A 57671-nucleotide genomic window follows, 5' to 3' on the forward strand; every position below is an offset into this window, starting at 1 on the left:
AGACACATAAATTCGGGTGGCATGTACCGGCTGTGAGCAGAGAATACAGAAGATTTCTGGAAGCCTTTCTTCCGGCGCTTCAGGAGAAGCTGGAAGCGTTTGGGTTTGACAGAGAGCATGTTTATTTTCATATCTCTGACGAACCGTCAAGGGAGAATCTGGACAGTTATATACAGGCTAAGGCAGCAGTGGAGGACCTGTTGAAAGGGTGGAAGGTGATGGATGCCCTGAGTGATTACGTGTTCTATGAAAAAGGGATCGTGGAAAATCCAATTCCCTCCAATGACCATATCCAGGCTTTTATAGATCACGGGGTGGAGCATCTCTGGGTATATTACTGCTGTGCGCAGAATAATAAAGTGCCAAACCGCTTTTTTGCCATGCCAAGTGCCAGAAACCGGATTATGGGTGTGCTGATGTATCTGTATAGGATAGAGGGTTTTTTGCACTGGGGATATAACTTTTATAATTCTATGTTTTCCATAGAGCATATCGATCCCTTTTTTGACACGCATGCAGGTTTTGCGTTTCCATCCGGAGACCCATTTCTGGTGTATCCCGGTGCGGACGGGGAACCATGGTCTTCCATCCGGGCAGAGGTACAGCGGGAGGGACTTGACGATATGCGTGCTTTGGAGGAACTGGAAAAAAGTGTTGGCAGGGAGAGGGTAGTGGAAATTATATATGAGGGTGTAGAAGGAAAAATCACGTTTGAGAACTATCCGCAGGATGCAGAGTATCTTTACAGACTGAGGAATAAAGTGGCAGCAGAGATGAAAAGGGCTGTGGGAAAATAAAGAGATGGGCTTCCGGGGAAATCGACCCGGGAGCCTTTTTACACATCACAAAACAAAAAGAAGGCAGCAGGCCGACTGGCACATTCTCCTCATATGCGCTATAATATATATGCAAAGATAAAAACACAACGTGCGGCAGGGCCACACAGACCCGGTAGGTAGTCCGGGCGCAGATCGGATGTGCAGTTATCCCGGTCTGTAAGTAACCTTCCTCCTTAGGTCGTCCCTTCTTTGCAGGACATGTGCAGTGGTATTCGGATGGATAACCCTCACAGTCCATAAAAACATTTCAAGGAGGAACGATTATGGACAGGATTTCGATAACAGTGAAGGTGTTTTTTCAGGACCCCTTTTGGATTGGCCTGTGTGAGAGAATGGACAGCAGAGGATGTTCCGTGTGTAAGATCACATTCGGACCGGAGCCAAAAGAGTATGAGGTACAGGAATTTATCAGTCAGAACTGGTATCGTCTAAGTTTCAGTCCGGCTGTTGCTGAAGCTGTGAGAAGAACAGAGCATAAAAATCCTAAAAGGATGCTGCGCCAGGTAAAAAAGCAGATGAACCAGACGGGCATCGGCACGAAATCCCAGCAGGCTCTGAAGCTCCAGCATGAGGAAGATAAGGAAATGCGCAGATCCCTTTCCAAAGAGAAAAGGGAAGAGGAGGAGCAGAGAAAATTTGCCTTAAGGCAGCAGAAAAGAAAGGAAAAGCACAGAGGAAGATAGCCTCTGGGTATTACAAAAAGACTCGGAATGTTCATTTGTTCCGGGTTTTTTTGTAAGTTCTTAAGAAAATATAAAGAATGCATAAAAACAAAAATAATTTTAGAAGAATGATGTATATTGTGCTGAATGATGATATGATTAAAAAAAGATGATATGTGATATAGTCACAGAAAAATGAATTTATATATGTTATAAATATATAAATAACATGCAGTAACTGGCGGCAGAATAAGAATATTTTCATGGAGCACGAGTTACCTCATTTGTCACGGAGGTGTCTGAAAGAAAAGGAGATTAAAGCATGGAAGAAAACAAATGGAAACTTACGAATGAAGCCGGTGCACCTGTGGCAGAAAATGAACATTCCCTGACAGCAGGTCCGAGAGGCCCGGTACTCATGCAGGATGTGTGGCTGATGGAAAAACTGGCGCATTTTGACCGTGAAGTGATACCGGAGCGTAGAATGCATGCCAAAGGATGGGGAGCCTACGGAAAACTTACGGTTACCCACGATATTTCCCAATATACAAAAGCGAAGGTCCTGCAGCCCGGTGCAGAGACAGAGCTTTTTATCCGTTTCTCCACGGTTGCCGGGGAGCGGGGGGCCGCGGATGCGGAGCGTGATATCCGCGGTGTGGCTGTAAAATTTTATACGGAAGAGGGAAACTGGGACCTGGTGGGAAATAACACGCCCACATTTTTCCTTCGCGATGTACATAATTTCCCGGATTTGAACCGGGCTGTAAAACGTGACCCAAGGACAGGCATGCGTTCCGCCCAGAACAACTGGGATTTCTGGACACTGCTTCCTGAGACCTTTCATCAGACCACCATTGTAATGTCAGACCGGGGAATACCGGCATCCTTCAGGAACATGCACTTCTATGGTGAACATACCTATTCATTTTATAATGAAAAGAATGAACGGTTCTGGTGTAAATTCCATTTCCACACACAGCAGGGAATTAAAAATCTGACGGATGAGGAGGCAGAGAAAATATGCGGCATGGATCGGGAGAGCCATGGACGTGACCTTTTTGAATCCATTGAGCGGGGCGATTATCCCAAGTGGACCATGTATGTGCAGATCATGACAGAAGAACAGGCGAGAAACCATTATGAGAATCCGTTTGATATTACGAAAATTTGGAGACACAGAGAATATCCGCTGATAGAGGTGGGGGTGCTGGAACTGAACAGAAACCCCGAAAATTATTTTGCGGAGGTTGAACAGGCAGCATTTACACCTGCCCATGTAGTGCCAGGCATTGGATTTTCACCGGATAAGTTTCTGCAGGGCCGCTTGTTTGTATACGGAGATGCCCACAGATACCGTCTGGGAGTCAATTACAATGAGATACCGGTAAACAGGGCAAAATGCCAGGTCAGCGACTATCACCGGGACGGCGCTATGCGTGTGGATGGAAATTACGGGAGGGCGCCTTCCTATTCACCAAACAGCGCAGGCGTATGGTCGTCACAGCCGGAGGTCATGGAGCCGCCTCTTGATCTGTCAGGTGCTATGTATGCCTATGATCCCACGGATGATCCTACGGATGACTGCTTCCGGGCAGGCGGAGATCTGTGGCGTATCCTTGAGGAGGACAAGAAGGTCCTTCTGATAGAAAATACGGCGAGAAATATTGCGCCGGTGACTGATAATATCAAGTATCGCCATGCAGTACACTGCTTCTGGGCAGACCCGGAATACGGAGAACGCATCACAGAGGCTATGCATTTGGACTTTGACAGGGTAAAAGAACTTGCAAAAGGAGACCATAACAGCCTGATCCGAGCTACTTTAAAGTAAAAATAAAGGCTGCGGCAGCCAATCTTATACAGGAGGCACACAGAGAAATCTGTCTGTGCCTCCTGTTTTTACGTGTATAAAAAGATTATTTTTTTCTTGCTTTTTCATTTTAAATAGAGTATAGTGGAAATAAATATTTTTGTCTTTCGGAAACAGACAAATGCCTTTAATAGAAAGACAAAACCGGAAACAAATCACGTTATGGTCAAAAAACAGGAGGAAAGGTATGGAAAAAGAAAGGTGCGGCAAAAACTTTAAGAAAGTGATGGCAGCTAACAGGGGAGAGATCGCCATCCGTATTTTCAGGGCGTGCTGCGATTTGGGGCGCAGTACCGTTGCGATTTATTCTAAGGAAGATGAGTACAACGTCTTTCGGACAAAAGCAGACGAGTCTTACATGATAGGAGAGAATAAGAGTCCTTTAGGTGCATATCTGGATATCGGCATGATCATAGATATTGCCAAAAAGCATAAGGTGGATGCCATTCATCCGGGCTATGGTTTCCTCTCAGAGAATGCGGACTTTGCCAGGGCCTGTGAGGAGAGCGGCATTGCCTTTATCGGCCCGCCGTCCCATGTGCTGGAACAGATGGGGGATAAGCTGAGCGCAAAGGAAATTGCAAAGCGCTGCGGTGTTCCTACTGTTCCGGGGTCCACAGTGCCCATCCGTGATGCCCAAGAGGCGGTGGAGCTTGCAGTATCTTACGGTTTTCCGGTGATACTGAAGGCTTCTGCAGGAGGCGGCGGAAGAGGCATGCGGCGGTGCGCAGATGAACAGGAAGTGAGAGATACCTTCCCGCTGGTGCAGAGTGAAGCTTTAAAGGCTTTTGGATGCGGTGATATTTTCATAGAAAAATTTTTGGAGGAGCCAAAGCATATTGAAGTACAGATATTGGCAGACCAGTACGGCAATATTGTCCATCTTTTTGAGAGAGACTGCTCTCTGCAGCGGCGTTATCAGAAGGTGGTGGAATTTACGCCTGCATTTGCCATTTCACAGGATATACGGGAAAAAATCTGTGAAGACGCAGTGAAAATAGCAAAAGAAGTTGGGTATGTAAATGCGGGGACGGTAGAGTTTCTGGTGGACCGGAAGGGCGGATATTATTTTATCGAGATGAATCCCAGGATTCAGGTGGAACACACAGTCACAGAGATGGTCACAGATATTGATATTGTCCGTGCTCAGGTACTCATTGCTGAGGGAAAGACCTTGGCAGCTCCGGAGATCGGGATTGAAAAGCAGGAGGATGTAAAACGGCATGGATATGCCATCCAATGCCGGGTAACCACAGAGGACCCGCAGAACAATTTTGCCCCTGATACCGGAAAGGTGACCGCATATCGGACCGGAGGCGGATTCGGTGTACGTCTGGACGGCGGAAATACCTACGCAGGTGCAGAGATATCCCCCTACTATGACAGTCTTCTCGTAAAAGTTACCACACATGACAATACCTTTGAAGGTGCCTGCAACAAATCTCTCAGGGCTTTGAGCGAGACACGGGTGCGCGGTGTGAAGACCAATATCGGATTTATTGAAAATATCTTAATGCATCCCATGTTCCGCACAGGAAAATGCCATACAAAATTCATTGACGAGACACCGGAACTGTTCTCTATCAAGAGTTCCCAGGACCGGGCCACAAAAATGCTGAAATACATAGGCAACATTGTAGTCAATGACCCGACAGCCGGAAAATACCGCTATGAGCCGCCGCGTTTTCCAAAGGTAACGGGAACGAGGAAAGACGGTCTGAAACAGATCCTGGATGCTCGGGGACCCGAAGCGGTAAAGCAGTGGGTGCTGGATCAGAAAAAGCTGCTTATTACAGATACCACTATGCGGGACGCACACCAGTCCCTTCTTGCCACCAGAGTGAGAACACGCGATATGGTAAAAGGCGCGGAGGGGACTGCAGAGATACTGGCAGATGCTTTTTCATTGGAAATGTGGGGCGGTGCCACCTTTGATGTGGCCTACCGTTTTCTTAAGGAATCTCCGTGGGAACGCCTTGACCTGCTCAGGGAAAAAATACCCAATATTCCCTTCCAGATGCTGCTGCGCGGTGCAAATGCGGTGGGATATACCAACTATCCCGACAACCTGATCCGGGAATTTGTAAAAGAGGCAGCAAGAAGCGGAATAGATGTATTCCGAATTTTTGACTCCCTGAACTGGATCCCGGGAATGGAAATCGCCATGGATGAAGTGCTGAACCAGAATAAGATCGCAGAGGCAACACTGTGTTATACAGGGGATGTCTCTGACCCGAAAGAGGATAAATACACATTGGGATACTATACGGAGATGGCAAAAGAACTGGAGCGGCGGGGTGCCCATATTCTCTGTATCAAGGATATGTCAGGACTTCTGAAGCCTTATGCTGCACATAAGCTGGTGAAAGCACTGAAAGAGGAGACGGGTCTCCCCATCCATCTCCACACCCATGACACCAGCGGAAATCAGATCGCGGCGCTGCTCATGGCTGCGGGGGCCGGGGCGGACATTGTGGATACGGCTGTTTCCAGCATGTCATCCCTCACCAGCCAGCCTTCCATGAGTTCCCTGGTGGCAGCTCTTTGGGGTCAGGAAAGAGACACCGGCCTGTCTCTGGAACGTCTGCAGGAGCTGACCGATTACTGGAGTGACGTGAGGGAGAGATACCGCTCCTTTGAAGGAGGAATCAAATATCCCGCAACAGATATTTACCGCTATGAAATACCCGGCGGCCAATACACCAATCTGAAACCACAGGTGGAGAGCCTTGGCCTGGGACACAGGTTTGAGGAAGTAAAAGAGATGTACCGCACGGTCAATGAGATGCTGGGAGGTCTTGTAAAAGTAACGCCGTCCTCAAAAATGGTAGGTGATATGGCAATTTTTATGGTCCAGAATGATCTGACACCGGAAAATATTGTGGAGCGCGGAGAAAACCTGACTTTCCCGGATTCTGCAGTGAGCTATTTCAAGGGAATGATGGGGCAGCCACGCTGGGGATTCCCAAAAGAACTGCAGAGAGTGGTTCTGAAGGGAGAGACACCCATCACATGCCGTCCGGGTGAACTGCTTTTGCCCATGGATTTCGATGCGGCAAGAGAGAGACTGAAACAATTTGTTCCGAAACCGGACTGGAGAATGGTCATAAGCTGGTGCTTTTATCCTAAGGTTGTAGAGGACTTTTTAAAGAGCCGCAGAGAATACGGTTATATCACCCGCCTGGGCAGCCATGTGTATTTTCACGGACTTGCCGAGGGGGAGACAAACCGTGTGGAGATAGAAGACGGAAAAACACTTGTCATAAAATATCTGGGCAAGAGCGAATTGAACCCGGACGGGACCAGAAATGTATTCTTTGAACTGAACGGCATTCGCAGGGAAGTTTCCGTGCAGGATAAGAGCGCCAAGGTGACTGTGGAATCCATACCAATGGCTGACCCCAATGACCTGAGCCATGTGGGTGCTTCCATACCCGGACTTGTGAGTAAGATACTTGTAAAACCGGGAGAAAAAGTCAAAAGAAACCAGGTTCTGGCAGTAGTTGAGGCAATGAAAATGGAGACGAATGTAATCGCCCTCATGGATGGAGAGATGGATCAAATCCTTGTAAAAGAGGGGAAAGAGATCAAGGCAGGAGAACTGCTTATGACAGTTAAGACAGTAAAAGAATGATTCATAAAGGGATAAGCGCTGCTCTGGGGTACAGAGGAGCTCTTATCCCTTTGTTATGCGGGCTGTAGAAGCAATAATATCCAAAATCAAACTGGAGTAAAAAGGTTGAGTATATACCTTCTCTGTGTTACAATATCAATAATTCGTCACTGTTCGGTCAGGTCTGTGCATTTGCCGCGCTGATTCATACCCTGACAGGATGAGAATAAAACACAGTGGACAGAATAGGGAAGAGGAGGCAGAAGAAAAATATGATCATCATAAAAAGAAATGGACAGGCAGAACCCTATGATATACAGAAAATAAAGAATGCGGTCCTGCTGGCATTTAAAAGTGTGGGGCAGGTATATAAAGAGGAAGAGATAGAAAAAGTCACGGAGCTGGTGGAGTATAAGATTAAAAAATACTGTCCCCTTCAGTCCAGCCGGCTGCAGGTGGAACAGATCCAGGACATCGTGGAGCGCTCTCTCACAGAGCTCAATTATTATGAGGTGCTGAAAAGCTTCATATTATATAGAAACGAGAGGGCCAAAAAGCGGGAAGCCAGAAGAAAGATCATGGAATATTTTGAACAGGCGGAGGAACTGGATACGGTTCTGAGGGAGATCCAGAGAGAATATACGGACCATGTTTATCATCTGGAGCATCTGCTTGCCAAATTTCTGACTTTTTACCGGGAAGGCATCCAGGTGGAGGAACGTTTGGATCTGCTGAAAAGAGCAGCAGTAGAGCTGACCACCCAGGAGGCACCTCTCTGGGAATTTGCTGCTGCACGGATTCTGCATCTGCAGTTTACCCGCCGTTTGGAGAGAGAACTGGAAAACTACCGGATACACAATTTTTACGAAAAGATCCATTGTCTCACCAAGATGGGCCTGTATGGCAGCTACATCCTGGAAAATTATTCAAAGGAAGAGATTCTCAGGTACGAAGCTTACATGCAGGAGGACAGAAACCATCTGTTCAACTATTCCGGTCTGGAGCTTCTGATAAACCGCTATGTGATAAGGAGCCGTCAGAATGTACCGCTGGAAACGGTGCAGGAGATGTTTCTCGGCATTGCCATGCATCTGGCCATGCTGGAAGAGAAAAACAGGGATATGTGGGTTTTACGGTTCTATGATATGCTCAGCACACTTAAGGTGACTATGGCAACGCCAACGCTTTCCAATGCGAGAAAGCCCTATCACCAGCTTTCTTCCTGCTTTATTGATACAGTGCCGGATAGTCTGGACGGGATTTACCGCAGCATTGACAATTTTGCAAAGGTCAGCAAATTCGGCGGCGGTATGGGACTGTATTTTGGAAAAGTGCGGGCAGCAGGCAGCGACATCCGCGGTTTTGAAGGGGCAGCAGGGGGTGTGATCCGGTGGATCAAGCTGGCAAATGATACGGCTGTCGCGGTGGACCAGCTTGGGGTACGGCAGGGAGCGGTGGCAGTGTATCTGGACGCGTGGCACAGAGACCTTCCGGAGTTTCTGAATCTGCGTACAAACAACGGGGATGACAGGATGAAAGCCCATGATGTATTTCCGGCGGTCTGCTATCCGGATCTGTTCTGGAGGACAGCAAAGGAAAACTTAGAGGGAGACTGGTATCTCATGTGCCCTCACGAGATCCTTATGGTGAAAGGGTATGCCCTGGAGGACGCTTTCGGTCAGGAATGGGAAAGGAAATACATGGAGTGTGTGGCTGACAGCAGGATAAAAAAACGGGAGATTCCCATTAAGGAACTGATCCGTCTGATCATCCGAAGCGCGGCGGAGACAGGGACCCCGTTTACCTTCAACAGGGATACGGTCAATAAGGCAAATCCAAACAGCCACAAAGGTATGATTTACTGCAGTAACCTCTGCACAGAGATCGCCCAGAATATGAGCCCCATTGAACAGGTGGAGCAGCGGACGGAGGTCGTGGACGGGGAGACGGTGGTTGTGACGGTCACACGGCCGGGAGAATTTGTAGTGTGTAATCTGGCAAGCCTTTCCCTGGGAAGAATTGATGTAGATAACAGACAGGAGATAGAGGAGATCACAGCAAGTGCCATGAGGGCACTGGACAATGTTATTGACCTGAATTTCTTCCCGGTTCCCTACGCGAGGATCAATAATATGAAATACCGTCCGGTTGGCCTGGGCGTCAGCGGATATCACCATATGCTGGCTAAGAAGGGGGTTCTCTGGGAATGTGAGGATCATTTGAAACTGGTCGACCGGATATTTGAGGATATCAATTTTGCGGCAGTGAAAGCAAGCTGTGAAAATGCCCGGGAAAAGGGCAGCTATGCTTATTTTCAGGGCAGTGAGTGGGAAAGCGGTGCATATTTTGAAAAGCGGGCCTATGTCTCAGAGCGCTGGCGTTATCTGGAAGATCAGGTAAAAAACGGAGGGATGCGCAACGGCTATCTTCTGGCGGTTGCCCCCACAAGCAGTACCAGCATGATCGCTGGAACGACAGCCGGTGTGGACCCTGTGATGAACCGGTATTTTTTGGAGGAGAAAAAGAACGGCCTTGTGCCCCGCGTGGCGCCGGAGCTGAATCCTGACACGTACTGGTATTACAAGAATGCTCATCACATCGGACAGGAATGGTCTGTCCGCGCCTGCGGGGTCCGGCAGCGCCATATAGACCAGGCACAGAGTATGAACCTGTATATCACCAATGACTATACCTTCCGCCAGGTGCTGAACCTGTATCTGCTTGCCTGGGAGAAGGGGGTCAAGACCATATATTATATTCGGTCCAGGAGTTTGGAAGTAGAAGAATGCGAGGTGTGTGCAAGCTGATGGAAATGAAGAAAAAACCCCTGTTTAATCCGCAGGGTGACTGGGAAATACAGAACCGCAGAATGGTAGGCGGCAATACAACGAATTTAAATGATTTCAATAACATGAAATATACCTGGGTCAGTGACTGGTACCGGCAGGCCATGAACAATTTCTGGATTCCGGAAGAAATCAATTTGAATGTGGATGTGAGAGACTATCCGGGACTGTCACAAAAAGAGAGGCGGGCCTATGACAAGATCCTCTCCTTCCTTGTCTTTCTGGACAGCATCCAGACAGCCAATCTGCCGGCTGTCAGTGAATATGTCACAGCCAATGAGGTGAATCTGTGTCTGTCCATCCAGGCTTTTCAGGAGGCTGTGCACAGCCAGAGCTACAGCTATATGCTGGATACGATCTGTGAACCTCAAAAACGCACGGAGGTTCTGTATCAGTGGAGGGATGATGCACATCTTCTGAAAAGAAATACTTTTATCGGCAGCCTGTACAACGATTTCCAGCAGAAAAAAGATATGTTTACATTTATGAAGACCATTGTTGCCAATTACATCCTGGAAGGTATTTATTTCTACAGCGGCTTTATGTTTTTCTATAATCTGGGAAGAAACCACAAAATGCCGGGCACTGCGCAGGTGATCCGTTATATCAACCGTGACGAAAACACACATCTGTGGCTGTTCCGGAATATCCTTATGGAACTGAAAAAAGAGGAGCCGGAAATGTTCACGGCAGATAAAGTGGAAATATACCGGGAGATGATAAGAGAGGGCTGTGAAGAGGAAATGGCCTGGGGAGCGTATGTGATCGGAGAGGATATTGCCGGACTGAGCGGCGAGATGGTCAGGGATTATATAAAATATCTGGGAAACCTCCGTTGTTTCAGTCTGGGCTTTGAAGGGATTTATGATGGCCATGACACGGAGCCGGAGAGCATGCGCTGGGTGGGACAGTACAGCAATGCGAATCTGATCAAGACAGACTTCTTTGAAGCCAGAAGCACAGCTTATGCAAAGAGCAGTGCACTGGTGGATGATCTGTAGAAATATATCTGCCGCTGCCGGAAATTTTGGCGGCGGCTTTTTCGGTAATTGTTCATGTTCCGCTGTCCCGCGAGGTGTTTTCAGGGCAAAGGCATGAAAGTCCCGAGGTACCAGAGCGATTGGTTTATCTGCTGTGGGAGTATTGTTTTTGACCTGTATGTTATGTATAATCAGATGTATAGCAGGTGGTGCTGCGCAGACTGTGCTCTGCAGAAATACGGGCTGCGGCCGGAGGCAGCCGGGGAATTGCCGGAAAGGACATAGAATGAGAAAATATATAATTGGTATGGATCTGGGAGGAACGAATATCAAGACCTCTCTGTTCACAAAAGATTTTTCTGTGGTGGCCGAACAGAGGACACCGACCATGGTCAGTCTGGGCTCTGAGGGCGTTTTGCAGCGAATGGCAGATAATATCAGGGAGCTGCTCTTAAAAGCAGGGGCAGCGGCAGAGGAAGTGGAGGTCATGGGAATGGGGGTTCCCGGGCTTTTGGATATAGAAAAGGGAATCTCCCTGTTTTCACCTAATTTTCCCCAATGGGAAAATGTTCCCATTGCCGGATGGTTTAAAGAACGGTTGGGTATTCCGGTATTTATTGACAATGATGTCCGCGTAAATCTGTACGGGGAATGTTATTTCGGTGCGGGGAAGGGGAAAAAGAATGTGGTACTTCTGACACTGGGGACAGGTTTAGGGGCAGGAGTCATGATAGACGGACATATTTTGTACGGTGCAACCGGCAGCATGGGTGAAATTGGCCATATGAATATGTATCGGGAGGGCAGACCCTGCCGCTGTAAAAGCTCAGGCTGTCTGGGGCGTTATGTGTCGGCTTTGGGGCTTCTGCGGACAGTAAAGGAAAAGATTGAGGCAAAAGAGAAGACAGTGCTTACAGACTGGGTGAAGGACCCGGAAGAGATCACGGCAGAAATGGTATCCAGAGCCTTTGATGAAGGGGATCAGCTTGCAAGGGAGGCCATGGAGGAGACTGGTGAGATTCTGGGATTCGGCCTTGTAAATGTGATAAATTTATATAATCCCGAGTGTGTGATTATCGGAGGCGGTATGTCAGCGGCAGGAGAACGCCTGCTGTCAAAGGCGAGAGAAGTTGTGGATACCCATGCACTGGAGATTTCCAGAAAAGCGTGTACGATCGTTACAGCATCGCTTGGCGATGCATCAGGAATGCTGGGGGCAGCGAAAGCCGCTTCGATAAAAACAGAGAACAGAATGGTGGTTTAATAAAATCTCCGGTTTCGGCAGAGAAAATCTTTCTGTGGGAACCGGAGATTTGTTTGCGGCTTTTACAGGATCAGTCCACCAGTTTTTTCAGTTTCCATTTTCCGCTCTGTACGCGGATAAAGGAGAAGATGGCGCCGATTCCCCAGCCAATGGGAATAGACCACCAGATTGCGCTGGAACCGATGAAATGGGCCAGCAGGTATGCAATGGCAACTCTGGAAAACAGGTTGGACATGGAGCTTAACATAAAGGCGCCCATATCTCCGGCACCTCGTAAAAGGCCGTTGCCTACAAACATAAGTCCCATTAATACATAAAATACAGAGACGGTCTTCATATATCTCAGTCCGTATCCCATAGCGCTGCCCTCAGAACCGCTGTTCAGGAACAGACTGAGAAGCTGCGGTCCGAAGAGATAAATAATACCGGTGATGATAAGGGAAAATATCAGGACCATGAGCAGACAGGCTTTATAACCCTGAACAACCCGTTTGTCTTTTCCTGCTCCGATATTTTGTGCTGTATAACTTGACATGGCATTTGAAAAGTTCATGTTGGGCATCATGGCAAGCGTATCAATTTTTGTGGCTGCCGTATAGCCTGCTACAAATACCTTTCCGTAAGAGTTGACCAGTCCCTGCATGAACATCATGCTCAGGGACACAATGGACTGCTGCAGCATGGAGGGGACACCCACACGGGCAATTCTGCGGGCTGCATTTGCCTCAAAGAAAGCAAACTTTTTATCCGCGGCAGCAGGTTCACTTTCCATATCCTTCATCCGTTTGATCAGAACAAAGAAGGAGACTACAGCACACAGGCCCTGCGCGATCAGGGTCGCCCAGGCAACACCAGCCACGCCCATATGGAAGCGGATCACGAACAGCAGATCAAGCCCAATGTTTGTAAGGGCTGACACCATTAGAAATTTAAGGGGAGTATTGCTGTCCCCAAGGGCATTGTAGATACCGTTCAAAGTATTGTAAAGAAAGAGGAAGACAGCTCCGCCAAAATAAATCCGCAGATAGGTGAGAGAATCCGCCATGATATCAGCGTCCGTCCCCAGAAGCTTCAGAAGCGGACCGGCTGCCAGCTCACCGGCTGCCATAATAGCCAGTCCGATCACACCCAATGCGATCAGAGCAGTGGAAATGGTTGTCTTCATTTCCCGGATCTGACCTGCCCCAAAGAGCTGGGAGATGACAACCGTACATCCCATGGAAAGTCCTGCGGCGATGGCTACAGCCAGAAAGACAACAGGGAAGGAGGAGCCTACAGCGGCCAGTGCATCCTCACCTACAAATTTTCCCACTACCATGGAATCTACCATATTATAAAGCTGCTGGAAAAAGTTTCCGATAACCATGGGCAGGGCAAAGAAAAAAAGCAGCTTGAGAGGCTTTCCCTCCGTCAGATTTTTTACCATTTATCTTCCTCCTTTTTTTCTGTATGCAACTGCATTGGCTGCAATTCGTTTGATGTGGTCCTGATGTATTTGCTGTTCCTCCTGGGAAAAGCCGGTATAACAGATTTCATCCCAGGATCTGTAAATATCCCGGATATGTTCATAGATTTCCTCTCCCTTCTCCGTCAGGGATACAAATTTCTGGCGCCTGTCATTTTCATTGACTCTGCGGCATATAAGCCCCTTTTCTTCCAGGGATGCCAGGTTTTTGGCGATTCTGCCCTTATCCAGATTCAGATATTCGGCCATTTCCTCCTGGCTGCAGCTCTTGTCTTTGAGGATACGGATCAGTCTGCCTTCCAGAGGAATCAACCCGTATTTTTCCATTTCGGCTCTTACATATGACAATTCACAGCGCCTGATGATGCTGACAAAATGGTTATTCATAAAATGGCCTCCTTAAAATAGTTGTAAATTACAACTGTTGTGAGAAACAACTATTTATTATATGCAGGTGAGTCGAAAATGTCAACATGAATTTTATGAATGTGTTATACTGGTAGCTGTAAAAACTGTTGTTCACGCCAGTGGATCAGATGACCCGGCGGGAGTGTGTGTTCTGCCGTTCACGGTATTTATATATGGGTAGATAACTTTATGCGGCGGAGACGGATTTGACTGGAATAGGCAGAGATACTGCGTGGGAAAGAGAGATGTATGGAAAAAGCAGTGGATATTTTGGATAAAAGTAAAATTGCGGATTTATTTGCAGGCTGGGAGGAGACTTTGATCTGGTCCTGTCTTCAGGACTGTATGGGAAGAGCTTATGCAGATACAGAGGAGGATCCGCAGTCTGCACAGATTGTAGTCGGGGATTTTTGTTTCTTTGCGGGAAAGCCCTCTGCACGGCTTGTGCGGAATAAACCGGATGACAGGGAATCTGAGTTTATCATTATGGTACCGCCTTCTGCAGATTGGGAGGATATGATAGAGGATATTTACCGGGGATGTTCCAAGAAAGTGATACGCTATGCGATCAGGAAAGAACCGGACGTATTTGATAAAAAGAAACTTGAGGAAATAGTAAAGAACTGTCCGGAAGGGTTTTCGCTGCACAGAATAGACGGCGAAATCTACAGGCGTGCTATGGGTGAATCCTGGTCTGCGGATCTGTGTTCACAGTTTAGGGATTATGAGGATTACAGGAGGCGGGGGCTTGGGGTCGCCGCCATGGACCGGCATATTCTTGCGGCAGGTGCATCCTCCTATACCGTATATAAGCAGGGGATTGAGATAGAGGTGGATACCCGTCAGGATTACAGAAGGAAGGGACTGGCACTGTGCTGTGCCGCACAGTTGATTCTTGACTGTCTGGAGAGAGGCATGTATCCAAGCTGGGATGCCCAGAATCCTGCCTCGGCAGCGCTGGCGGAAAAACTGGGGTATCATTTTGATAAAGAGTATACAGCCTATGAGGTGTACGGGTTTACCGGGAACGATGAAACGTGATTTGTAACTGTCAGTCAGGCCTGCACATTTACTGCGCTCACTGCGTATTCGGTAATTTATAGTGAAAATATATAATGATGAATGGACATAAAATAGAGAAAATCGGAAGAGAGATGTAAAAATGTCCCCCAAAAATAAATTTTCAGCAGATAGATACAAATTTAAGAAAATGAAAAAGGGCAAATTTTCGCACTGTCTACAAAAAATGCAAATATGCAAAATGTCAATAGAAATTTGCACTCTTATATGATAAGCTATACAGCATAACAAGTAAAGCAGTCAGGTCTTACGGATACTTCGCAGTCTGTGGATGAAAGCCGGCTGTCCACAGCGGCAGACAGTAAGTAAGATCTGGATGCCGGTAAGACAGCGAATGCGCGTTGGAAAGGGGATATGATATGGGATTTACATCTGAAGATATCAATACACTGGAAAGGTTGTTTGACAATAAGCTGCAGCCATTATATGTGCAGGTAAATGAAAGATTTGAACAGGTAAATAAACGTCTGGACGAGAGTACAGAGAGAACGGAAGCGCGGTTTGAACAGATCGATAAGAGATTTGAACAGATCGATAAGAGATTTGAACAGATTGATAAGAGGTTTGAACAGATTGATAAGCGGTTCGAGCAGATAGATGAAAAGTTCAGACAGATTGATAAAAGATTTGAACAGGTAGAAGAATCCATAAGAGGAATAAAAGTACAGCTCAATAAGGTTGAAACACGGCTTGATAATCTTGAAAAAGATCTTGCCATTGTAAAGAGTGATCTGGAGCAGACCAAGTGTATCATAGAAAATGAAATTCAGCGCAACATTAAAATCGTTGCAGAGAATCATGTGGATCTGAGCCGCAAATTTACAGAGGCACTGAGTGTTTCACAGACGAATGAGCTGTACCATCTGAAAGTGAATCAACTGGAGACCAGACTGGTACTGCTGGAAAATAAGTTTGACAGTCTGGCACAGCAGCAGAAAAAAGTGGTATAGAGGCAACTGTTCAGATGACCGGACAGATGCGTTTAAAGTGCAAAGGGAAACTTCAGAGTCTCTTTCATGGTGAGATAATTATTTATTTTAGGTGAGTCAAAATCCAGCAGGGGCACAGCGCGGAGCCTGTTGGCTTCAATCTCCTTTTTTACAAGACTCAGGGGAAGAAAACTATACCCCAGTCCTGCCAGAACAAAGTCCAGAAGCTTTGTACTGTTGTCTATCTCAAAGGGAAACTGGTAATTGTCAGGAAAGAGTTGGCGGATAAAAAGTCCTACCTCCTGCAGGGCAAAATTGCAGAATAGGTAGTTCAGTTTTGGTAGCTCTTTCCTGGTGATACCCTTCTGGTATGTTGTGTCACTGCAGCGGCAGACAAGAACCAGCTCATCTTTTTTGAAACACTGGCAGTTAAATCCCTGCTTTTTCAGCGGGATATAAGTAAAGGCAAAATCCAGCAGATCATCCTGAAGTGCATGGAGAAGTTCCATGGAATGTGATATGGTGACCTTTGCATTTACTTTCCTGTGTTCCTGCATATAGTCAAGCAGAGGCGTCCGCAGATGGCATTCATAAATGGTGTTGGTGGTACCGATATGCAGACTCTCCTCGGAAAAGTCCTGGGTGTTCAGCGCAGCCACAGCCGATTTCTCCAGTGCGATTATACGGTTGGCGTAATCTGTAAATTTGATACCGGCCTCTGTCAGTTTCAGGCTCCTTGAGCTGCGGATAAATAATGGCTGTCCCAGTTCTTTTTCCAACTCGGCAATTCTGTTTGTGACAGTTGACTGGGCTACGAAAAGCGCTTCGGAAGCTTTTGTGAAATTACGTATTTTACTGAGCACTAAAAAAGTTTCAAGGGACGTTGTATTCATAAGAACTCCTATCAAAAAAACGAATCATATCTATGCAATTAATTTATTTTACAAATTATAAAGAATAGGATATAATTTGTCAAGAATTAAGCATGGAAAAGTGTAAAAAGGAGAAGCGATTATGGAGCACAACCTGAGAGAAGCAGGCTTCTTTGGAACTATGGAGCCAGAACAGATGACTGCCAAATACGGCAGTCCGGTTTATGTATATAATGAAGGTATTTTGCGTTCCCGGTGCAGGGAATTGAAACAAATGGTGACATATCCGCATTTTGTAATTGATTATTCTATAAAGGCAAATTTTAACCCGGCCCTTCTGCAGATTGTCAAGGAAGAAGGCCTTGAGGTGGATGTCATGTCACCGGGAGAAATATATCTGGCAAAAATGGCAGGTTATGAGCCGAACCAGATTTTTTATATCTGTAATAATGTGTCTGAGGAGGAGATGTGCTATGCCATAGAGGCAGGGGTGACTACCAGTGTGGATTCCCTGTCTCAGCTGGAGCAGTATGGCAGGCTGAATCCGGGTGGAAAGGTTGCCATTCGTCTGAATCCGGGACACGGTGCAGGACACCACCAGAAAGTTGTGACAGCAGGCAAGGAGACGAAATTCGGAATTGATGCGGAAATGCTGCATGAAGTGAAGGAGATACTTGCCCGCCATAACCTCGCTCTGATTGGTCTGAATCAGCATATTGGTTCTCTGTTTCTGGATAAAGAGCAGTATTTGAAGAGTGTAGATTCTATTCTGAACTGCGCAAAGGAGTTCCCTGATTTGGAATTTGTGGATTTTGGCGGGGGATTCGGTATCTCTTATCATAAAGAGGATAAGAAAAAGAGGCTGGATTTAAAGGATTTGGGAAAAGAGCTGGATGAGATCATGTACCGTTTTGCAGAAGAATATGGAAGAGAGATCATATTCAGAGCGGAACCCGGCCGTTATGTGACGGCAGAATCCGCTGTTCTTTTGGGGACTGTAACTGCAGTAAAAAACAATCATGAGAATAAATATATCGGTACAGATATTGGGTTTAATGTTCTTATGCGTCCTGTATTATATGATTCATATCATGAGATTGAGGTATATGGAAAAAGCGTGGAAATGTCTGGGAAGAAGGAGAGGGTTACTGTTGTAGGAAATATCTGTGAGAGTGGAGACATTCTGGCAAAGGATAGAATGCTTCCCTCTATGAGGGAAAAAGATGTTATCGGTGTATTGGATGCAGGCGCCTACGGTCATGTTATGAGTTCTAATTATAATGGAAGGCTTAGACCGGCAGAGGTTCTGGTAAAAGAGGACGGGGAGGTCTGTCTTATCAGAAAACGGGATACGTTTGAAGATTTGGCGGGAAATTATGTTTTGCTGCCATAAACGGTTTATAGAAAAAGGAGGATTTCTCTCTGAAGGGCAGAGTGGAATCCTCCTTTTCTTATAGATTTAATTGTCTTCTTCTGTCATGGTATAGACCTGACGTTTTCTTGCCATTTCATCGCTTGCCAGATATTCATCATAAGTTGTGATCTTATCGATCAGTACGCCATTCGGAAGGATTTCCATAATACGGTTTGCTGTGGTCTGTACGATTTGGTGATCGTGGGAAGCAAACAGAATAACGCCTGGGAACTTGATCATTCCATTATTCAGTGCTGTTATGGATTCCATATCCAGGTGGCTGGTAGGCTCATCGAAGATCAGCACATTGGCACCGGAGATCATCATTTTGGACAAAAGGCATCTTACCTTTTCACCTCCGGAAAGAATGCGGACTTTCTTCACGCCGTCCTCACCGGGAAACAGCATACGTCCAAGGAAACCGCGTACATAAGTGGCATCTTTGATTTCAGAATACTGTGTCAGCCAGTCAGCAATTGTCAAATCATTATCAAATTCTGCTGTATTATCCTTCGGGAAATAGGTCTGGGATGTGGTAACGCCCCATTTATAGGTTCCTTCATCCGGTTCCATTTCACCCATAAGGATTCTGAAGAGTACGGTTTTCGCCTGCTCGTTTCCGCCGACAAAGGCAACCTTGTCGTCATGACCGAGTGTAAAAGATATGTTGTCCAAAACTTTTACGCCGTCAATCGTTTTTGACAGACCATCTACCATTAACACTTCATTTCCGATTTCACGGTTGGGACGGAAATCAATATAGGGGTATTTTCGACTGGAAGGACGCATCTCATCCAGCTGGATTTTTTCCAGAGCACGTTTTCTGGAAGTGGCCTGTTTTGATTTGGAGGCATTGGCGGAGAACCTTGAAATGAACTCCTGTAATTCTTTGATCTTTTCTTCTTTTTTTCGGTTAGCTTCTTTCATCTGTTTGATGAGAAGCTGGCTGGACTCATACCAGAAATCATAGTTACCGGCATAGAGCTGGATTTTACCGTAATCGATATCTGCGGTATGTGTACATACCTTATTTAAAAAGTAACGGTCATGGGACACTACAATGACAGTATTCTCAAAGTTGATCAGGAACTCCTCCAGCCATTCGATGGCATCCAGGTCCAGGTGGTTGGTAGGCTCATCCAGAAGAAGAATATCAGGATTGCCGAACAGAGCCTGTGCAAGAAGAATTTTTACTTTCTGGCTTCCGGTCAGATCTCCCATGATGGAATCGTGGAGGTCTGTCTCAATGCCAAGGCCGTTTAAGAGCTGTGCCGCGTCAGATTCCGCTTCCCAGCCATTCATCTCGGCAAACTCACCTTCCAGCTCGCTGGCACGGATTCCGTCTTCATCGGAAAAATCCTCTTTGGCGTAGATCGCCTCTTTTTCTTTCATGATGTCATACAGACGTTTGTTGCCCATGATAACTGTGTCAAGTACCGGATAAGCATCATATTTGAAGTGGTCCTGCTGAAGGAAGGAGAGACGCTGTCCCGGTGTTATGGTGATATCACCGCTGGTTGTCTCCAGCTGACCGGAAAGGATCTTTAAAAATGTAGACTTGCCGGCACCATTGGCACCGATCAAACCATAGCAGTTTCCTTCCGTAAATTTGATATTGACGTCTTCAAACAGTGCTTTTTTACCGATTCGTAAAGTAACATTATTTGCTGCAATCATGTTAATCCCTCACTTTATAAAAATTTCACAATTTTCTTTGCGTAATCTCTTCCTATTTTACAGTAAAATGTGGAATTTGCAAGCATTTCTTTTAAAATACTTGATAAATTAAGTATACAAAGGTATAATGAACAGCGTTAAGAAAAAAGTGGGCAATCCCGGCCCGGTGCCGGTTTGGCAATATAAGTAAGAGAACAGTAAACGACAGGCAGATATGACTGCCGCAGACCTTGGTGTCTGACGGCTATGCCTCTTTGCATGGCGAGTTAATACCACAGAGAGCACAGGAAAGGAGCACAGGAAAATGCTGATTACAAGAGAATGCGACTACGCGGTGCGGATCGTCCGGGCACTTGCCGGAGGAGAAAAACTCTGCGTGAACCAGGTATGTGAAAAGGAGGAACTGACTCCTGCATTTGTATATAAAATTCTCAAAAAACTGGAAAAGGGAGATTTGGTGAAGAGCTACCGCGGAAGCAACGGGGGGTATGCTCTGAAAAAAGATATCGGTCAGATCACCCTGCTGGATATCTACCTTGCGGTTGAGCCTGAATTTTACATGATCGAGTGTATGAATCCCGATAAACCCTGTGTGAGAAACCAGGACGAGGAGGGCTGCAAGGTACACAAAGAGCTGTGCAGAATTCAGAAAAACCTGCTGAAAGAGCTCGGTTCAAGGTCAATCCGAGAAATTATGGAAGAAGAGTAGTCAGGATTTGTTTTTTTGGAAAAACATTCGACTTATTTTCGTTAAAAAATGGACATGCTTCGCGAATCGTGATATAATTTTGATAGACTTCGGGGAGCGAAGTGGAACATTGTTTATAACAATTTTCAAGGAGGAAAAAAACAAATGGCTAGAAAGATGAAAACCATGGATGGTAATCATGCAGCGGCTCATGCGTCTTACGCATTTTCCGATGTTGCAGCGATTTACCCGATTACCCCGTCATCTGTAATGGCAGAAGCTACAGACGAATGGGCAACACAGGGAAGAAAGAACATTTTCGGACAAGAAGTACAGGTTACTGAGATGCAGTCTGAGGCTGGTGCAGCAGGTGCTGTACATGGATCCCTGGCAGCAGGTGCCCTGACTACTACATATACCGCATCACAGGGTCTTCTGTTAATGATCCCTAATCTTTATAAAATCGCTGGTGAGCAGTTACCGGGTGTATTCAACGTATCTGCTCGTGCACTGGCAAGCCACGCACTGTCAATTTTCGGTGACCATTCCGATGTATACGCATGTCGTCAGACAGGATGTGCTATGCTCTGTGAATCTTCCGTACAGGAAGTTATGGACTTAACACCGGTTGCTCATATGGCATCTATCAAAGGTAAAGTTCCGTTTATCAACTTCTTTGACGGTTTCCGTACTTCTCATGAGATTCAGAAGATCGAGACATGGGATTACGAAGACTTAAAAGAGATGGTAGACATGGACGCTGTTGATGAATTCCGCGCACGCGCACTGAATCCTAACCATCCGTGCCAGAGAGGTTCTGCTCAGAACCCTGACATTTTCTTCCAGGCAAGAGAAGCATGTAATCCGTACTACGATGCTTTACCGGCAATCGTTCAGGAATACATGGACAAAGTAAACGCTAAGATCGGTACAGACTACAAACTGTTCAACTACTACGGAGCAGCAGACGCTGAGCACGTAATCGTTGCTATGGGTTCTGTAAACGATACAATTGAAGAGACAATCGATTACTTACTGGCAGCCGGCAAAAAAGTCGGTGTTGTAAAAGTTCGCCTGTACAGACCGTTCTGTGCTGACGCATTGATCGAAGCTATTCCGGAAACTGTAAAACAGATCACTGTTTTAGACAGAACAAAAGAACCGGGATCTCTGGGTGAGCCTTTATACTTAGACGTTGTTGCTGCATTAAAAGGAAGCAAATTCGATGCAGTTCCGATTATGACAGGACGTTACGGTTTAGGTTCCAAAGACACTACACCGGCTCAGATCGTTGCTGTATATGAGAACACAGAGAAGAAAAAATTCACAGTCGGTATCGTGGATGACGTTACAAATCTGTCTCTGGAAGTTGGTACTCCTATCGTTACAACACCGGAAGGAACCATCAACTGTAAATTCTGGGGTCTGGGCGCTGACGGTACAGTAGGTGCTAACAAGAACTCCATTAAAATCATCGGTGATAACACAGATATGTACGCACAGGCTTACTTTGACTATGATTCAAAGAAATCCGGCGGTGTTACAATGTCTCACCTGCGTTTTGGTAAAAAGCCGATTAAATCTACATACCTGATTAAGAAAGCAAACTTCGTTGCATGCCATAATCCGTCCTATGTAAGAAAATACAACATGGTTCAGGAATTGGTAGACGGCGGTACATTCCTGCTGAACTGTCCTTGGGACATGGAAGGTCTGGAAAAACATTTACCGGGACAGGTAAAAGCTTTCATCGCTAACCACAACATCAAATTCTATGTGATCGACGGTGTTAAGATCGGTATTGAGACCGGCATGGGCCCGACTCGTATCAATACAATCCTGCAGTCCGCATTCTTTAAACTGGCAGACATCATTCCGGAAGCTCAGGCTATCGACTTAATGAAAGCTGCTGCAAAAGCTACATACGGACGTAAAGGAGATGACGTAGTTGCTAAGAACTGGGCAGCTATCGATGAAGGTGCAAAACAGATCGTTGAAGTTCAGGTTCCGGAAAGCTGGAAATCTGCAGCAGACGAAGGTCTTGACCTGACTCATGCTGAGAACGGAAGAAAAGAAGTTGTAGACTTCGTTAATAACGTTCAGGCTAAAGTTACAGCTCAGGAAGGTAACTCCCTGCCGGTATCTGCATTTACAGAATATGTTGACGGTACTACTCCATCCGGAACATCTGCTTACGAGAAACGTGGTATTGCAGTAAATATCCCGGTATGGCAGCCGGAAAACTGTATCCAGTGTAACCGTTGTGCATACGTTTGCCCGCATGCATCTATCCGTCCGGTTGCTATGACAGAAGCTGAGGCAGCAAATGCTCCGGCAGCTCTTGACATGACTGGTATGAAAGAATATAAATTTGCTATCGCAGTATCCGCTCTTGACTGTACCGGATGCGGTTCCTGTGCAAATGTCTGCCCAGGCAAGAAAGGTGCAAAAGCCCTTGTTATGGAGAACATGGAAGCAAATGTGGAATCTCAGAAATTCTTTGATTACGCAGTATCTCTTCCGGTCAAAGAAGATGTTGTTGCAAAATTCAAAGAGACAACTGTAAAAGGTTCTCAGTTCAAACAGCCTCTGCTTGAGTTCTCAGGCGCTTGTGCAGGTTGTGGTGAGACACCATACGCAAAACTGATTACTCAGCTGTTTGGTGACAGAATGTACATTGCAAACGCAACAGGATGTTCCTCTATCTGGGGTAACTCCTCACCGTCTACACCGTACACTGTAAACGCAAAAGGACAGGGTCCTGCATGGGATAACTCCTTATTCGAGGACAACGCAGAGTTTGGTTACGGTATGTTACTGGCTCAGAACGCGATCCGCGGCGGCTTAAAAGAAAAAGTAGAATCTGTAATGGCAAGTGCAGAAGCTTCTGAAGAAGTAAAAGCAGCATGCAAAGAATGGTTAGATACCTACAACTGCGGTGCTACCAACGGTGCAGCTACTGACAAACTGGTTGCAGCTCTGGAAGGAATCGACTGCGATACCTGCAAAGATATCGTTAAGAAAAAAGACTTCCTGGCTAAGAAATCCCAGTGGGTATTCGGTGGTGACGGATGGGCTTACGATATCGGATTCGGCGGTGTTGACCACGTATTAGCAAGTGGAAAAGACATCAACATTATGGTATTCGATACAGAGGTTTATTCCAACACTGGCGGACAGTCTTCTAAAGCTACTCCGACAGGTGCTATTGCACAGTTCGCTGCAGGCGGTAAAGAAGTGAAGAAGAAAGACCTTGCTTCCATTGCTATGAGCTATGGTTATGTATATGTTGCTCAGATTTCCATGGGCGCAGACTTCAACCAGACTGTAAAAGCAATTGCTGAGGCTGAGGCATATCCGGGACCATCCCTGATCATCGCTTACGCTCCGTGTATCAACCATGGTATCAAGAAAGGCATGAGCAAAGCACAGACAGAGGAAGAACTGGCTGTTAAATCCGGATACTGGCACAACTTCCGCTTCAATCCGGAAGCAGAAAGCAAATTCACTCTGGATTCCAAAGAGCCGACAGAAGATTACCAGGCATTCCTGGATGGAGAGGTTCGTTACAATTCTCTGAAACGTTCCAATCCTGAAAAGGCTGCTAAACTCTTTGCTCTGAATGAGAAACAGGCTAAGGAAAGATATGAATATCTGAAGAAACTGGTTACTCTGTATGGAGATGCAGAGAACTAATTGATCGTTTCTTGGGAAATAAATGGCGGGCATCACGGTGGTGGTGCCTGCTTTTTTTGTTGTTTATTTAGGGCGGACGGAAGGAAGTGGGCGGTGGGGGAAGGGATTTGTGCAGCCTCGAGCAGGCACAAATCCCTTCCCTCTCCCCGCCTCATCCCGTCCCTTTCCCAACCGAAACAATCCCTTGTCATTCTTTTGGATTCATATTATACTGAAACGTATAAATAATAAGGAGGTCACACAATGGGTGATAATCTGATATGGGAAGACCGGAAGCATTTTATGTGGTTTCCATGGTCATTTACGAAATATTATATAGAGAATGAGAGACTGATGATAGAAGCCGGACTTTTGAAAACTACCCTGGATGAAACTCTTTTGTATAGGATCGTGGATGTGACGATGGTACAGACTCTGACAGGTAAAATCTTTGGGACCGGGGATTTGATCGTGAAGACCAAGGTGGACAGCAATCCTGAGATTGTGCTGAAGAATATTTCTGAGCCTAAGAAGGTGCGTTCCCTGCTCTCTGAATTGGTGGAGGACAGCAGACAGAGGAAAAATGTGGTGGGCAGAGAATTTTATGGGGAACACTCCTATGCGGATGAGAATGTGGATGAGGAAGACGAATATTAATTTAAAATCAAGGGGAAGGCTATGAAGAAAATGAAAATCTGGGCGCACAGAGGGGCATCAGGGTATGCACCGGAAAATACCATGGAGGCGTTTTCCGAAGCGGTGCGGCGTAAAGCAGATGGTATTGAGCTGGATGTGCAGCTTACCAAAGACGGAGAGATTGTGGTGATCCACGATGAGAAGCTGGAAAGGGTCAGCAACGGTACAGGATGGGTGAAGGACTATACACTGAAAGAACTGCGGAAGCTGAACTTTAATAAGACTTTTCCGGAACAGGGAAGTGCCAGGATTCCTACACTAAAAGAAGTGTATGAACTTATGAAAAAAGAAGATATGCTTGTGAATGTGGAGCTGAAAACCAGTATTGTATTTTATGAGGGTCTGGTGGATAAGGTGCTGGACCTTGCGGCACGTATGGGGATGGAGGAAAAGGTTTTATATTCTTCCTTTAATCACTATACGCTGCTGGAGATAAAAAAGAAAAATCCCGGAACGCGCACAGGAATGCTTTTTGAGGATGGAATCGTGGATGCACCTGCTTATGGGAAACGTCTGGGTGTGGATGCGCTTCATCCTATATATGCGCATTTGCAGCATCCCGGTTTTCTGGAACAGTGCAGGGAGGAGAAGCTGCCTCTGCATGTGTGGACCGTGAATACAAAAGAACGCTTCCGGCAGATGGAGAAAGCCGGCGTGGATGTTGTGATTACCAATTTTCCGGATATACCATACTGGTAATTGTGTGGCGAAAAGCGTTATGGAAGGCGAAATGAACAGTCACAATTTTGTTAAAAAATACCTATTTTCAGAAATCTTCTCTTTTTTCCTCAAAAGGAGTATGGTATAATAAGCATATAAAAAAAGTAATTGGGGATTCATAAGAGGAGGTATGATTTATGGAAATGGAAGAAAGAATGTTTAAGGTATATGCATCCGGTGATGAGAAAATTCAGTTAAAGGTGATTCCGGGACATTTTGCAACCCCGCAGTCCCACATCAGTCATTATCTGGAGATGACGACAATGAAAACACGATGTGCGGAGGCTTCCAGGATTGCAAAATATCTTTCCACCAAATATGAGACTTCCACACCTGTGGACTCGATCATCTGTCTGGACGGGCTGGAGGTGGTGGGGGCATTTCTGGCGGAGGAGCTGGCAAAGGCCGGTGTTCTGTCCATGAATGCGCACAAAACTATTTATATTGTAACCCCGGAATTTAACGGTAACGGACAGCTAATGTTCCGCGACAATATTCAGCATATGGTACGGAACAGGAATGTTGTGATTCTGATGGGATCTATTACAACCGGTGAGACACTGCGGAAATGTATGGAGAGTATTCTCTATTACGGCGGTACCATTCAGGGTGTGTCTGCAATCTTCAGCGCAGTGAATAAAGTAGCAGGGCTGGATATCAATGCTGTGTTCTATAAAAAAGATGTTCCGAATTATCAGACGCACAAAGCCAGTGAATGCCCCATGTGTAAAACAGGCCAGAAACTGGATGCCATTGTAAACGGGTACGGTTATTCTAAATTGTAAAGGGGGAAAAATTTGAAAGGAAAATTCAGAAAGCTATGTCTGGCTGTGCTGGTACCGCTTCTGCTTTTGGCAGGATGCGGGCAGGGCAAAGAGCAGGCAAAGGAGCAGTCCCCGGAAGAACTTCTGAAAGAAGTGATTTCCAATCAGAAACAGTTCAAATCAGGGAAACTTCACATGACCATGAACTTTAAGGCTGCAGTGCCTCTTGAGGAGGCGCAGGAGCTGCTTGGTGACGTGCAGGAGTCTGCTATTCAGATGGATATGGATGCAGATATGGAGTTCCAGGAAGAGCGTATGCGCATGGACGGAGAATTGAATATGCAGATCATGTCCATGCAGATTCCGGTTCCTATTGAGAGTTATACGGTGAAGAGTGAAGACAAATACATCACGTATACAAAAAACGGAGAGGAATGGCAGAAGACGGAGATGGATGCTTCCAGCGGTAATATGGGTGCTCTTGTGTTCACCGGCCAGGAACTCTATCAGGGAATCCAGGAGGAGTCTCTGTCCATGACCGAGGAGACGCTGGAGCTGGACACTGAAAATTCCACTGAGTGCTATGTGATCCACGCATCCATAGGCGGTGAGGTGCTGAACAGTCTGTTTGATATGGCCAGTCAGGTCCCGGGTCAGGAAGATGTGTTGGGAGATTTCCAGGTGAATGATGAAAAAGTAAATCTGGATTTATATGTTGACAAGAAAGATAAAGAAATCATCCGGACCAGAATTGATATGAAACAGCTTATGGAAAAGATGATGTCAGATCTAACTGCCGAGGCAGGTACAGGCCAGACAATGAACATTGATAAATTTGAGCTGGCTGTTACCGTAAAATTACGTGGCGAAGCGGTGGAGGTGGAAATACCTCAGGAAGCGCTGGATGCGGCGTGACTGGGAATCAGGACAGAAGCTGTTGTCAGAATGCAGAGGCATTGACAGCAGCTTCTTTTTGCTGCCTTTATCACACTCAGTTGGAATAGCTGCAATCTTTGTTCTTTTTCTGTTTTATAATTTCAATAAATGTGGTAATATAAACAATAGAACGTACACTGCCGTAAATAGGCAGTAAATATAACCCATCAAGGAGGTTGACCATGAAAAAAGAAAATGTGCCGGCATACGAACTGGTTTCCTGCCAGGACATTCCGGATATTCACTCCAAAGGTTCACTATGGAGACATAAAAAAAGCGGTGCCAGAGTTATGGTGCTGGAAAATGATGATGAAAACAAAGTGTTCAATATAGCTTTCCGCACGCCGCCTGCTGACAGTACCGGTGTGGCCCATATTCTGGAGCACAGTGTCCTGTGCGGTTCCCAGAAATTCCCCTTAAAAGACCCTTTTGTTGAACTGGTGAAAGGCTCTTTGAACACTTTTTTAAATGCTATGACTTATCCGGACAAGACCATGTATCCGGTGGCAAGCTGCAATGATGCGGATTTTAAGAATCTGATGCATGTATATCTGGACGCTGTCTTTTTCCCGAATATCTATGAGAGAGAAGAAATCTTCCGACAGGAAGGCTGGCATTATGAGCTGGAGGATGTGGACGGACCTCTTAAATTAAACGGCGTTGTTTATAATGAGATGAAGGGGGCATTCTCCTCACCGGAGGAAGTGCTGGACCGGGAGATTTTCAATTCCCTGTTTCCCGATACACCTTACGGTGTGGAGTCAGGCGGAGACCCGTCTGTGATCCCGGAACTGAAGTATTCCGAGTTCCTTTCTTTCCACAGCCGCTATTACCATCCGGCCAACAGCTATATTTATCTGTATGGAAATATGGATATGGAGGAGCGGATGAACTGGATGGACAGGGAGTATCTGTCTAAATATGATGAGATTCCCGTCAATTCAGCGATTCCGAGACAAAAGCCCTTTGATCAGGCAAAGGAAATCATCATGGAGTACCCCATCTCTGAAAATGAGCCTGTGGAGGAAAATTCTTATCTTTCCTACAATGTGGTAGTGGGGGACAGTCTGGATGTGGAACAGTGCACTGCATTTGAAATCCTGGATTATACCCTGCTCTCCGCACCGGGAGCACCGCTGAAGCAGGCGCTTCTGGATGCAGGTATGGGAAAAGATATCCTTGGCTCTTACGATGACGGGATTTACCAGCCGTTTTTCTCCATTGTGGCGAAGAATGCGAAACCGGAAAATAAGGAGGCTTTTGTAAATCTCATTCAGGATACACTCAGAAAGATCGTAAAAGAAGGAATTGACAAAAAAGCCATTGCCGCGGGAATCAATTTCCTGGAATTTCGTTTCCGTGAGGCGGATTTTTCTTCCTTCCCCAAGGGGCTTATGTACGGCATTGATGTGTTTGACAGCTGGCTGTATGATGATGATATGCCTTTTGACCATCTGAAGAAACTGGATATCTTTGAGAGTCTGAAGCAGAAGGCAAAAGAGGGATATTTTGAAACGCTGATAGAAGAGTATCTGCTGGACAATCCCCACGCGTCTGTTGTGGTAGTCAACCCGAAACGTGGACTTGCCGCCCAAAGGGATAAAGAGCTGGAAGAAAAGCTTGCCGCTTATAAGGCATCTCTGCCTGCGGAAGCAGTGGAAAAGATTGCGGCAGACACAAAACATCTGAAAGAATACCAGGATGAACCGGAGACGGAGGAGGCTCTCAAGAGTATCCCCATGCTGGAGCGCTCAGATATAGGAACCGAGACGGTTAAGATACACAATCAACCGGGATATGTGGATGACACACTGGTTCTGCACCATGATCTGTACACCAATGGAATCGGTTATCTGACACTGCTCTTTGATGTGAAAAAAGTACCGGAGGAGCTGATCCCCTATATGGGAATCCTGAAGTCCGTACTGGGATATGTGGACACGGAAAACTACAGCTATGCAGACCTGTTTAATGAGATCAATGCCAACAGCGGCGGGATTTTATTTGGCCTGCAGGTATTCGGAGATTCCAAGAATAATCAGAATACCAGACAGATGCTGGGAATCAAGGCAAAAACACTGTACAGCGGACTGCCCTTTGTCTTCTCCATGATCAAAGAGATTATCTGCACATCGAAAATGGATGACACCAAGCGTCTCTATGAGATCATTGCAAAAATGAAATCCAGGCTTCAGATGAGCATGACCAGCGCCGGACACAGCACGGCAGTAATGCGCGCTACGTCCTATTTCTCAGGAAACGCGTATTTCCAGGAGAAGATTGCGGGAATCGACTTTTACCAGTTCATTGACAAAATTGAAAGCCATTTTGAGGAGGAAAAGGGAAAAGTAATAGAAAACCTGAAGCTTCTTATGAAGATGATCTTCCGTCCTGAAAATCTGACAGTCAGCTATACGGCGGACCGGGAGGGTTATAAAGGTCTTGAGACAGAGGTACGCGGTCTGAAAGAAATGCTGCACACCGAGAAGGTGGAACTGGCAGAAGAAAAGCCGGATTATCGGGTGAAGAATGAAGGTTTTAAAACATCAGGCCAGGTGCAGTACGTGGCAGCAGCAGGCAATTTCCGGGAGGGCGGCTTTGAATACACAGGCTGTCTGCGTATTTTAAAGGTGATCCTCAGTTATGAGTATCTCTGGATGAATGTGCGCGTGAAAGGCGGCGCCTATGGCTGCATGAGCAATTTCAGAAGGAGCGGTGACAGCTTCCTGGTTTCCTACAGGGACCCGAACTTATCCAAAACACTGGAAGTGTTCCGCAATACCCCGGACTTTATCCGCGGTTTTGAAGCAGATGAGAGAGAGATGACAAAATATATCATCGGTACGGTCAGCGAACTGGATACGCCCATGACCCCATCCTCAAAAGGTGTACTGTCCCTGGAAGCATGGTTCAGCGGCATCACGGAGGAGGATCTGAAAAAAGAGCGGATGCAGATCCTGAACGCCCAGCCGGAGGATATCCGTGCACTGGGGGACGTGGTAGCGTGTGTGCTGGATCAGAACCGTATCTGTGTTATCGGAAGTGAAGAGAAAATCGAGCAGGAAAAAGAACTGTTTCTGGAAGTGAAACACCTGCTGTAACGAAGGAGAATATATGAAAACAGACTACAAATCAGGATTTGCGGCGATCATCGGACGGCCAAACGTGGGTAAATCCACACTGATGAACCATCTGATCGGACAGAAGATTGCCATCACATCCAGGAAACCTCAGACAACCAGAAATAAGATCCAGACTGTTTACACCTGTGAGGAGGGCCAGATCGTCTTTTTGGATACACCAGGAATCCACAAGGCAAAAAACAAGCTGGGTGAATATATGGTAAATGTGGCGGAGCGCACCTTCAAGGACGCGGATGTGATTCTCTGGCTGGTAGAGCCCACCACTTTTATCGGAGCCGGGGAGCGCCACATTGCAGAGCAGCTGAAAAACTGTAAACTGCCGGTGATCCTGGTTATCAACAAGGTGGACACCGTAAAGAAAGAGGAAGTGCTGAGTTTTATCGACGCATACCGGAAGATCATGGATTTTGCGGAGATCATACCCGCTTCTGCACTGAGAGGGCAGAACCTGGAAACCGTGATCCAGAGTATTTTTAAATATCTGCCTTACGGGCCGCAGTTCTATGATGAAGACACTGTTACAGACCAGCCTCAGCGGCAGATTGTGGCTGAGATGATCCGGGAGAAAGCGCTGCGGACGCTGGAGGAGGAGATTCCTCACGGGATCGCTGTTACCATTGATACTATGAAGGAACGTCCGGGCGGGAATCTGGTGGATATAGAAGCAACCATCATCTGTGAGCGGGAATCCCACAAGGGAATCATCATTGGCAAGCAGGGTGTTATGCTGAAGAAGATCGGCAGTGCGGCACGCTTTGAGATTGAACGGATGCTGGAGCAGAAGGTGAACCTGAAGCTCTGGGTAAAAGTGAAAAAAGACTGGAGAGACAGTGACTATCTGATCAAGAATTTCGGATACGATAAAAAAGAGATATGACAGATACAGTGCAGGTGACCGGCATGGTGTTATCCTCCATGCCGGTGGGGGATTTTGATAAAAGGCTGGTGCTTCTCACAAGAGAACGCGGAAAAATAACGGTATTTGCAAAGGGAGCGAGGCGGCAGAACAGCTCCCTTCTTGCCGTGGCAAATCCCTTTGTATTCGGCACCTTCTCTGTCTATGAGGGGAGGACCAGTTATCAGATGAAATCAGCCTCTGTGCTGCATTACTTCACGGAGCTGGCTTCCAGGCAGCCGGGGGTCTATTATGGATTTTACTTTCTGGAATTTGCGGATTACTATGCCAGAGAATATACCGATGAGAAGGAAATGCTGAATCTGCTCTATGTTACGTTAAAGGCTCTGGTCAGCGGGAAGATTGACAATAAACTCATACGCTGCATTTTTGAACTGAAGGCAATGGTGATTAACGGAGAATATCCCAACCTGTTTGAGTGCATGAAATGCGGAAAGAAAGAGGAGATTTACTGGTTTTCGACAGAAAGATCAGGTGTCTTCTGCGATAACTGCATAGACCAGAAGGACAGATATAAAAGTATCCGCCTGGATGCATCCTCTCTGTATGCCCTGCAGTTTATTGCGGCATCTGAGATTTCCAGACTCTATACCTTCACGGTGAGGCCGGAGGTACTGAAAACCATGCAGAAGGTCATGCGGGAATACACAGGAAAATACATAGACAAAAAGATGAAAAGCCTGCAGGTACTGGAAGTGATGGAGGGAATATAGCAAGAAATCCCTATTTTAACACATTTTCAGGCAGATAGAGGTTGAAAAGAAGGAATATTACGGTTATAATGTTACTATTCGCAGCGCCATAATACAGTTTATAAGACTATGGCAGGCGGACAGCCTTGAATCGAAAAGAAATAGGTAACTGCTGACCATGCCTGAGAGCAGAGGCAGCAGAAATAGATGAAAGTCGAGGAGATAACACGATGGAAAAGACCATGGAAAAAATCGTAGCACTTGCCAAATCCAGAGGATTCGTATATCCGGGTTCTGAAATTTACGGCGGACTTGCCAACACCTGGGATTACGGCAACCTTGGCGTGGAGCTGAAGAATAATGTGAAAAAGGCCTGGTGGAAAAAGTTTATTATGGAAAGCCCCTACAATGTAGGTGTGGACTGCGCGATCTTGATGAACCCGCAGACATGGGTGGCCTCCGGTCATCTGGGCGGTTTTTCCGATCCGCTGATGGACTGTAAAGAGTGTCATGAGCGTTTCCGCGCGGATAAGATCATTGAGGACTTCTGTGCCGAAAAAGGGATCGCCATTGAGGGCAGCGTGGATGCCTGGAGCCAGGAGAAGATGATGGAGTTCATTGAGGAGCATCAGATTCCATGTCCTACCTGCGGCAAGCACAATTTTACAGATATCCGTCAGTTCAACCTGATGTTTAAGACCTTCCAGGGCGTTACAGAGGACGCAAAGAATACAGTATATTTAAGACCTGAGACTGCACAGGGTATTTTCGTAAACTTTAAGAATGTACAGAGAACCTCCAGAAAGAAACTGCCGTTTGGTATCGGTCAGGTGGGAAAATCCTTCCGTAACGAGATCACACCGGGAAACTTTACCTTCCGTACCCGTGAATTTGAGCAGATGGAGCTGGAATTTTTCTGTAAGCCTGATACAGACCTGGAGTGGTTTGCTTACTGGAAACAGTTCTGCCTTGACTGGCTGCACAGCCTGGGCCTGAAGGATGAGGAAGTGCGCTACCGTGACCATGACAAAGAGGAACTGAGCTTCTACAGCAAGGCTACCACAGACGTGGAATTCCTGTTCCCCTTCGGATGGGGCGAGCTGTGGGGTATTGCGGACAGAACAGACTATGACCTGACACAGCATCAGAATGTATCCGGCCAGGATATGACATATTTTGATGATGAGAAAAATGAAAAATATATTCCTTATGTGATTGAGCCGTCATTGGGAGCGGACCGTATGGTTCTGGCATTCTTGTGCAGTGCATACGATGAGGAAGTTCTGGATGCAGAGAGAAATGATGTGCGTACCGTGCTGCACTTCCATCCGGCCCTGGCACCTGTGAAGATCGGTGTTCTGCCTCTGTCCAAAAAGCTGAACGAGGGCGCAACCAAAATCTATCAGGAGCTGTCCAAACTGTATAACTGTGAATACGATGACAGGGGTAATATCGGCAAACGTTACCGCCGTCAGGATGAGATCGGTACACCGTTCTGCGTGACATATGACTTTGAATCTGAGACAGACGGAGCGGTTACTGTGCGTGACCGTGACACCATGGAGCAGGAGAGAGTAAAGATCGAAGACCTGAAAGCTTATTTTGAGGAAAAAATGGCCTTTTAACGATTGCTGAAAGAATAGATATGCTGCTGTATCCGGCCGGTGACGGGCGGTACAGCAGCTTCTGTTATATACGGGGAAAGAGGTGCAGAAAAAATGGCCAGTATCAGAGACGTGGCAAAACAGGCCGGTGTGGGCGTGGGAACTGTTTCCCGGGCCTTGAATGGAACCGGTTACGTATCGCCGGATACGAAAAAGAAAATTGAAAAGGCAGCCGAGAAACTGGGATATACGCCCAATGAGCTTGCGAGAAATCTGTACAGGAACCGGACCGGCATTGTAGGAGTCATGGTCCCTGACCTGGACCATCCTTTTTTCTCCTGCCTGGCAAAACATATAGAGATGGAGCTTTACCGCCAGGGGTATAAGACCATGATCTGCAATACTATAGGCATCAGCGACAGAGAGAAGGATTACCTGGATATGCTGGACAGGAATATTGTGGACGGCATCATCACAGCAGCCCATTCCCTGGACGAGGAGGAATACCTGAAGCGGAAGAAACCCATTGTTTCCGTAGACCGGGAATTTGGCCCCGGTATCCCTCTTATCGGCAGTGATCATGCCATGGGAGGGCGCATGGCGGCAGAACTGCTTTTAAAGAACGGATGCAGGAAAGTGCTGCAGATATCCGGTGTTGCCCCGGGCGTTGCCGCCCAGGAGCGCCACAGTGTCTTTAAAGAAGTCATGCAGAAACAGGGCGTGGAGATACTTAACATGGTTATGGACTGGAATGTGTTTGACTGGAACGCCCATTATACGGGAATGGAAAAGTTTCTGGAGGAACACCCTGACATTGACGGTGTGTTCGGCGGGGATATGGCTGCCATTGCCTGTATGAACGCAGTGCTGCAGAAGGGGATCCGGGTGCCGGAGGATATAAAAATCATAGGATTTGACGGCATGGATGTGACACGCATGGTATATCCAAGACTGACAGCTGTTCGGCAGAATGTACAATTATTAGCGGAGCTCTGTGTGAATACCCTTCTCGATCTGGTGGAGGAGAGGAAAGGCGTGCCTCACAGACAGGTTTTGGATGTGGAAATGCAGTTCGGCGGGACGACACTGTGATAAAGTTCTGAATTGGTGTTGCGGATAACTCATAAAAACGACTTTTGGGTTTTGGATAAATTTCATATAAAAAATGGGAAGAGACCTTCGTTTGTGCATGTTGCACAATAAAAACGGGGGCCTTTTTTTGTGTCTTATGGATTCGTACAGAAAAGCACTTGACAAAACCGTCAAACCGTCCTATACTCATATACATGGAACGGGTTCCATAAAATGTTCCAATATTACCTATATAAATAGGCGAAAAATGCTATATATTAAAGGGAAGAATTATAGAACCGGTTTTATAAAGTGCCATACAGGAGGCGAAAATATGATACAAACAGGTGAGTATACATGTCTGGAGATCATGACCAGAACAGTGGAAGGAAAAAAAGGATATGTGGTTCTGAGAGACAAAAAGGGCAGAGAGAACAGATATGAGGCAGGGAAGAAGTATTATCAGTGGCTGAAAATCCCTGTGGAAAGACAGAGCAGTTACGAACTGACAAGCCGGGATGCGGAAATATCACTGGCGTATTTAAGCGGCTGTGAAAATATCCTGGAAAAGGGGATCTGCTTCATAGAACCTGCAGACGGGGGAATTAGTCTGAGCAGCCGGGAAGCGGCAGCCTATTATGACACACCCTATCGGGAACAATATCACTTTGCGCCGTGGAAGAACTGGATGAATGACCCCAATGGCCTTTGCTGGTATCAGGGATATTATCATATGTATTATCAGTACAACCCCCATGGTCAGGAATGGTCCAACATGTACTGGGGGCACGCAGCCAGCCCGGACCTGGTCCACTGGACACATCTTCCCGTTGTTCTGGAGCCACAGAAGGAGGTGTTGGAACAGGCAGATATACGAAAAGGGGGAGCATTTTCCGGAAGTGCGGTGGTGCTGGACGATGAAACGGTTTTCTATCTGACCAGACATCTGGGACCCATGGAGGACGGAGAGGAGACCGTGCAGCAGCAGTGGATGACCAGAAGCCGGGATATGCTGGAATTTGAACCGGAGAAGCTGGTGATCGGGGAGCATCCCGTGGGAGCATCCTTTGATTTCAGGGACCCTAAGGTATTAAAAGTCGGTGATGTGTGGTACATGGTCCTGGCAAGTGCTGTGGATGGGCAGGCAGCCATACTGCTGTACCGGTCTGAAGATATGGAGCACTGGGATTACGTGAAACCCCTGGTTACGGAGCCGGAAGAAGGTGTGCGCTGCTTTGAATGCCCTGATTTTTTCCCTCTGGATGGAAGTTTTACTGCGTGGGGAGCACTTATGTGCCACAGGGATGTGTACGGCAGATATCAGATGTCCCGTTATTACATAGGAGAATTCAGGGATGAGAATTTTACCGTGAAGAGCACAGGATGGTTTGATTTCGGGAGCAACTGCTATGCCATGCAGAGCTTTGAGCACGAGGGAAGAAGAATCGCCATTGGTTGGATCTCAGATTTTTACGGCGAACATGTGGAAGTGGAGAACGGCGCCTATGGGAGCATGACCATTCCAAGAGTGCTGCATGTAAAGAATGACAGGCTTTATATGACTCCGGCGGAGGAGATCTATACGCTGAAGAGTGAGCGGCTCTATACGGGAGAAAAGGAAAATATCCATCTGGAACACATAGCGGGAAACAGTTTTTATGCGGAGATCACCTTTTCGGAGAATACGGATTTTAACCTGCTGCTGGGCAGGGATGGGAAGAAAGAGATACGTTTTATAAAAGAAAAAGACTTTGCGGGAATCCGCACATCCGGTGTGAAAAGTGAGGGAATCTCGTTTCCCGCAGACGTGGATATGGTAAGGGATATGGAGATATTTGTGGACAGAAGAGCAGTGGAAATCTTTATAAACGGCGGGGAGGCAGCAGGCACCAAGCTGTTTTACAACTCCGGCACAGAAGGGTGTTTTGTACTGGAAGCGGAGAGACCTGAGGCAGTAACACGGGCAGAAGTTACAAAGATGCAGTCAGTCTGGCAGTAACAGCAGTGAGAAGGGAGAGAGGGAAATGAAAAAACGGGCAGTTGCCATACTTCTTGCAGCGACAGTGGTATCTACTATGATATCCGGCTGTGGAAATGCAAAGGAACGGGTGAATAAAGACGGAGAGTCTGTGATCACCATCTGGAGTCCCAGTGACGAACCGGCCATTGAAGAGTGGTGGGAAGAAAAAATCAATGCTTTTAATGCGGAGCACAAGGGAGAGATCCATCTGAAAAGGGAAGCTATTGTTCGTGCGGATTCCTATGCTTATGAGGACAAGGTAAACGCGGCGATTACCTCAAAGGACCTGCCGGATATCCTGTATGTGGACGGACCGACGGTTTCCGTATACGCGGCCAATGATATTATTATCCCCTTGGATGATATGTTTGCAAAAGAGGACTGGGATGACTTTCTGGATTCCACTAAAAATCAGGGTACTTACGATGGGAAAATCTACGCCATCGGCGCAACAGAAAGTTCCGTAGCCCTCTATTACAACCGGGATATGCTTGACGAGGCAGGGATTAAGGCACCGGATAAGCTGGAGGATGCCTGGACCTGGTCCGAGTTTGCGGATGTAGCCGGGAAGCTTACAAAAGACGGTGTGATGGGCACCAACATCATTATGGATAAAGGGGAAGGTCTTCCTTATGTGCTGGAGCAGTTCTGGATCTCCAACGGCACGGATTTTGTCAGTGAGGACGGCAGCAAAGCGGATGGCTATATCAACAGCCAGGCCGGTGTGGAGGCAGCCGCGTTTCTGAATGAACTGATTCAGAACGGATATGCCAATCTGGACCCCATCCAGAAGGAATTCCACAACGGAAGGGCAGCCACAATGCTGGGAGGCTCCTGGGAAGTCGCTACACTGGAAAAGGATTATCCGGATCTGAATTGGGGAGTTACTTATTTCCCCGTTGCGGACAACGGCGGAACACCTACTTCTCCCACAGGTGACTGGGCAGCAGCCGTGACCAGGGATACACAGGACAGAGAGGCAGTGCAGGAGGTTATGAATTACCTGTTCTCAGAGGACAATGTGACCACCTACGCCAAGGCAATCTCGAAACCGCCCACAAGACAGTCAAGCTACGAAGTGCTCACAGAGTATAACGAATACCCACGCTCTCTTTTTAAAGAGCAGCTTATGGAGACAGGACATCCAAGGCCGAGAACGCCTTCCTACAGTGTGCTCTCCGCAGGATTTTCAGAGGCCATGGTGAACATTTTCACAGGTGTGGACCCGAAAGAAGCGCTTGATAAGGTGGCGGAAGATACGGATAAGGATTACAACAAGTATTATGCGGATGAAGATTGATTCCGGGGAGGAGGAGAAAGATGGAAAAAGCCATTAACAAACGCAGTGAAAAGAAAGCAGCATACCTGTTTGTCATTCCGGCAGTGATCCTGCTGGCGGCATTTCTGATATATCCTGCACTGCAGACAGTCAGATATGCCTTTACCGATTACAATATAATGAGGCCCGACCATATTAAGTTCTGTGGATTTAACAACTTTACAGAGCTGTTTGGGGACGGGGATTTCTGGAAGGCGGTTACCAATACTCTTTATTTTACCGCGCTGGTCGTACCCTTTCAGACGGTTCTGGCATTGGCGCTGGCCATGCTCATATCGTCCAAAAGAAAAGGTGTCTCCATTTTCCGAGCAGCATATTTCAGCCCTCAGGTCACCTCCATGGTTGTTGTGGCGATTCTCTGGACCGTGCTCTACAACTCTAACCCGGACAGCGGACTTTTAAATGCACTGTTGGTAAAACTGGGAATGGAGCCCTGCGGATTCCTGAATGATCCAAAGACATCCATGAACTCCATTATCTTCATGTCAGCATGGCAGGGAGCCGGTTACCAGATGATGATCTTTTTAGCCGGGCTTCAGGGAATTCCGAAAGAACAGTATGAGGCAGCCTCCATTGACGGTGCAGGCAGATTAAAAAGCTTCCTCTATGTCACCCTGCCGGGTCTGAAAAATGTGATCAAATACGTGATTATGATCACAGTCATCCAGGCAATGAAACTGTTCACACAGCCATATGTCATGACAAAAGGCGGCCCCCAGAATTCTACCAGGACCATGGTATATTACGTGTATGAACAGGGCTTCCAGAAGCGTAACTTTGGATATGCCTGTGCAGTGGCTGCAGTTTTCTTCGTCATTGTGGTCATATTGTCACTGGGCATGAAGAAACTGATCAAAGCGGATTAGAAAGGAGCGGAAAACTATGACACAGAAACAGAGAACCCGTCTGGGAAACGCAGTATTTTACATAGGGAATACGCTGGTTGCGCTGATCTTCGTATCCCCTCTCATCTGGATGATATCCTCATCCCTGAAGCCGGAAGCAGGTATTTTTAAGGGACTGAATTCTCTGCGTACGTTTATACCCACGGGAGCGTCCCTGAGCAATTATCTGGAGGTGTTCCAGAGGATTGACATGTGGAAATTTATTTGCAACAGTTTGTTTTATGTCTTTGTCATTGTGGTGCTGGATCTGTTTATCAACTCCATCTGCGGTTACGCGCTGGCAAAGTTTGAGTTTAAAGGGAAAAATCTTCTTCTGACGCTGGTGATCAGCCTTATGGTATTCCCTCCGGAGGCCATTATGCTTCCTATGTACAGGGAGATGGCTGACTTGGGATGGATCAACCAGTGGGCAGCGCTTGTGGTTCCCTTTGTGGCAAAATGTTTCAGCATCTATATGTTCCGCCAGTTTTTCCTGGATGTGCCGAATGACCTTTTAGAGGCAGCAGCCATTGACGGATGCGGCCCGGTGAAAACCTTTTTCCGGATCGTCATGCCTATTTCCGGAACCGTGTATGCCACTGTGCTGATCCTTGATTTTGTAGCGCACTGGAACGACTTTATGTGGCCTCTGCTCGTGGTGACAGGTGAGGAAAAGAGAACTATCCAATTGGCGATTCAGACATTCTTTGGCTCCAAACCGATCAACTACGGACCGATCATGGCTTCGCTGACGATCTCGGCGATCCCCATGCTGATCATGTTCATTGTACTGCAGAAATACTATGTGGAGGGAATCGCTTCCACGGGTATTAAAGGATAAGAAAATATTTGCTGTTTCTCCGCCTGTCGTATATAATATGGGAAGAAATATATCAGGCATGGGAGGAGGCAGATATGGAATTTAACGAAAAGCTGCAGCAGCTCAGGAAACAGAATAATATGACACAGGAACAGCTTGCGGAGAAACTTTATGTGTCCAGAGCGGCTGTTTCCAAGTGGGAGAGCGGAAAGGGGTACCCGAATATTGAATCCCTGAAAGCCATATCAAAATTATTTTCTGTATCCATAGATGACTTGCTGTCCGGCAATGAGTTATTGACCCTGGCGGAAACGGAAAACAGGACAAATATCAACACCATATACGGTTTGATGTTTGGAATATTGGATCTTGCTGTATTGATTTTTTTCATTCTTCCGCTTTTCGGTGAGCGTGAAGCGGATTATATCCATATGGTGACACTGCTTTCCAATACGACGATTCCCAGCGTTATCAAAACAGTTTATTATATTGTGCTCATATCTATGGCGGCCTTTGGTGCTTTTGAGATATGGATACAGCGTTTTAAGGATGAGAGGAAAATGCATATCTGCAGTACCTGTTCTATCTGGCTGCACGCGCTGACCATTTTGGTTTTTGCCGTGTCCCAGGAGCCTTATGTGACTGTACTCTTATTTATGCTGTTCATGGTTAAAGTGGTTTTGCTGATAAAGAAAAGCAGTATGAAATAGCCTGTAATACAGGGAAAAAGCCCGTGATACGAAAAGTATCATGGGCTTTTTTGCGTTGTGACGACAGGTTTCTTGCTCTTTTGGGCATGAGAGGACAATAATACAGGTGCAGTCTGCAGAAAACTAGATTATAGAGAAAAGAGGAAAAACGATGAGTACAAAAAATAAGAAGAAATTTATTTTAACAGTAGTTTTATTTATGCTGTTCGCAGCCTTCACTGTTCTTACTGCAAAAGTAGATGTAAAACCCATTGGGCCGAAAGAATCGGAAGTGGGCCTGGCATCGCTCAATCAGTTCGTATTTCAATTGTCCGGAGTAAATCTTTTTTGGTATCATTTGACGGACTGGCTGGGTGTCATTGCCGTACTGACTGCTGTCGGATTTGCTGTTTTGGGAATGTATCAGCTTGTCAAAAGAAGGAGTTTATTTCAAGTTGACTATCGCATTTTGCTGCTTGGTGTTTATTATATTCTGGTTTCGGCGGTCTATATTTTATTTGAAAATTTTGTGATCAATTGGAGACCGGTTATTCTTCATAAAAGTCTGGAGGCATCCTATCCCTCATCCCATACAATGATCGTAATCTGCATTATGGGTACAGCCATGATGCTGTTTCACCATCTGCTTGCAGGAAAAAAGATATGGTTACAGATCGCGGACGGCATTTCCCTCCTTTTAATGGGGGTGACTGTGGCCGGAAGGCTGATATCCGGGGTTCACTGGTTTACAGACATTCTGGGCGGTTTGATACTTTCAGGTGCAATGCTTATGCTGTACAGTTCCATGGCGTCCTTTGCAGATGAGAAAAGAAAACGGCGCACACAAAAGGGGTAAACTTAAAAATAATGGAATAATTTGGTGTAGTATGTTGTAAAATATAGACAATTCCTGTCAAACACAGTATAATAAGATTATATTTTATTCCATGCAAAGAAATAACCTGCCGGATACGGCACGGCATTTACATAAAAGCGCCGCACCGGTTCCGACAGAGAATAAGGGGAATCGAGGGGAGATACACATGGATGAACTGGAAGAGGCACGCAGAAAAGAGAGAGAAAAAGACAGGAAACGGGAAGCACTCAGGCTGAAACGTGAAGAGGAACTGAAGAAAAAGTTTATACGCACAGGGATAATCGCCGCGGCTGTGCTCCTGTGTGTGATCTTGGGAGTGGTATCTGCAGTCCGGTATTCAAAGGCAAAAGCCGCCGCAGCCGCTGCGGAGAAAAAGAAGCAGCAGGAAGCAGCACTTGAAAAAGAACAGCAAGAAAATATCATAGATTTTCTTGCTGTGGGAGACAATATCGCCCATCTGGGCATGAGGGAATCCGGCATGAGAGAGTCAGGAGACTGGAACTATGATGCCATTTACCAGCCTGTGAAGGAAGAGGTGGAGGCGGCAGATCTGGCGCTGGTCACACAGGAGACGGTATTTGTGGAAAACCGTGAGGATATATCCGGCTATCCGGCTTTCGGAACACCGCCGGAATTCGGTGACGCACTGGTGAATACAGGATTTGACGTGGTGGCCCATGCCACCAATCACATTCTGGACAAGGGGACGGATTCCGTTGCCTATACGATGAGATGGTGGAAGGAAAAGCATCCGGACACCAAAATACTGGGCATCCATGAGAGTCAGGAGGACGCGGATACCGTCACGGTGGTGCAGTGTAAAGCCTTAAAACTGGCTATGCTTGACTACACCTACGGGCTGAACGATATCCCTCTTGCTGAGGATAAATCCTATATGATTGATGTCTTTGATGAAGGACAGGCCAGAGCGGATATCAAAAAGGCAAAGGAATTGGCAGATGTGGTCATTGTGGTCATGCATGTGGGGGAGGAATATGTGCAGGACGTTGATGAGCAGACAAGGCAGTGGGTGAATTTGTTTCTGGAGGAGGGAGTGGACATTGTCATCGGTTCCCATCCCCATGTGATCCGTACCATGGAGACATTGACCGGTGAGGATGGACATAAAATGCTCGTCTATTATTCCCTGGGGAATTTTACCTCCACACAGAACGACCTGCCAAGCCTTCTGGGAGCCATGGCAAAGATCAGGATCAAAAAGGATGTAAAAACAGGAGCCATACAGATTCCGGAACATGAATTTATTCCGCTGCTCATGCACTATAATCATGACAGCCGTACCTATGGTATTTACAAGCTGGATGACTATACACAGGAGCTGGCCGACCAGCATACAGCCAATGAGAGAAATCCGGGTGAGTTTTCCATTTCGTATTATAAGGACCTCTTTGCGCAGATCAAGGCAAAGGGGAATGATGACGGAATTTGATGTATTGTGCAAAAAGTACAAAAAAACAAGAACATAATGTAAATTAATATGCAAAAAATCCAGAAGGGCCTTGCTACTTCCGGATTTTTTTGCTATAATAGTCGTCAGTGGTAATGAAATACAAGGAGGACGAGGCAAAATGGCAAAAAAAAGAAATATCATTGTAGGACAGTCAGGTGGACCCACATCCGTTATCAACTCCAGTCTTGCAGGCGTATATAAAAACGCGATCGAGAGAGGCTTCGACAAGGTATACGGCATGCTTCACGGAATTCAGGGACTTTTGGACGAACAGTACGTAGACCTTTCCACACAGATTCATTCCGAGCTGGATATCGAGCTGCTGAAGAGAACACCGTCCGCATTCTTAGGTTCCTGTCGGTTTAAAATGCCGGAGATTCACGAAGATAAGACAATCTATGAAAAAATATTTGGGATTCTGAATAAGCTGGATATTTATGCGTTTATTTATATCGGCGGAAATGATTCCATGGATACGATCAAGAAATTATCCGATTACGCAATTTTGACAGGACAGACCCAGAAGTTTCTGGGAGTGCCCAAGACTATTGACAATGATTTGGCTCTGACGGACCATACACCCGGTTTCGGAAGTGCTGCCAAATATATCGGAGCATCCACAAAAGAGGTGATCCGCGATGCACAAGGTCTGACATATAAGAAAAACATGATTACCATTATGGAGATCATGGGACGTAATGCCGGATGGCTGACCGGTGCCACAGCTCTTGCAAAGACAGAGGATTGTGACGGTCCGGATCTGATCTATCTTCCGGAGGTTGCCTTTGATATTGAGCGGTTCTTACATAAAGTCAAGGAATTACTGAAGAAGAAATCTTCTATCGTCATCGCAGTTTCAGAGGGTATCAAACTGGCTGACGGCCGTTATGTATGTGAGCTTGGCAGCGTGGGAGATTATGTGGATGCATTCGGCCACAAGCAGCTTCAGGGAACCGCTACCTACCTGGCTAATTTCCTGGCAGCGGAGTGCGGCTGTAAGACAAGGGCCGTTGAACTCTCCACACTCCAGAGAAGTGCTTCCCATATGGCATCCCGTGTGGATATTGACGAGGCATTTATGGTAGGCGGTGCTGCCGTGAAAGCCGCAGATGAAGGTGACACAGGCAAGATGGTAGTGATCGACCGTGTGTCCGACGACCCGTACATGAGCGCCACTGGTATCTACGATGTACACAGGATCGCCAACGAAGAGAAACTGGTTCCGAGGGCATGGATGAACAAGGACGCCACTTATGTGACAAAAGATTTTGTGGACTATGTAAAACCGTTGATCCAGGGAGATTACCAGCCGATCATGGTAAACGGTCTGCCAAGACATCTTGTGCTGAAAATGAAACGGAAATAGAACGGTTATTGATTTTGGGGAAAAGAGAAGGTATATGCATATAGAAACCGGATGCGCCGGTGCTTGGGGAAGCATTGGCGCATCCGGTGTTTTATTCTGTTTTATTCTGTTCTGTACAGGGAAGAGCAGGCTTCTTTCCATAAGGAAGGGCAATATCGATCAGTGTTCCCTGTCCGGGAAAGCTGTCAATAGTAAGTCCGTATTCCTTTCCGTAATAGCTCTGAATCCGCTGCTGTACATTTCTGATGCCTATGGAGTGATTGGAGGAAGTGTCAGCAGGAAAGTCTATCTCTTTGTCAAGAGAATCCACTAACTCTTCCAATTCATTTTTTTCCATTCCCTGTCCATTGTCGGCGATGAGAAAGTGCAGGGTATTTCCTTCCAGGTTAGCGCTTATGCTGATGTAACAGTTTTCTTCCTTTTCGGAAAAACCGTGTCCAATGGCATTTTCCACAAAGGGCTGCAGAATAAACGCGGGAATTTCCAGTCCCAGAAATTCGTCGGGAATATCATAATCAAATGAAAATTTTCCGGGAAAACGTATATTTTGTATGGTCATATAGCGCCGGATCTGTAAGAGTTCCTCTTTTAAAAGAACGATGGGAACCTTTTTCAGATTGTAGCGCAGCAGTTCGGACATACACATGGCAATGGTTTTGATCTCCGGGACATTGTGAATATCAGCCAGGGATTTGATCACATTCAGGGTATTGTACAGAAAATGATGATTGATCTGTGCCTGCAGAACTTGGATGTGCATCTGCTGTTCATTCAGACGGCTTTGGTAGTTCTGCTGCAGACTCTGGGTCAGGCGGCTGTTCAGGCGGTTAAAGCTATGTACTACCTTCTGCAGTTCCTGGTTGGATATTCGACCCTCCACGGTTATGTCGCTGTAATTGGAGGTATCCCTGGAATCGATTTTTTCGCAGAGCTGCCGGATGGAGCGGGTCAGACCTCTGGACAGTAGCGCGGCAAGTATCAGTCCCAGGAAGATTGCCAGGAGAAAAATACCGGCATAGTGGTACAGGTTGTTTCTGTATGCCTGGGTAATCAGGGAATTGTTCATAAAATGCACAATATGCCATCCGGTGGTTTTGTTATAACATCCGTTTATCATGTAGGAATCAGACCCTACATTTAATTTTTCAGTCCGTACAGAGCTCTCTTTTGTTATTTTCTGGTTGAAGTTCTGTATGGCCTTTTTCAGTTCAGGGGAAGCATCCTTTTCTACAAAATCCTTATCAGAGGAGTAGGCAAGGCCGCCGTCCGCATTGTAAATAAGCATAACATTATTCTGGGTCTGAGCAGAGTTTGCAATGTTTTCAACTGCGGAAAAATTGATACCCACATAGCAGGTCCCGATTTCCTTGAAAGTATAGCTGTCGTACAGGACTTTTACCATGGGAAGGATACTTTTTTTTACGGTAGAGGACTGCTGGACAGGGGCAAAATACGTGTAGTAATCAGAATTCCGCGCAGTCCCTGCCCATTCGTCCATGTGGTCCAGAATGGCGTACTGATCCTTCACATTTGGAATATTGTAATCAAAGGTATAGCCGTAACGGTTTTTGAACATACAGGTAGTGACATTGGAATTCAGCCGGTTGGCCTGTATGAGCTGGGAGGAGAACAGATAGCTGTCCTGGGAATAGCTGAGCAGATCATCCTCGTAATTGGTGATCATAGCTTTCCGGATATCTTTATTCAATATATGCAGATCAGCAACCTTAGTGGCATCCTGAAGGAGGGTATCCAGGGTCAGGTCAGCCTGGGTGGTGATGGTGTCCATGGAGCGGCTGAAATCCTCCTGTACCTCATTGGAGGTTCTGTTCGCTGTGGCAATGCCCAGAATAATGGTAGGCAGAATAACGAGCAGAAGCGAAGAAAAGAATATCTGGGTTCTGTAAGAAAAATTTTGTAGTTTCATAAGGTCTCTCCTGTGATTGAATCTGTTGAAATTATAGAATGAAAAGCGGATAAATACAAGAAGATAAGAAGAAATAGATAAAAAAATGGAGGGAAACTAAAAATAATTATATATTTTATCTAAGAATACTCCTATTTTACGGACATCCACTTGAGTATAATAAGTTCATATAATACAAAAGGGGGAAATGAAAAATGAACAAGGCACAGCGTGTAAAAGCAGTTATGAACCGGGAAGAGACAGATTATATACCGGCTGGTTTCTGGTTCCATTACAAACCGGATTTTACCGTGGAGGAAATGATCGGGGAACACTTAAAACTCTATCGGGAAACGGATATGGATGTGATAAAGATCATGCAGGATTATGCTTACCCGGTAACCGGTGAGATACACTGCGCCGATGACTGGTTTCACATCGGTATCAAGGGAACGGACAGTAAAGAACTGAAAAAAATGACAGAGGTTATCCGGGGCATCAGAGAGCAGGCAGGCGATGATGTGCTGCTTTTCCAGACAATGTTCGGGCCTTTCAAAGCGGCATCCATAGCCTTTGGGGATGATGTACTCATGAAGTACAGCAAGGAGGCACCGGAGGCAGTCAGAGCGGGCATTCAAAAACTGGCAGACGGGCTTGAAGCGTGGGCAGAAGCATATCTGGATGCGGGAGCTGACGGTATTTATTACTCCGCACAGTATGGTGAGGAAGGGAGATTTACGAAAGAAGAGTGGGAACAACTGGTACGGCCCTTTGATTTACAGATTTTACAAGCAGCGGATAGAAAAAAGGATAAGTATAATATTCTGCATATCTGCGGGGAGCCGGAATATGCGTTCAAAACACATGTGGACTGGTTTTATGACTATCCGGCAGACCTGGTAAACTGGTCCGTAAAAGACAATGGATACAGCCTTAAAAAGGGCAGGGAGAACTTCTCATGTGCTATTCTCGGCGGCCTGAACAACAAGGGAAATATTCTCAAAGGACCGAAAGAAGAGATACGAAAAGAAGTACAGGCAGTGCTTGAAGACTTCGGAACAAAGGGCATTATGATAGGTGCGGACTGTACCATACAGGGGGAAGGCATCCGTCTTGACTATATCAGGGAAGCCGTGGAAGCAGCACATACATACAGAAAAGGAGATGAGTGATTATGAGGAAGAAATTAGCGGTTTTATTGTGTACAGCAATGGCTGTTTCCAGCCTGGCAGGCTGCAGCAGCGGCGCGAAAGATCCAGGTAAGGACCAGGAGAAAACCAAAAAGGAAGACACTCAGGACAAGACAGAAGGAAAAGAGGATGGCAAAGATGTGCTGACACTTGAATTTTTCCAGCAGAAGTCAGAGGAAGCTGCCCAGGTAGGGTACCAGAATATCATAGACAAATTCAATGAACAGAACCCGGATATCAAGATTGAGATGAACACAGTACCCGATGCACCTACAGTATTAACCTCCCGTGTTGCATCCGGTGATATCCCTGTGATTTTCACAGACTTCCCTACACAGCTTCAGTTCCATCAGAAGGTGGCTAACGGATATGTACAGGATTTATCAGAACAGGAATTTTTGAAAAATGTGGAGCAGTCAGCCCTGGATATGACGAAGCAGGAGGATGGAAAATACTATGCGCTTCCCTTCAGCCGAAACTATATGGGGGTTTGGTACAATATGACGATCTTTAAGGAAAACAACCTGGAAATTCCGAAAACATGGGAAGAGTTCGTCAGTGTATGCAACACATTAAAGGAAAAGGGAGTAACACCACTGGGACTTCACGGAAAAGACCCGGGACGTGTAGGCCATACCTTCCAGTGCTGCACCGTTGCCTTTGATCCGGAGGGTGTGGAGACCATTGAGAAGACAGTTGCCGGGGATGGTAAGATTGAAGGTGACGAGGGCTTTCAGAAGGTTGCGGAAAAGATGCTTACCCTGCTGGATTACAGCAATGAGGATGCCCTTGCCCTTTCGGATATGCAGTGCTATGAGAACTTTGCCAATGGACAGTATGCTATGTGCATCACAGGCTCTTATGCCCGCGGTACCATTATGATCGCCAATCCTGATTTGAAGCTGGGCGTCTTCCCTCTTCCAAATGACACGAGAGAGACTACAAATACTTTATCCGGTATTGACGCAGCAGTCTGTATTTCAGCCAAGGCATCCGAGGAGGAAAAGGCAGGTGCCTACAGATTTCTGGAGTTTTTGGCACAGCCGGAAAATGCACAGCTTTTCTGCGACGCTGAGGGTGCGCCTTCCTGTATCACAGGTGTGGTCCATAAGGATGAGGGAGTACAGCCAATGCTGGAACTGATTTCCGACGGACAGGTACATGACTGGATGGCATCCACCATTGACAATAATGTGGTGACAGACCTTTACAATGTGACCCAGGGCTTCTGGAGTGAGAAAAATGTGGACAATTATCTGAAGCAAATGGATGAATCCATTGCGATCACATCTGCGGAATAAGTAAGGCGGAATATGCAGAGGAAACGGCAGTGCCGGCATCGGCCTGCCGTTTTATTACTAAAATCATGAAAAACAGAAGGGGGTTGACAAAATGGATACAAAATGGAAGAAAAAGGGCTCCGGAAAATGGATATATTTTGGGTTTACACTGATTCCGGTGGCTCTTTACAGTTTCTTCTATGTATACTCCGTGATAAATGGCGTCCGCTACAGTTTTACAGACTGGGATGGGATGTCCACTACGTTTCATATTGTAGGGTTTAAGAATTATATATCCCTGTTTAAAAATCCAAATTTCTGGGGTTCCTTAAAAACTACGGTCTGCTACAGTATTCTTTTGGTGGCGGGAGTGGTAACGCTTTCTCTGGCGCTTTCTTTATCACTTAATTCACTGAAAAAATTTAGAACATTTACAAAATCTGTATTTTTTGTCCCTGCCATGATCGGGGGAATCACGATCGCCCTTATCTGGGACCAGCTTTTTTACAGAGTGGTTCCGCTGGTAGGGCAGGCACTTGGAATCGGATGGCTTTCACAGAGCCTTCTCATGACGGGAAAAACAGCTCTCCCCGCAGTGGTTTTTGTACATATCTGGCAGGCTGTGGCACTTCCGACGGTGATCTTTGTGGCGGGTCTGCAGCAGATTCCTGACGAGCAGTATGAGTCTGCAAAAATGGATGGGGCCACACCCTTTCAGCGGTTCCGGTTCGTGACATTTCCGTATCTGGTGCCCACACTGACTGTCAATCTGGTTTTGATGATCAAACAGGGATTTACCTCCTTTGACTTTCCATTTGCGTTGACAGGAGGAGGTCCGGTGCGGTCTACAGAGGTAATTGGCATCCTTATTTACAATGATGCCTTTAAGAACATGCGGTTTTCCATGGCAAACGCAGAGGCCTGTGTGCTCTTTTTGGTTGTGGCTGTCTTTTCCCTGACACAGTTAAAGCTTACCAGTAAAGGAGGCGTCCACGAATGAAATTAGAAAAAGAAGGTATGGGATGGATTATCCTGCGAAATCTATTGATCCTTATGGGGCTGTTCCTCATTTTGTTTCCTCTGTATCTGGTTGTCATCAACTCTTTTAAGACACTGGAGGAGGCAGGAAAAGATTTCTTTGCCCTGCCGTCAGGACTGAATCTGCACAATTTTAAGGAGCTGTTCCAAAATAATAATTACTGGGTATTCGCGAAGAATTCGCTGATCATTTCTGCGGTATCCGTGGGGCTTATCCTGGTTTTGGTACCCTCTGTATCCTATGCTATTGCCAGGAATTTTAACGGGAAATACTACAAAGGCGTGTACTATTATCTGCTTATGGGACTCTTCATTCCTTCTCAGGTCATCATGCTTCCGGTCACAAAACTCATGACAAATCTGAACATGCTGAACCGTCAGGGGCTGATCTTACTCTACGCCGCCTACAGTCTGACACAGGGAGTATTCCTGTTTGTGAACTACATCAGAGGGCTGCCTTTTGAGATTGAGGAGTCTGCTTATATGGATGGATGTAACGTTTTCCAGACTTATATCAGGATTGTAATTCCCCTGGTGAAACCTATGCTTGCCACACTTTTGATTATGGATCTTCTGTGGATTTGGAATGACTTTATGCTTCCGCTGCTTATTTTAAACCGTTCCAAGGATATCTGGACTCTTCCCTTATTCCAGTATAATTTTAAGACGGAATATTCTTTTAATTATACCATGGCATTTACGGCATACCTTATGTCTATGCTCCCTATGCTGATCGTCTACTGTATGGGACAAAAACACATTATAAAAGGTTTGACAGCCGGTTCTGTAAAAGGGTAAACTTTTTTTAACGGCAGCAGCCGGAGGAATGTTTTTAGCCGCCGGAAAGAGGGGATACGCAGATGATGAAAATACTGATTGCAGAGGACGAGATTTATGCCAGAAAATCCATGAAAAAACAGATAATGGAGTTGGATTTCGGACGGGAATTTCAGATCCTGGAGGCTCAGAACGGGGAACAGGGGCTGGCGCTTTTCAGGCAGGAAGAGCCTGATCTGGTATTTACAGATATCCGTATGCCCAGGATGGACGGCCTGGAACTGCTCAGGGAGATAAAGAGAGAGGACCCGGAGGCGAAGGTGATCATGGTCAGCGCTTATGCTGATTTTGAGTACGCCAAATCAGCCATAAAGTTCGGAGCCGAGGGGTATCTTCTGAAGCCAATAGAGGATGCGGAGCTGGAAGAATTTCTGATGAAATTCAGACAGCAGAGCACAAGAAAAAAAGAACAGGCCATGTTCTTGGGAAAGGATATGGTGACCAGATTTATAGCCCAGAGTGTACAGGAAGAGGAGACCGGAAAAGATTTGCTGGCAGAGCGGATGTTCGGTAAAGTCTTCTGGAGATATCAGGTTCTGGTACTCTGGTTTTCAGGGAGAAGGTATCCTGAGCGGGAGGAATTTATGCTCTGGCTCCACAATATATACGGGCAGGAGGTCTGGACTGCCTTTCGTCTGATAGAGCTCGAGAAGGGCATATGGATGATCGTTATGGGGGCAGACGGACAGAGCCGCTTTAGGCAGAAGCGTATTATACAGAAACTTCTGGAAGAGAAGTATGACTGTTACCTGGGAATCAGCGCAGAAAATCAGGCGCCGGGGGAATTGAAAAATGCCCTTGCACAGGCGACTGCAGCGTTGGAAAACAGGATTTACAGTGATGAACATCTGTTGGAGTACAGTGTGATCACTGATATAAAGGCAGTAAAATATGAAATGACAGAGGAACAGAAGAATTTCCTGCAGATTTCTCTGGAGAGAAAGAGCAGGGACAGGATACAATCCGCGTTAGATGAGATTTTCCGTGATATGGAGGAAAGAGGGAGGATTCATGTGGACAGTCTGGAAATCTTCCTGGCTCAGGCTGCTGTGCTGATTCATCAGGCGGCAGGCAGACCCATACCAAGGCTGCGTCTCATGGATTTTTCCAGTATGGGAGATATGAAGCAGAGACTCCTGGAGACCGCGGAGGAATACTGTGCCTGTAATGGGGAGGGCCAGTCTTCCAAGGGGGAAGATATCATCCTTGGAATGAAAGCGTATGCGCAGAAGAATTATTATATGGATATCTCGGTCAAAATGCTGGCGGAAAAGGTGTTTTTTATGAATGCAGCTTATTTGAGCCATCTCTTCGCAGAGAAGACAGGCATCAGTTATTCTGCATATATCCGCCGGATTAGAGTGGAAAAAGCAAGAGAATTTCTAGAGAAGGATACTTACTCTATCACAGATATCGGATCTATGGTCGGGTATAATGATACTTCCCGGTTTATACAGATATTTAAGCAGGAGACAGGGATGACACCAAAGAAATACAGGGGTCAGAACCCGGACAGAAATTGATGGAGGACAGAAAATGGAGGAGAGCAGAAGGGTGTTTTACCAGAGTCTGCTGCACCGGGAGATAGCGCCGGCACTGGGATGTACCGAACCTGCAGCGGCTGCGTTGACTGCGGCCTGTGCCGCAGCATGCCTGGGAGAGACACCGGAGGAAATCTCGGTAAAGACAAGTCAGTATATACTCAAGAATGCCATGAATGTGGGAATTCCGGGTATAGGTATGACGGGACTTGATATTGCTGTGGCATTGGGGGCATTGTCGGCCTGCCCCGAAAAAGAACTTATGATCTTAAGCGGTATCGGCCCGGAGGAAAAAAGGCAGGCAAAAGCCTTGGCAGAACAGGGAAAAGTCAGGATAGAACTGGCTTCTACAGAGGAGAAAGTTTACATAGAAGTAACCGTTCGGGCGGGCAGCCATATGGCAAAGGCTATTACAGCAGAGACACATAAGAACATAGTTTATGTGGAAAAAGACGGCAGGGTCTGTTATCAGAAAGAGAGAAAATTAGGAAAGGCAGAAGAAACAGCAGAGGAGCCATATACGGTTACTCTGGAAGAAATTCTGGATTTTTCTGAACATGCAGTTTTTAAAAAGCTGGAATTTTTAAGAGAAGTCATGCAGATCAACCGGGAGATAGCCCTGGAAGGCATCAGCCATAAGTATGGACTTCAGGTGGGAAAAAATCTCATGGACGGCACAGAAAACGGACTTGTGGGACAGGACGCTGCCAATTATGCAGCAGCTATGACAGCGGCTGCCGCGGATGCCAGAATGGCCGGTTGTGAAAAACCTGTGATGAGCGCAGCCGGCAGCGGCAACCAGGGGCTTACGGCTACGATTCCAATTGCTGCGATTGGCGAGAAGCTGGGAATAGAGGAGGAGAAAATCCTGCGCGCGCTGGCCCTGAGTATCCTGCTCACAGTACATACCAAGCATTATCTGGGAAGGCTCTCCGTGCTGTGCGGATGTTCCATTTCCTCAGCCATGGGTGTGGCCTGCGGCATTGTCTTTATGCTGGGCGGGACTTATGCACAGATGACCTGGGCAATCAACAGTATGGTGGCAGATATTTCCGGTGTTGTCTGTGACGGGGCAAAGCCGGGCTGTGCACTTAAAATAGCTACGGCAGTCCAGTCCGCTGTGCGGGCAGCCAACATGGCACTGAATGGGAGCGGAGCGGACAGCCATGACGGAATCGTCCATGTCAATGCAGAAAAGACGTTGGAAAATCTGGGGATTCTGGGCAATTCAGGCATGAAGGATGCGAACCGGATCATACTTGATCTGATGCTGGAAAAGCAGAAGACATAAGGAGGATACTGTGAGAAATATGGCAACAGACAGGGAGCTGGAAGCGTGGCTTTCAGAAAAAGAAAATGCCATGGTGGAGGATATTGCCGCCCTGGTGGAAATACCCAGCATCTCCGGGGAGTCAGAGGGCAGCGCACCTTACGGAAGAGCCTGTCGGGAGGTACTTTTAAAGATATTGGAAATAGGAAGCAGATGGGGCTTTTCCTGCCGCTCTTTTGAAGATAAATGTGCGGTGATCCAATATGGAACAGGTACAAAAACGATCGGGATCTGGGGCCATCTGGACGTGGTCCCGGAGGGGACGGGATGGCTGTATCCGCCCTTTTCCTGCAGCAGGGAAGGGGATATTCTCATAGGCAGAGGTGTGCAGGATAATAAGGGACCGGTGGTGGCCTGTATGTACGCAATGGGGTATCTGAAGGAAAAGGGAATGGTTCCCAGAGTGACATTTCTGCAGATATTGGGATGCAGGGAGGAGGTAGATATGGAGGATGTTGTTTCATATTTAAATGAGAATCCAGCCCCGGACATGTCCTTTGTGACAGACTGTGCCTTTCCTGTGTGTTATGGGGAAAAGGGAATCTGCAGGGTGGAATTTGCCTCAGAAAAACTGGAAGGAAACATGATTCTCTCAGGCGGAAACGCCGTAAACAGCATCCCGGCATATGCAAAGGCTGAGCTTCGGCTTTTAGGAGGAAGAAAAAAAGAAATTTGGGCTGAGGGGATTTCCGGTCACGCAGCATTTCCTCAGGGGGCCCAAAATGCCCTGGGGATTCTGGCAGAGAAGATATACAGTGAGGATAAGAACTTATCTGTACTCTCAGAAAAGGAAAGAGCAGTTCTGGAATTTCTGGATAAAGCCTGTGCGAACGGTTTTGGAAGAGAACTTAACATAGACTGTGCAGATGAATTTTCCGGTGTGCTTACCGCATCCGGTACGGTTGTAAGAATGGAGGAAGAAAGGGCAGTCCTTGATATGGACATTCGCTATCCCATCACTGCAAAATCAGAGAAGATTCTTGAACAATTGGGAAGAACTGCAGGAGAATACGGGTTTTCCATCCGCAGTTTTAAGGATGATCCGCCTTCTTATGTGGACAAGAATACGCCGTTTGTCACCTGTCTGACCAATGCCTACGAGGAAATCGTAAAGGATGGAAAAAAGCCGTACGTCATGGGCGGGGGGACATATGCCAGAAAGATTCCGAATGCAGTGGGATTTGGCCCGGGGCTTCAGTCTGACTGGGAAAAAGCAGGACTGCCAAAAGGCCATGGAAGCTGTCACAGTGCGGATGAGGCCCAGTCACTCAGCAGTCTGAAAACGGCAGTGCGGATTTATGTGAAAGCTTTACAAAATTTAAATGAACTGTAAAGGAAAGAACACGCAGACAGAATAGTTACAAGAAAACAAAAATATCCGGTGAGGATAAAAGCAGAGAAAGGGGAAGAAAAATGAAAAAAATAGAGATTGGAAAAGGAAAAATAAGTGCGTCGGAAATAGGGCTGGGCTGTATGAGGATCACCGGCCTGCCTTCTGTAAAGGAAGTCAGAGGCCTTATTGATACCGCTGTGGACTGCGGAATCAATTTTTTTGATCATGCAGACATATATGCAGGGGGAGAGGCCGAACGAATTTTTGGTCAGGCTGTAGACGCGGGGCTGAGAGAGAAGATTTTCATTCAGACCAAATGTGCTATCCGCCCGGGTATCTGTTATGATTTTTCCAAAAAACATATTTTGAAATCCGTTGACAAAAGCCTTGCCCGCCTTAACACGGATTATATTGATATCCTGCTGCTGCACCGCCCCGATACGCTCATGGAGCCGGAAGAGGTGGCAGAGGCATTTGACATTTTGGAAAGAGCGGGAAAAGTGCGCTATTTTGGGGTCAGCAACCAGAATGCCATGCAGATTGAACTTCTGAATCATTACTGCGGCAAAAAGATTTTAATAGATCAGCTCCAGTTCAGCATTGCTCATTGTGACATTATTGATTCCGGGATCAATGTTAATGTGCACAATGATGCCGGTGCCAACAGGGACGGCAGTGTGCTGGAATACTGCCGTCTGAAGGATATCACCATTCAGGCGTGGTCACCCTTCCAGTACGGAATGTTTGAGGGTGTCTTTTTAAACAGTGATAAATATCCGGAACTGAACCGTCTGATCGGCGAACTTGCCGAGAAGTATCAGGTGACCGGCAATGCCATTGCAGTTGCCTGGATCCTTCGGCATCCCGCCGGGATACAGACCATTGTGGGCAGTACCAGCAGGGAGCGTATACAGGGAATCTGCCGGGCATCCGATGTGCGTCTCACCAGAGAAGAGTGGTATGCTTTGTATATGGCTGCCGGAAAACAGCTTCCGTAAGCACAGACAGTCCGAAATGACGAATTTCGGACCGCTTTTCCCATAAAAACATGGGAAACCCCCAATTTTCATGATTTTTACCATTCTTACTTGACTAATATTCCCAAAATGATTAAAATAGGTTGTGTGCGGGCTTTGCCCGCCGGCGTGATACGGCAGAGGGGGATACGCTTCTCTGTACAAGTCATACAACTACTTTTAGGAGGAATGTTCAAAATGGCAAAATGGGTTTACTTATTTAGTGAAGGAAACGCCAACATGAGAAACCTGCTCGGTGGTAAAGGTGCCAACCTGGCAGAAATGACCAACTTAGGTATGCCGATTCCGCAGGGCTTCACTGTAACAACTGAAGCTTGTACAAACTATTACGACAATGGCAAAAAAATCTCTGAAGAAATCCAGGGTCAGATTTTTGAGGCTCTGACAGAACTGGAAAAAATTCAGGGAAAGAAATTTGGAGATAATGAAGATCCGTTACTGGTATCTGTACGTTCTGGTGCGAGAGCATCTATGCCTGGTATGATGGATACCATCCTGAACCTGGGTCTGAACGACATCGCAGTGGAAGGTTTTGCTAAAAAAACCGGAAACCCGAGATTCGCATATGATTCCTACAGACGTTTTATCCAGATGTACTCTGACGTAGTTATGGAAGTGCCGAAATCTTTCTTTGAAAAAATCATTGATGAAGTAAAAGAAGCAAAAGGCGTTCAGTACGATACAGAGTTAACTGTAGATGATTTAAAAGAGCTGGTGCAGAGATTCAAAGCTATCTACTCTGAGGAGATGAATGGTGAAGAATTCCCGCAGGATCCGAAGGAGCAGTTACTGGGAGCAGTAAAAGCTGTATTCCGTTCCTGGGACAACCCGCGTGCTATTGTATACCGCCGTATGAACGACATCCCGGGAGACTGGGGAACAGCCGTTAACGTACAGGCAATGGTATTCGGTAACATGGGCGAGACATCCGGTACAGGTGTTGCGTTTACACGTAACCCATCCACAGGTGAAAAAGGTATCTATGGTGAATACCTGATCAACGCTCAGGGTGAAGACGTTGTTGCCGGTGTTCGTACACCGCAGCCAATCAGCAAACTGGCAGAAGACCTGCCGAAATGCTACAAACAGTTCATGGAACTGGCTATGAAACTGGAAAACCATTACCGCGATATGCAGGATATGGAATTCACAATTCAGGAAGGTAAACTGTACTTCCTGCAGACACGTAACGGTAAGAGAACTGCTCCGGCAGCTATCCAGATTGCCTGCGACCTGGTAGACGAAGGCATGATCACACCGGAAGAGGCAGTTTGCCGTATTGAAGCAAAATCCCTGGATCAGTTACTGCATCCTACCTTTAATGCAGATGCATTAAAAGCAGGCGAAGTGATCGGTTCCGCTCTGCCGGCATCTCCTGGTGCTGCAGCAGGTAAAGTTTACTTCACAGCTGACGAAGCAAAAGCTGCTCACGAAGCTGGCGAAAGAGTTATCCTGGTTCGTCTGGAGACATCTCCGGAAGATATCGAGGGTATGCACGCTGCTCAGGGTATCCTGACTGTACGTGGTGGTATGACTTCTCACGCAGCCGTAGTTGCACGTGGTATGGGAACATGCTGTGTATCCGGTTGTGGAGAGATCAAGATCAACGAAGAAGAGAAATGGTTTACATTAGGCGGATATACATTCAAAGAAGGAGATTACATCTCCCTGGATGGAACATCCGGTAAAATCTATAAAGGTGATATCCAGACAGAGGAAGCTTCTGTAGGCGGAAACTTCGGCCGCATCATGAGATGGGCTGACCAGTTCCGTAAACTGCAGGTTCGTACCAATGCAGATACACCGGTTGATACAGAAAATGCTGTAAAACTGGGTGCAGAAGGTATCGGACTTTGCCGTACAGAGCATATGTTCTTTGAGCCGGATCG

At 46.5% G+C, this 57671-nt stretch carries 43 protein-coding genes (2 of these 43 cut by a window edge); 38 read left to right on the plus strand and 5 right to left on the minus strand.

The genetic code is table 11. The features are described from left to right. The 7 genes from MUB35_RS22670 to MUB35_RS22700 all read left to right on the plus strand — a co-directional run. Positions 1-797, plus strand: the end of a protein-coding gene (locus tag MUB35_RS22670) for a DUF4091 domain-containing protein (protein WP_033143774.1). 922 nt of this gene lie to the left of the window's left edge; the window shows 797 of its 1719 coding nt (coding positions 923-1719); its start codon lies beyond the left edge, outside the window; the stop codon is at positions 795-797. A 305-nt stretch (positions 798-1102) separates the two neighbouring features. Then, entirely contained in the window at positions 1103-1522 is a 420-nt protein-coding gene (locus MUB35_RS22675) for a YjdF family protein (RefSeq protein ID WP_244806893.1), read from the plus strand. Between the two features lie 301 nt (positions 1523-1823). After that, a complete protein-coding gene (locus MUB35_RS22680) occupies positions 1824-3332 on the plus strand; it encodes a catalase (RefSeq protein WP_033143771.1) in 1509 nt (502 codons plus the stop codon). A 226-nt stretch (positions 3333-3558) separates the two neighbouring features. Then, a complete protein-coding gene (locus MUB35_RS22685) occupies positions 3559-7005 on the plus strand; it encodes a pyruvate carboxylase (protein WP_244806894.1) in 3447 nt (1148 codons plus the stop codon). A gap of 251 nt (positions 7006-7256) precedes the next feature. Then, positions 7257-9791, plus strand: coding sequence for a ribonucleoside-diphosphate reductase subunit alpha (locus MUB35_RS22690; RefSeq protein ID WP_033144031.1), 2535 nt, complete (start codon positions 7257-7259; stop codon positions 9789-9791). After that, positions 9788-10831: a ribonucleotide-diphosphate reductase subunit beta gene (locus tag MUB35_RS22695; RefSeq protein WP_033144044.1), complete on the plus strand. Its 1044-nt coding sequence runs from the start codon at positions 9788-9790 to the stop codon at positions 10829-10831. The genes MUB35_RS22690 and MUB35_RS22695 overlap by 4 nt, the downstream gene beginning before the upstream one ends. 265 nt (positions 10832-11096) lie before the next feature. Continuing rightward, entirely contained in the window at positions 11097-12074 is a 978-nt protein-coding gene (locus tag MUB35_RS22700; RefSeq protein WP_033144033.1) for an ROK family protein, read from the plus strand. Between the two features lie 70 nt (positions 12075-12144). Here MUB35_RS22700 and MUB35_RS22705 read toward each other — a convergent pair whose 3' ends face one another. Together MUB35_RS22705 and MUB35_RS22710 are read right to left on the minus strand one after the other, a co-directional pair. Next, a complete protein-coding gene (locus tag MUB35_RS22705) occupies positions 12145-13500 on the minus strand; it encodes an MATE family efflux transporter (protein ID WP_033144034.1) in 1356 nt (451 codons plus the stop codon). After that, complete coding sequence (locus MUB35_RS22710) at positions 13501-13926, minus strand: MarR family winged helix-turn-helix transcriptional regulator (protein WP_033144035.1); 426 nt, start codon at positions 13924-13926, stop codon at positions 13501-13503. Between the two features lie 270 nt (positions 13927-14196). On the opposite strand from MUB35_RS22710, the gene MUB35_RS22715 reads away from it, so the two are divergent. Both MUB35_RS22715 and MUB35_RS22720 read left to right on the plus strand, forming a co-directional pair. Next, a complete protein-coding gene (locus MUB35_RS22715; protein ID WP_033144036.1) occupies positions 14197-14988 on the plus strand; it encodes a GNAT family N-acetyltransferase in 792 nt (263 codons plus the stop codon). A 398-nt stretch (positions 14989-15386) separates the two neighbouring features. Then, positions 15387-15977, plus strand: coding sequence for a hypothetical protein (locus MUB35_RS22720; RefSeq protein WP_103731955.1), 591 nt, complete (start codon positions 15387-15389; stop codon positions 15975-15977). 32 nt (positions 15978-16009) lie between these two features. Here the strand turns inward: MUB35_RS22720 and MUB35_RS22725 are convergent, their stop codons facing one another. After that, on the minus strand, positions 16010-16849 hold the full coding sequence (locus MUB35_RS22725; protein WP_033144037.1) for a LysR family transcriptional regulator: 840 nt from the start codon (positions 16847-16849) through the stop codon (positions 16010-16012). Positions 16850-16970: 121 nt separating this feature from the next. Between MUB35_RS22725 and lysA the strand changes: the two genes are divergently transcribed. Then, positions 16971-18221: a diaminopimelate decarboxylase gene (gene lysA, locus MUB35_RS22730; protein ID WP_244806895.1), complete on the plus strand. Its 1251-nt coding sequence runs from the start codon at positions 16971-16973 to the stop codon at positions 18219-18221. Between the two features lie 66 nt (positions 18222-18287). Here lysA and MUB35_RS22735 read toward each other — a convergent pair whose 3' ends face one another. Next, a complete protein-coding gene (locus MUB35_RS22735; protein WP_244806896.1) occupies positions 18288-19919 on the minus strand; it encodes an ABC-F family ATP-binding cassette domain-containing protein in 1632 nt (543 codons plus the stop codon). A 304-nt stretch (positions 19920-20223) separates the two neighbouring features. Here MUB35_RS22735 and MUB35_RS22740 point away from each other — a divergent pair, with 304 nt between their 5' ends. The 19 genes from MUB35_RS22740 to MUB35_RS22830 all read left to right on the plus strand — a co-directional run bounded on the left by MUB35_RS22740 (position 20224) and on the right by MUB35_RS22830 (position 44290). Next, positions 20224-20628 carry an RrF2 family transcriptional regulator gene (locus tag MUB35_RS22740; protein ID WP_033144040.1) on the plus strand — a complete coding sequence of 135 codons (405 nt, stop codon included), beginning with the start codon at positions 20224-20226 and terminating at the stop codon, positions 20626-20628. 144 nt (positions 20629-20772) lie between these two features. Continuing rightward, complete coding sequence (nifJ, locus tag MUB35_RS22745; RefSeq protein ID WP_033144041.1) at positions 20773-24303, plus strand: pyruvate:ferredoxin (flavodoxin) oxidoreductase; 3531 nt, start codon at positions 20773-20775, stop codon at positions 24301-24303. Positions 24304-24546: 243 nt separating this feature from the next. Next, positions 24547-24939: a PH domain-containing protein gene (locus tag MUB35_RS22750; RefSeq protein WP_033144042.1), complete on the plus strand. Its 393-nt coding sequence runs from the start codon at positions 24547-24549 to the stop codon at positions 24937-24939. Between the two features lie 21 nt (positions 24940-24960). Then, positions 24961-25677, plus strand: a complete 717-nt coding sequence (locus tag MUB35_RS22755; protein WP_033144043.1) for a glycerophosphodiester phosphodiesterase — start codon at positions 24961-24963, stop codon at positions 25675-25677. Between the two features lie 164 nt (positions 25678-25841). Further along, complete coding sequence (locus tag MUB35_RS22760; protein WP_054353466.1) at positions 25842-26483, plus strand: phosphoribosyltransferase; 642 nt, start codon at positions 25842-25844, stop codon at positions 26481-26483. Positions 26484-26495: 12 nt separating this feature from the next. Further along, positions 26496-27377, plus strand: a complete 882-nt coding sequence (locus MUB35_RS22765; protein WP_244806897.1) for a hypothetical protein — start codon at positions 26496-26498, stop codon at positions 27375-27377. A 203-nt stretch (positions 27378-27580) separates the two neighbouring features. Beyond that, positions 27581-30499, plus strand: coding sequence for an insulinase family protein (locus MUB35_RS22770; protein WP_244806898.1), 2919 nt, complete (start codon positions 27581-27583; stop codon positions 30497-30499). A 13-nt stretch (positions 30500-30512) separates the two neighbouring features. After that, positions 30513-31418 (plus strand): GTPase Era, encoded by a 906-nt coding sequence (era, locus tag MUB35_RS22775; RefSeq protein ID WP_033139293.1) that lies wholly within the window; start codon positions 30513-30515, stop codon positions 31416-31418. Beyond that, positions 31415-32170 (plus strand): DNA repair protein RecO, encoded by a 756-nt coding sequence (gene recO, locus MUB35_RS22780; RefSeq protein WP_033139294.1) that lies wholly within the window; start codon positions 31415-31417, stop codon positions 32168-32170. Before era ends, recO begins: the two co-directional genes overlap by 4 nt. 209 nt (positions 32171-32379) lie before the next feature. Next, positions 32380-33774, plus strand: a complete 1395-nt coding sequence (locus MUB35_RS22785; protein WP_244806899.1) for a glycine--tRNA ligase — start codon at positions 32380-32382, stop codon at positions 33772-33774. Positions 33775-33867: 93 nt separating this feature from the next. Then, positions 33868-34845 (plus strand): LacI family DNA-binding transcriptional regulator, encoded by a 978-nt coding sequence (locus tag MUB35_RS22790; RefSeq protein ID WP_033139296.1) that lies wholly within the window; start codon positions 33868-33870, stop codon positions 34843-34845. A gap of 313 nt (positions 34846-35158) precedes the next feature. After that, a complete protein-coding gene (locus MUB35_RS22795) occupies positions 35159-36823 on the plus strand; it encodes a glycoside hydrolase family 32 protein (RefSeq protein WP_244806900.1) in 1665 nt (554 codons plus the stop codon). 25 nt (positions 36824-36848) lie between these two features. Continuing rightward, on the plus strand, positions 36849-38144 hold the full coding sequence (locus MUB35_RS22800) for an ABC transporter substrate-binding protein (RefSeq protein ID WP_244806901.1): 1296 nt from the start codon (positions 36849-36851) through the stop codon (positions 38142-38144). Between the two features lie 20 nt (positions 38145-38164). Continuing rightward, positions 38165-39049: a carbohydrate ABC transporter permease gene (locus MUB35_RS22805; protein ID WP_033139299.1), complete on the plus strand. Its 885-nt coding sequence runs from the start codon at positions 38165-38167 to the stop codon at positions 39047-39049. Positions 39050-39065: 16 nt separating this feature from the next. After that, entirely contained in the window at positions 39066-39908 is an 843-nt protein-coding gene (locus MUB35_RS22810; protein ID WP_033139300.1) for a carbohydrate ABC transporter permease, read from the plus strand. Between the two features lie 74 nt (positions 39909-39982). After that, on the plus strand, positions 39983-40597 hold the full coding sequence (locus MUB35_RS22815; protein ID WP_033139329.1) for a helix-turn-helix domain-containing protein: 615 nt from the start codon (positions 39983-39985) through the stop codon (positions 40595-40597). Positions 40598-40748: 151 nt separating this feature from the next. Next, positions 40749-41432 carry a phosphatase PAP2 family protein gene (locus MUB35_RS22820; protein ID WP_244806902.1) on the plus strand — a complete coding sequence of 228 codons (684 nt, stop codon included), beginning with the start codon at positions 40749-40751 and terminating at the stop codon, positions 41430-41432. A 187-nt stretch (positions 41433-41619) separates the two neighbouring features. Next, a complete protein-coding gene (locus MUB35_RS22825; RefSeq protein WP_244806903.1) occupies positions 41620-42903 on the plus strand; it encodes a CapA family protein in 1284 nt (427 codons plus the stop codon). 139 nt (positions 42904-43042) lie between these two features. Beyond that, entirely contained in the window at positions 43043-44290 is a 1248-nt protein-coding gene (locus MUB35_RS22830; protein WP_054353447.1) for a 6-phosphofructokinase, read from the plus strand. A gap of 91 nt (positions 44291-44381) precedes the next feature. On the opposite strand, the gene MUB35_RS22835 is transcribed toward MUB35_RS22830, so the two are convergent. Next, on the minus strand, positions 44382-46217 hold the full coding sequence (locus MUB35_RS22835; protein WP_033139304.1) for a sensor histidine kinase: 1836 nt from the start codon (positions 46215-46217) through the stop codon (positions 44382-44384). A 194-nt stretch (positions 46218-46411) separates the two neighbouring features. Between MUB35_RS22835 and MUB35_RS22840 the strand changes: the two genes are divergently transcribed. The 9 genes from MUB35_RS22840 to ppdK all read left to right on the plus strand — a co-directional run. Then, complete coding sequence (locus MUB35_RS22840) at positions 46412-47368, plus strand: uroporphyrinogen decarboxylase family protein (RefSeq protein ID WP_054353449.1); 957 nt, start codon at positions 46412-46414, stop codon at positions 47366-47368. A 2-nt stretch (positions 47369-47370) separates the two neighbouring features. Further along, positions 47371-48687 carry an ABC transporter substrate-binding protein gene (locus MUB35_RS22845; protein ID WP_244806904.1) on the plus strand — a complete coding sequence of 439 codons (1317 nt, stop codon included), beginning with the start codon at positions 47371-47373 and terminating at the stop codon, positions 48685-48687. Positions 48688-48778: 91 nt separating this feature from the next. Next, positions 48779-49666, plus strand: coding sequence for a carbohydrate ABC transporter permease (locus MUB35_RS22850; protein ID WP_033139307.1), 888 nt, complete (start codon positions 48779-48781; stop codon positions 49664-49666). After that, positions 49663-50502 (plus strand): carbohydrate ABC transporter permease, encoded by an 840-nt coding sequence (locus MUB35_RS22855; RefSeq protein WP_033139308.1) that lies wholly within the window; start codon positions 49663-49665, stop codon positions 50500-50502. Before MUB35_RS22850 ends, MUB35_RS22855 begins: the two co-directional genes overlap by 4 nt. 62 nt (positions 50503-50564) lie before the next feature. Then, positions 50565-52064, plus strand: a complete 1500-nt coding sequence (locus tag MUB35_RS22860) for a response regulator transcription factor (RefSeq protein ID WP_103732110.1) — start codon at positions 50565-50567, stop codon at positions 52062-52064. Positions 52065-52077: 13 nt separating this feature from the next. Then, on the plus strand, positions 52078-53373 hold the full coding sequence (locus MUB35_RS22865; RefSeq protein ID WP_244806905.1) for an L-cysteine desulfidase family protein: 1296 nt from the start codon (positions 52078-52080) through the stop codon (positions 53371-53373). 19 nt (positions 53374-53392) lie between these two features. Further along, entirely contained in the window at positions 53393-54745 is a 1353-nt protein-coding gene (locus MUB35_RS22870; RefSeq protein WP_244806908.1) for a Sapep family Mn(2+)-dependent dipeptidase, read from the plus strand. Between the two features lie 80 nt (positions 54746-54825). Beyond that, positions 54826-55743 (plus strand): aldo/keto reductase, encoded by a 918-nt coding sequence (locus tag MUB35_RS22875; RefSeq protein WP_244806906.1) that lies wholly within the window; start codon positions 54826-54828, stop codon positions 55741-55743. A gap of 216 nt (positions 55744-55959) precedes the next feature. Further along, positions 55960-57671 carry the 5' portion of a pyruvate, phosphate dikinase gene (ppdK, locus tag MUB35_RS22880; protein ID WP_033139312.1) on the plus strand. Its footprint extends 913 nt past the window's final position, so only the first 1712 of its 2625 coding nucleotides appear in the window; the start codon lies at positions 55960-55962; the stop codon falls past the right edge of the window.

It is taken from the genome of Blautia sp. NSJ-175 (assembly GCF_022867815.1).
GTDB classification, from domain to species: Bacteria; Bacillota; Clostridia; order Lachnospirales; family Lachnospiraceae; genus Blautia; species Blautia celeris.

Bases quoted from the DNA above. Each gene is read 5' to 3' on its own strand.
- MUB35_RS22675 (WP_244806893.1), top strand. From the start codon at position 1,103: ATGGACAGGATTTCGATAACAGTGAAGGTGTTTTTTCAGGACCCCTTT.
- MUB35_RS22680 (WP_033143771.1), top strand. From the start codon at position 1,824: ATGGAAGAAAACAAATGGAAACTTACGAATGAAGCCGGTGCACCTGTG.
- MUB35_RS22685 (WP_244806894.1), top strand. From the start codon at position 3,559: ATGGAAAAAGAAAGGTGCGGCAAAAACTTTAAGAAAGTGATGGCAGCT.
- MUB35_RS22690 (WP_033144031.1), top strand. From the start codon at position 7,257: ATGATCATCATAAAAAGAAATGGACAGGCAGAACCCTATGATATACAG.
- MUB35_RS22700 (WP_033144033.1), top strand. From the start codon at position 11,097: ATGAGAAAATATATAATTGGTATGGATCTGGGAGGAACGAATATCAAG.
- MUB35_RS22705 (WP_033144034.1), bottom strand. From the start codon at position 13,500: ATGGTAAAAAATCTGACGGAGGGAAAGCCTCTCAAGCTGCTTTTTTTC.
- MUB35_RS22710 (WP_033144035.1), bottom strand. From the start codon at position 13,926: ATGAATAACCATTTTGTCAGCATCATCAGGCGCTGTGAATTGTCATAT.
- MUB35_RS22715 (WP_033144036.1), top strand. From the start codon at position 14,197: ATGGAAAAAGCAGTGGATATTTTGGATAAAAGTAAAATTGCGGATTTA.
- MUB35_RS22720 (WP_103731955.1), top strand. From the start codon at position 15,387: ATGGGATTTACATCTGAAGATATCAATACACTGGAAAGGTTGTTTGAC.
- MUB35_RS22725 (WP_033144037.1), bottom strand. From the start codon at position 16,849: ATGAATACAACGTCCCTTGAAACTTTTTTAGTGCTCAGTAAAATACGT.
- lysA (WP_244806895.1), top strand. From the start codon at position 16,971: ATGGAGCACAACCTGAGAGAAGCAGGCTTCTTTGGAACTATGGAGCCA.
- MUB35_RS22735 (WP_244806896.1), bottom strand. From the start codon at position 19,919: ATGATTGCAGCAAATAATGTTACTTTACGAATCGGTAAAAAAGCACTG.
- MUB35_RS22740 (WP_033144040.1), top strand. From the start codon at position 20,224: ATGCTGATTACAAGAGAATGCGACTACGCGGTGCGGATCGTCCGGGCA.
- nifJ (WP_033144041.1), top strand. From the start codon at position 20,773: ATGGCTAGAAAGATGAAAACCATGGATGGTAATCATGCAGCGGCTCAT.
- MUB35_RS22750 (WP_033144042.1), top strand. From the start codon at position 24,547: ATGGGTGATAATCTGATATGGGAAGACCGGAAGCATTTTATGTGGTTT.
- MUB35_RS22755 (WP_033144043.1), top strand. From the start codon at position 24,961: ATGAAGAAAATGAAAATCTGGGCGCACAGAGGGGCATCAGGGTATGCA.
- MUB35_RS22760 (WP_054353466.1), top strand. From the start codon at position 25,842: ATGGAAGAAAGAATGTTTAAGGTATATGCATCCGGTGATGAGAAAATT.
- MUB35_RS22770 (WP_244806898.1), top strand. From the start codon at position 27,581: ATGAAAAAAGAAAATGTGCCGGCATACGAACTGGTTTCCTGCCAGGAC.
- era (WP_033139293.1), top strand. From the start codon at position 30,513: ATGAAAACAGACTACAAATCAGGATTTGCGGCGATCATCGGACGGCCA.
- recO (WP_033139294.1), top strand. From the start codon at position 31,415: ATGACAGATACAGTGCAGGTGACCGGCATGGTGTTATCCTCCATGCCG.
- MUB35_RS22785 (WP_244806899.1), top strand. From the start codon at position 32,380: ATGGAAAAGACCATGGAAAAAATCGTAGCACTTGCCAAATCCAGAGGA.
- MUB35_RS22790 (WP_033139296.1), top strand. From the start codon at position 33,868: ATGGCCAGTATCAGAGACGTGGCAAAACAGGCCGGTGTGGGCGTGGGA.
- MUB35_RS22795 (WP_244806900.1), top strand. From the start codon at position 35,159: ATGATACAAACAGGTGAGTATACATGTCTGGAGATCATGACCAGAACA.
- MUB35_RS22800 (WP_244806901.1), top strand. From the start codon at position 36,849: ATGAAAAAACGGGCAGTTGCCATACTTCTTGCAGCGACAGTGGTATCT.
- MUB35_RS22805 (WP_033139299.1), top strand. From the start codon at position 38,165: ATGGAAAAAGCCATTAACAAACGCAGTGAAAAGAAAGCAGCATACCTG.
- MUB35_RS22810 (WP_033139300.1), top strand. From the start codon at position 39,066: ATGACACAGAAACAGAGAACCCGTCTGGGAAACGCAGTATTTTACATA.
- MUB35_RS22815 (WP_033139329.1), top strand. From the start codon at position 39,983: ATGGAATTTAACGAAAAGCTGCAGCAGCTCAGGAAACAGAATAATATG.
- MUB35_RS22820 (WP_244806902.1), top strand. From the start codon at position 40,749: ATGAGTACAAAAAATAAGAAGAAATTTATTTTAACAGTAGTTTTATTT.
- MUB35_RS22825 (WP_244806903.1), top strand. From the start codon at position 41,620: ATGGATGAACTGGAAGAGGCACGCAGAAAAGAGAGAGAAAAAGACAGG.
- MUB35_RS22830 (WP_054353447.1), top strand. From the start codon at position 43,043: ATGGCAAAAAAAAGAAATATCATTGTAGGACAGTCAGGTGGACCCACA.
- MUB35_RS22835 (WP_033139304.1), bottom strand. From the start codon at position 46,217: ATGAAACTACAAAATTTTTCTTACAGAACCCAGATATTCTTTTCTTCG.
- MUB35_RS22840 (WP_054353449.1), top strand. From the start codon at position 46,412: ATGAACAAGGCACAGCGTGTAAAAGCAGTTATGAACCGGGAAGAGACA.
- MUB35_RS22845 (WP_244806904.1), top strand. From the start codon at position 47,371: ATGAGGAAGAAATTAGCGGTTTTATTGTGTACAGCAATGGCTGTTTCC.
- MUB35_RS22850 (WP_033139307.1), top strand. From the start codon at position 48,779: ATGGATACAAAATGGAAGAAAAAGGGCTCCGGAAAATGGATATATTTT.
- MUB35_RS22855 (WP_033139308.1), top strand. From the start codon at position 49,663: ATGAAATTAGAAAAAGAAGGTATGGGATGGATTATCCTGCGAAATCTA.
- MUB35_RS22860 (WP_103732110.1), top strand. From the start codon at position 50,565: ATGATGAAAATACTGATTGCAGAGGACGAGATTTATGCCAGAAAATCC.
- MUB35_RS22865 (WP_244806905.1), top strand. From the start codon at position 52,078: ATGGAGGAGAGCAGAAGGGTGTTTTACCAGAGTCTGCTGCACCGGGAG.
- MUB35_RS22870 (WP_244806908.1), top strand. From the start codon at position 53,393: ATGGCAACAGACAGGGAGCTGGAAGCGTGGCTTTCAGAAAAAGAAAAT.
- MUB35_RS22875 (WP_244806906.1), top strand. From the start codon at position 54,826: ATGAAAAAAATAGAGATTGGAAAAGGAAAAATAAGTGCGTCGGAAATA.